The sequence below is a fragment of the Streptomyces sp. SID5643 genome (genome assembly GCF_009872555.1).
Taxonomy (GTDB): Bacteria; Actinomycetota; Actinomycetes; order Streptomycetales; family Streptomycetaceae; genus Streptomyces; species Streptomyces iakyrus.
On sequence record NZ_WWIC01000216.1, the window covers coordinates 1 to 56754 of the forward strand.

Consider the following 56754-nt stretch of genomic DNA (forward strand, 5'->3'; position numbering starts at 1 on the left):
CCGGTCGGCGGCACGGCGCGTCCTCAGGGGTGCGGGGAACTGCGCGACAAGCCACCATGGCGCCGCACGGGGCGAGTCAGGGGTGATCCCATTTCGGCAGCTGCCGAGGCATGCTCCGGTGGGCGGCACGGCACGCCCTCAGGGGCGCGGGGAACTGCGCGACAACCCACCACGGCGCCGCACTCGGCAGACCAGGGTGTTCCCGCCCCCCGAAGCCGCCGAGGCGCGGCTCGACTCGGTTGACGAGCTGCGTGCCTGGATCACCGGCTCCGTCGAGCGCACGCTGTCCGCCCCTGCCTCAGCCCTCCTCTTCCTCCCCGTCACCCTCGAAGAAGTCCCCGACCTCGTCGACGACTTCGCCCGCGACCATGCCGCCGGCGACACCGGCGGCCAGTCCGGCCGCCCCCGCGGCGACGGCCGTCCCCATGCCCGGGCCCGAGCGGTGGCCGTCCCGCTGCGGCCCGTCGTGCCCGTGCCCGGCCGGGAGGAACGGGTCGGGGGAGCCGTAGGAGGCCCGGTGCTCGACCAGGTGCCGCATCCAGCCGTCGACGATCGAGGGCCAGTCCTGCTGTTCCACGCCGTCGTGGGAGACGGTGAACCGCGTGAGGGCGTCCCGGCCCGGCGACAGGAAGCCGCCCCGCTTGTCGGCCTCCAGTACCACCTCCATGCCGCCATGGTTCGCCAGGAACGTCAGCTCGATCTCGTTGATCTGCTGCGCGCACTGCGGTGAGGGCAGGAGTTCGATCTCCTGGTAGAACGGCAGCCGCTGGCCCGTGCCGCCGATGCGCCCGTACTCGAGGTCGGCCGACCGGAATCCGAACCCGAGTCCGCCGAGGGCTTCGAGCACGGCCTCCTGCACGGGCAGCGGCGAGACGTTCAACTCGTCCAGGTCGCCCTTGTCCTTCGCGCCCGCCACCGACAGCTCGGTGCGCACCCCGAGGACCACACCCAGGCTCTGCCCGTGCAGCTCGGTGACCGGTGTCTCCCAGGGCACCGCCACGCTGAACGGCACGCTGCGCTGCTCGCCCTCCGTGAGCCGGAAGCCGCCGCCGACGGTGAACCGGTCGAAGGCGACGACGCCCTCGCTCTCACCGCCCTCGTGCTCGGCCTCCACCCGCGCCACCAGCTCAAGGGCGATGTGCTCGATCTCGAAGTCGGTCTTCCCGCCCACGAGATGGACCTGCCCGCTGAGCATGCCGCCGGGTCGGACGGGAGCGGGGCCGAGAACCGTGTCGACCGTGGGGCCGCCGACACCGAGCGCGCCGAGCAGTCGTTTGAACACCATGGTGGCGTCCACTCCTTCATGTGCGTGTGCTGACTTCTACAAGCATGTAGAAGTATAGGGGGTGCGAGCGGAGCGAGGTCGCGCCGCGCGTCCCGCGTGGCGGGGTTGGCCGAAAAGGGATCACCCTCGGCGCGACAGTGCCGCAGCCCGCCTCCACGGCGGACTGCGGCACCATGGCCCGCTGACGGGACGTCGGCGATCGCTTCGCTCAGCCCACGACCCGGCCCAGCTCGATCCGGTCGATGTTCGGCGCCCACGCGGCGGTGTTGCCGAACGTCACCTTGTTCGCGCCCTTCGCCAGATCGACCGGGACGCCGACCGTCCAGTAGTCGTCCCAGCTCCAGGTGTTCTTGAACGTGACCTTCCGCGGTGCGGCGTCCCCGACCCTGATGTCCGCCGTACGGGACATGATGTCCGTGTTGTAGGCGTGGCCGTTGTCCCGGCGGTCGTTGTGGGCGTAGTGGACGACCAGCATGTAGCGGCCGGACCTCGGCGCGGTCACCGTGAACTCGGCGGTGCTGGAGGGGCTGTTGCCCAGCCATCCGATGGACGAGCCGGCGGACGCGTGCGGGCTGTCCACGAGCTTCGCACCACCCGCGAGCGTGGCCGAGGCCCCCTCGTAGGAGAGCGTGCCGGACGCCGAGCCGTCCCCGGAGACGTCGAGGGAGCGGACGGCGGCGTGGCCCGACGTCATCGCGACCCGGTTGTTGCCCGCGACGAGGTACAGCCGCAGTGGGTGGCCGGGCGCCGCAGTGACCTTCTCACCGTGCAGGGTGAGCCGCACCGCCGCCGAGGTCCGCGGGGTCACCGTGTAGTAGCCGTCACGGGGGGCGTACACGTCGAAGACGGCCCTGTCGCCGGATCGCAGCACCAGGGCACCCGTGCCCACACCGGCCGAGGACGAGTAGTCGTACGACGGCCTGCCGCCGATGTCCGCCAGAGTGGCCTCGTACGAAGCGGAGGCCGCGCCGGTGTGGCGCGTCAGGTCGATCCGGTCGAGCGTGACCTCGGCGTCCCCCTTGGACAACACCACCTGGTGCGACCCCGCCTCCAGCCGGACGCGGACGTCCTTCTTGGCTCGGTAGGTCCAGTTCTCGGTCGAGGGGTAGGTGACCGTCACCGGGTCGGCGCCGTCGACGCTCAGCTTCTGTGTGGCGGGACCGCCGGACTGGTTGCCGTACAGGACCGCGAGGTCGTACGCGCCGTCCTCCGGCACGTTCACCGTGAACGCGACCTTGCTGCCCGGCTGGTTGAGGGAACCGACGTCCTTGGTACCGGAGGCGGCGTAGCCGTTGGCGTTGCTCACCGTGCCCTGGGTGTAGACCTTGCCGTCCGTGATGGCGGCGTCCTCGGCCTCGTACGAGGCCGACCACGGGACGGAGGCGGCGGCCGGGGTGCCCGAGCCGCCGGGGGTGAGGACGACGCGGTACGCCGACATCTTGTGCAGGCCGCGCAGCGGGACCGTCACCGAGCCGTCCTCGGCGACCGTCACCTTGGTGCGCGCCAGGACCCGCGGAGCCGCGTGCTGTCCCTCGTAACCGGACCATGAGGCCTCGGCGACCGTCGCGGTGACCGTACGGCCGAACACCGGGCGGGGGACGTTCTCCACGACCACGTCCGAGTCGCCGTCCGCACCTCCGAGCAGCACCTGGGCCTGGCGGCGGGAGGTGTCCAGGGACGCGAGCCCCTGGAGGGTGTCGACGGTGTTCGGCTGCGGCGGCGTCACCTTCACGGTGTTCCCGGTCAGGCCCGCGTACCAGCGGAACAGCCACCAGCCGCCGTTGGGGATGTTGGAGCGCACCACATGGCCGCTGAGATTGCCGGCGGCGTCCCAGTACGCCATGTTGGCGAACACCTTGTTGCGCTCGAACATCGACACCCACTGCACGAGCTGCCCGGGCACGGACAGGTCGCGGCGGTTGGCGTACTCGTCGATGTTGATCTTCAGGGGGGCGATGCCCGCCTCGCGCTCCAGCCTGCGGTAGTCGTCGTAGTGCGCCTGGAAGTCGCGCAGGGAGCCGGAGCCGAGCTCGTGCCAGGTCATCACCTGGGGGACGACGTTCTCCCGCTTGGTGAAGGCGAGGAAGTCCTTCAGCAGACGCGTGTGATAGGCGGCTTCGTTGGGTCCGGCGATGCGCGCGTCCGGGTCGATCGCGCGAATCCGCTGGTACACCGTCTTCCAGTCCTTGAAGAACCGGTCGCGGTTCTTCTCGTACTGGGCCTGGTCCTGGACGTCGAGCCTGTACCAGATCTGGTCGGGCTCGTTGAACGGGATGTAGACGAAGCGGTCGCTGTTCGGATCGGCCGATATCTCCTTGACGATCTTGTCGACCTTGGGGAGGTAGTCGTCGATGCCGAGGTCCTCGTACGGCCACTTGGCGTAGATGTCCTGCATCATCACGTTGATCTCGCCGCCGCCGGCGCGGAAGAACGACTTCGAGACCGTGAGCGCGTCGCCATTGGGGTGCTGGGCCCCACCCTCCGGCTTCTGCGAGATGCTGGTGATCTTCAGGGGCTCCATCACGGCGTCGCTCGGCACCCCGTCGTCGCTGAGACCGTAGAGGGAGCCGTTGGCGCCGAGCATCACCGGGCCTTCGGAGGCGCCGAGGTCGACGGTGAGGCGCTGCGGATCGGCTGCGGCTGCCGCGGAACCGGACGCGGGAAGGGTGGCTGCCATGGCGGCTGCTCCAAGTAGTGCTGTGATCAGGGCGGTTCTGGTACGGGATCTCGTGCGGGTGGGGGTGATCACGCTGCTGGACCTCCAGTCACTTGACGGCTCCACTGGTGATTCCGGACACGATCTTTCGCTGGCCGACGAGGAACACGGCGACCATGGGCAGGCTCATCACCACGACATAGGCGAAGACGAGGTGCCAGTTGTTGAGGTAGAGCTGGGCGCCGGCGACCTGGTAGAGGTTGAGCGGCAGGGTCGCCCGGTCTCCGCCGCCGAGGACGAAGAACGCGTAGAAGACGTCGCTCCAGGCGTAGAGCATCACCATGATCGTCGCCGTGGCGATGACCGGCCGGAGCAGCGGCAGGACGATCCGCCAGAAGATCCGGGACGGCGTCGCCCCGTCCATCCGGGCCGCCTCCTCCAGTTCCACGGGGAGGGCGCGGATGAAGCCGGTCATGAAGAAGATCGACGTCGACAGGTACATGCCGGTGTAGACGGCGATCACGCCGGGCCGGGTGCCGGCCAGGCCCAGCTGGCGCAGCTCCATCACGAGGGTGATGACCGCGGGCGGCAGCAGCAGCCCGCTGATGCACACCGCGTACGCCGCCGACACCAGCCTTGACTTCCGCCGCGCGAAGACCCAGGCGGCACCAGCACCCAGGATCAGCACCAGGATCACGGAAGGCACCACGACCAACAGGGAGTTGATCAAGCCGCGCAGCATCTCGCCCTCGGCCAGGGCGTCCGCGTAGTTGGCGGCGGGCTGCCAGTGCCGGGGCGGGTCCAGGTTCGGTCTGATCGCCTCCGCCTGCGGCTTGGCCGAGGTGACGGCGACCAGCCACAGAGGCACGCCCACGGCAAGCCCGGCCAGCAGCAGGACCAGGGCGGGACGGCCGTAGCGCCACACGGGGGTCATAGCGTCTGCTCCCTTCGCCGCAGCCCCACGACCAGCGGGATCGCCACGGCGACGACGACGAGGAAGAGCACCAGACTCATCGCGGAGGCCTGCGCGTACAGGCCCTGCCCGAAGATCCGGAACATGTAGATGTTGAAGACCTCCGTGGAGGCAGCGGGCCCGCCGCCGGTCGTGGCCTGCACGATGTCGAAGGTGTTCATCGAACCGATCAGTGCCGTGGTGACGTTGAAGGTGGCGGCCGGCGCGAGCATCGGCCAACGCACCGACCAGAACGTCCGCCACGGTCCGGCACCGTCGATCCGGGCGGCTTCGAGCATGTCGCCCGGAATGCCCTTCAGCCCCGCCAGGTAGATCAGCATGGCCAGGCCCATCCACTTCCAGCCGTGGATCAGGGTGACGATCACCAGCGTCCAGGTCGTCGAGCCCAGCCACGGAATGTCGGTGCCCAGCACGGAGTTGACGGCGCCGTCCTGGTCGAGGAGCGCCTGGAAGACGTACCCGGTCGCGAGGGCCGAGATCAGCACCGGCAGGAAGAAGACCGCCCGAAAGAACCGGTTGAAGCGGCTGTCGTCCTCCAGCAGCAGCGCCAGCACGAGCCCGAAACCGTTCTGGAACAGCGCCGCCAGCAGCGCGTACACCAGCGTCGTGCGGATCGCGCGCAGCAGCGAGCCGTCGTCGGCGATGGTCCGGAAGTTGTCCAGCCCCGTGAAGGCGATGTCCGCGTGATACGACGACCAATCGGTGAACGGGTAGTAGAAGTTGAGCAGGTTGGGCACCAGGAAGAACCCCGCGAAGACGGCGATCGCGGGGAGCGCGAACCACCAGGGGTGGTGCACCGCGGCGCGCGGGAGCCGCCCCACGCTCCTCGGCGGCCCGGCCGCCGATGGCTGCTTGCGGGTCCGTACGACCGTGTTCGCCATCGTCAGAACCCGGGTGCGCCCTGGGCCTTGGCCACCTGCGCGAACTGGTCCTGGATCGCCTGCGCGACCTGCTGCGGGCTCTTCTTGCCGAAGATCATGTCGGCCAGGTACAGGTGGGTGTCGGGCGCGACGATGGCCTTGGCCTGGAACACGCCGATGGCCTTCGGCAGGGCCGCGACCTGGGCCTTGGACGTCTCGGGCAGCCCGCCGGGGGTGGGCACGGACGGCTGTACGGACGGGATCTTCATCGCCTCGATGTAGTCCGGGTAGTCCGGCCCCAGCCAGAAGGCGAGGAACTGCCGGGCTGCGTTCTGCCGCTTCTCGTCACCCGTCTTGAAGGCGACGACCCCGTTGGTCTGGTCGGGGGAGTACAGGCCGGTCGCCGAGGAGTTGGCGACCGGGAACCAGCCGATCCTCTTGTCGATCTCGGCGGTGGAGTACTTGGCCTGCAACTGGCTCTGGAAAGACGTGACGTTGAGGACCATGCCGGCCTCGCCCTTCCACAGGGCGTCGGCCTGCCCGGTGAACGTCCCCGTGCGGTAGTTCTTCTGCGCGAGCCCGGCGTCGAGCAGCTTGTCCTTGTACTTCTTGACCGCGCCGACCACGACCGGGTCGGTCCACTTCTTCTTGCCGGCGTTGAGGTCCGCCCACCACTGCCGGTCCAGATCGGTGAGCTGGACCTGCATCTGCCACTGGAGCGGCCACTTGTCGCCGCCGGCCTCGTAGAAGGCGGCCGCGTCGGTCTGGTCGGCGACCCGGTGGCCGAGGGCGAGCAGCTCGTCGTAGGACCGGGGGAAGTCCTTCCCGGTGATGCCCGCCCGCCGGAAGACGTCCTTGTTGTAGTAGACGCCGAGCATGGCCGGGCTGGTCACGATCGCCGCGTAGCGCTTGCCGTCGATGACACCGAGGGACTTCTCCGTGTCGCCGAGCTCGGAGACCCACGGCTCGCCGTCGAGCGTGAGGAGGTTCTGCCGCGGCTGGACGAACGGGAGGGTGGAGATGGACGGCTGCCAGAACATCAGGTCGGGGCGGTCGCCGGAGGCCAGTTTCGTCGGCACGTTCTGCTCGTAGAGGTCCGGGATCGCCTGGGTGTCGACCTCGGCTCCGGTGGCCTTCTCGAAGGCCTCGATGACCTGCTTGGGCGCGTCGACCGTGTTCTGCGCGGTCCACATGGTCAGCTTCACGCCGTCCAGCCGAGCGGTCGGGTTCACCGCCGTCCGCTCGGCGCCGTCCGAACCGGCGTCCCCGGCCGTCGGGTCACTGCACGCGGTGGCGGCCAGTCCCGCGGCACATATCAACGCCAGGGCGGGGAGAACTCTTCTGTGCATCTCGTGCCTTTCCGAGCGGACGGTTCGGTTCAGGAAGCGGGACTCACAACTGCGGTGCTCACCAGTGCTGTTCAGTGGGCGGAGGACGGAGGACCCGAGCTCTCCCGCACCACCAGTTCCGGTACGGACACGGGATGCGGCGCGACCGGCGCGGACTCCTCCAGCGCCCCGTGCAGCAGGGCGAACGCGGCCCGGCCGAGGCCGGTGAAGTCGAGACGCACGGTCGTCAGGGACGGGGTGAGGAAGGCGGAGTGCGGGGCGTCGTCGAACCCGGTCACGCTGACCTCGCCCGGCACCGCGCGGCCCGTCTCGTGCAGGGCGCGCAGCACACCGAGCGCGAGGTCGTCGTTGCCGCACAGGATCGCGGTGACGGACGGGTCCGCCGCCAGCTTCAGCGCCGCCGCGTGACCACCCGCAGGTCCCCAACTGCTCTGTACCGGGCGGGGTTCCGGGGCGCCCGCCTCCCTGAGCGCCCGCCGCCAGCCGCTGGTGCGGGCGCTGGTGCGGCGCGTGCTGGAGGGGATGGCGACGTAGTGCACGGTCCCGTGGCCGAGGGAGAGCAGATGCCGGGTCGCCTGGTAGGCGGCCTCGCGGTCGTCGGTCCACACCCAGGGGCTCTCGCCGCCGGGCGGGCTCGCCGGGGTCTCGACCACGCCCACCACCGGCAGCCCGTCGGGCACCGCGCCCAGCGCCCGCACTCCGGCCGGATCGTAGGCGATCACGACGATTCCGCCGCCGGCGTCCGTCGCGCGCTGCACTTCGGCGGCGACGGCCGCGTCATCGGCGGATTCCAGCACGCCGATCCCGACCGCGTAGGACGCGGCCCGGGCTGACTCCTCGATGCCCTGGAGGATCGAGGCGTAACCGTAGTGGGTGGTGTTCGCGGTGAGCACGGTCACGGTGCGGGTGCGTCCGCTGGCCAGGGCGAGGGCGGTGGCGTTGCGCCGGAAGCCCAGTTCCTCGATGGCGGCCAGCACCCGCTCGCGGGTGGCGGGCCGGACGCTGGGATGGCCGTTGATGACCCGCGAGACCGTCTGGTACGAGACCCCGGCGGCCGTGGCGACGTCCCTGATGCTCGCCGGGCGCCTTGTGTGACCGGTCACATTCATGCGAGGATTGTGACCGGTCACACTTGGGTCGTCAAGAGACCGTAACGAGGGATTCACGCGGACCTCCGCTCGCCGGCAACGGGTCGGGGTCAGGAGGGGGAGCACCTTGACCGGCACGGCGAATGCGGCGCGCACCGCCTCCGACCAGCGGCGCGGCGAGTTCACTTGGGGGCACGAGACGCTCGCCGCCCGGTTCGCCGTCGCCGCCGACGGGGCCTTGCGCCTTGTCCGGCTGGCGCACCCCGGCGACGACCGCGAAGCTGCCCCGCAGTGCGCGCTCCCGCTGGTGGAGCTCACCGCCCTCGGCCACGGCAGCGGCTGGTCCGGCCCCCGCTTCACCGGCACGGCCTTCGGCGCGCGGCTCGCCTACCGGAACCACCTGACCGGCAGTCGCGACGGCTGGGAGTGGCTGACGGCGGAACTCCACGACCCGGCAACCGGGTTGACGGCCTTTGCCGAACTCACCTCACCCACCGGCCTGCCCGTCCTGCGCTCCCGCGTCCGGCTCCGCAACGACGGCCGTGCGCCCCTGGTCGTCCAGTCCGTCAGCAGCCTCCTGCTCGGCGGCCTGCCCGCCCCCGACGCCCTCGACGTCCACCGGGCCCGCAACGACTGGCTCGCCGAGTGCCGTTGGTACGCCGAGCCCCTGCGCGCGTCCGTCGCCGACATCAACGCGGACGTCCACGAGCACGACAGCCGGGCCGCCCTCGGCCTCACCGGGCGCGGCAGCTGGCCCACCGACGGCCATCTGGCCATGGGCGCGCTGACCGAGCGGGGCAGCGGCCGGGCCTGGGCCTGGCAGGTCGAGTCCCCGGCCGGCTGGCGCTGGGACCTCGGCGAACGCGCGCACGGCACCTACCTGGCGCTCAACGGCCCCACGGACGCGGAGCACCAGTGGCGGACCCGTCTCGAACCGGGCGAGGAGTTCACCACCGTCCCCGGTGCCCTGGCCCTCGGCCCGGATCTCGACACCGCCCTCGGCGCCCTCACCTCCTACCGCCGGGCTATCCGCCGCCCGCACCCCGACCACACCGCCCTCCCCGTCGTCTTCAACGACTACATGAACACCCTCATGGGCGACCCGACCACGGCCAAGCTGCTGCCGCTCATCGACGCCGCGGCCGACGCGGGCGCCGAGTACTTCTGCATCGACTCCGGCTGGTACGACGACGACACCCGCGGCTGGTGGGACAGCGTCGGCGCGTGGCAGCCCTCGCCGCGCCGCTTCCCCGGCGGCGGCATCCGGGCCGTCCTGGACCGGATCCGGGAGCGCGGCATGGTGCCCGGGCTGTGGCTGGAGCCGGAGGTCGTCGGGGTGCGCAGCCCCGTCGTGGCCGAGCTGCCGCCCGAGGCGTTCTTCCAGCGCGACGGCGTACGCCTCACCGAGCAGGGCCGCCACCAGCTGGACCTGCGGCACCCGGCCGCCCGTGCCCACCTCGACAGGACCGTCGACCGGATCGCCGGTGACTGGGGCGTGGGCTACCTCAAGCTGGACTACAACATCGTCGTCGACCCCGGCACCCAGGCTCCCGGCGACCTCGCACCGGGAGCGGGCCTGCTCGGGCACGCCCGGGCCTACCTGGACTGGCTCTCCGGAGTCCTGGACCGCCACCCCGGCCTCGTCGTGGAGAACTGCGCCTCCGGCGGCATGCGCATGGACGGCGCCACCCTCGCCGTCGCCCAGCTCCAGTCCACCAGCGACCAGCAGGACCCGCTGAGCTACCCGCCCATCGCCGTCTCGGCGCCCACCGCAGTCCCGCCCGAGCAGGGCGCCGTCTGGGCCTACCCGCAACCCGACCACGACGACGACCTGATCACCTGGACCCTCGGCGGGGCCCTCCTCGGCCGCATCCACCTCTCCGGTCACCTGGACCGCATGGCGGACCACCAGCGCGCCCTCGTCCGGGACGCCGTCGTCGTCTACAAGTCGATCCGCGGCGACCTCGCCCGGGCCCTGCCGTTCTGGCCGCTGGGCCTGCCCGGCTGGACGGACGAGTGGCTGGCCCTGGGACTGCGGGTCCCCGGTGACGGCACGGCGTATCTGTCGGTCTGGCGGCGGGGCGGACCGGCGCGACTGCGCATCCCCGTCCGGCACCTGTCCGGCAGGGACGTCCGGGTGGACGTCCTGCACCCGTCGTCGGCGGACGCGGGCGGGGCCGTCTGGGACGGGGAGGGGCTGACCGTGTCCGTGCCGCGCACGCCCGGGGTGCTGCTGATCCGGCTCGGTCAGGAGCCGTGAGAGGGTCCGCTCACGCCCGTACGGCGTTCCGGTCCCGTGCCTGATCGCCCGCGTTCCGGCGGAACGCCCACGCCATCTCGGGCTCCATCACCCAGCGGAACGCCCGCCGCACGGGCGGGGTGCAGAGGACCGTCACGAGCACCGCCGCGGCGACCGTCACGAGGATCTCGCCCAGGGGCCGGTGCACCCACGCCGGCTCGTACCAGCCCCAGAACTTGGACCCCTGCGCGACGAAGCCGTGCAGCAGGTAGCCGTAGAGCGTGCCCGCGCCCAGCGCGGTGAACCAGGTGCGGCGGCCGGGCACCCAGGCGAGGAAGCAGGCGACCAGGACCAGTGAGCAGCCGAAGGTCGCCAGCGTCATGACGGGCCCGTACCAGGAGGGAGCCGCGAGCTCCTCGGCGCTGTCGCGGTGGTAGAACCAGGCGCCGCTCATCCGCGGCACCGCCCAGTAGGCCACCGCGAGCGCACCGGCGAAGACCGGCACGGCCAGGATCCGCGCCGCGCGGCGCCGCACCAGGTGGAAGTGCTCGGGCCGCAGCAGCAGACCGAGGACGAAGTACGGCAGGAACTGCAGCGTGCGCTGCAGATCGAGGTCGTTGCCGATGGACGGCGAGAGCGTCGCCAGCATCGCGACGACGAGGGCGGTCGGCAGCGGCCACCGCACGCGCTGCCAGATCGGGGTGGTCAGCCGCCAGATGAACAGGGCCGCCAGGAACCAGGTCAGATAGAGGGGGTCCAGCAGACTGACCGGCCGGCCGGGCTCCTGGTCGGTCCACCGGGTGAACAGGGTGTACGCCGTCTCGAAGACGACGTACGGCACGGCGAGCCCGGTGACCAGGCGCCTGATCCGGCCGGGGCTCGCATCGAAGGAGCGCGAGAAGTAGCCGGAGATGACGATGAAGGCCGGCATGTGGAAGGCGTACACCACCATGTAGAGCGCGCCGGCCGCCCGGCTGCCGTCCCGCAGCGGCTCCCAGGCGTGCCCGATCGCCACCAGCACGATCGCCAGGTACTTGGCGTTGTCGAAGAAGGCGTCCCGCCGGCCGGCCGGTTCCGGCACGGGCTGTGCGGCTCTCTGTTCGTTCCCGCCGGTCGTGACCGCGCGCATGCGCAGGGTGTCCTCGCTCATCACGCCTCCCGCGCGGGGTTCGGGCGACCCGGACGGGTGCCTGCGCGGGGTGCCGGGGGTGCGGCGGTGGGGTGCCGGTGCGACATCCCCGCCGCCTGACCACTGCGGAACGACGTAAACCGCTTTCCCGTGCGGTGTAGCGCGGATCACAGCGACGGCGGTGCCGCCGGGCCCGGGATGCGCGGCGGCGCCGTCGTGCGAGGGCGCGGTCAGCTCAGGGAGCAGTCCGCGCCGTTGAGCGTGAAGGCCGTCGGGCTGGGGTTCGCGGCCGACCGCGTGGCCGTGAAGCCGAGGGCGACCGAGCCCGACGCGGGGATCGTCGCGGTGTACGAGGCGGCCGCGACGCTCACCTCGGAACCGCTCTGGGTCACCGTGCCGCCCCACAGGTTGGTGATGCGCTGGCTGTCCGGGAAGGTCCAGCGCAGCGTCCAGCCCTTGATCGCCGACGTGCCGGTGTTGCGGAGGACGATCTCGCCCTGGAAACCGCCCTGCCAGCTGCCCGTCACCCGGTAGCCGACACCGCAGGCCGACGGTGAGCCGCCGGAGGTCGTCGTGACCGTCACCGTGCCGGAGCGGGGCGAGCGGTTGCCGGCGGCGTCGCGGGCGTAGACGGCGAAGGTGTGGGAGGCCGCGGGGGACAGGCCGGTGAGGGTGGCGGTGGTCCGGGTGCTGCTGGTGACGGCCGTCTCGGTGCCGCCGCTGATCCGGACGATGTCGTAGCCGGTGACGCCGGTCGCGTCGGAGGCGGCGGCCCAGGTCAGGGTGGCCGACGAGGAGGTCACTCCCGAGGCGGTCGGAGTGCCGGGAGCGGTCGGGGGAGTGGTGTCGCCGCCGTTGCCGGAGTAGATCGCGGCCTCCTCGGCGGTGGCGGCGATGCCGTTCGCGCCGTTGAAGAGCCGCCGGCCCCAGCTGGTCAGCTGGTCCGGGTCGAAGTTCGTGACCATGTCCAGGTACTCGACCCCGCCGCCGTTGCCGCTCCACGACCAGCCGAGGTAGCCGAGGCGGAGCTGCTGGGCGACGGCCAGGATGGAGTCCTCGTCGGGGTTGCCGTCCGAGTGGTCGTGGCCGAACTCGCCGATGACGATGGGCAGTTCGGCGGTGACGAAGCGGTTCAGGTAGTCGGTGATCTCGGCGGCGGTGTCGAAGACGCCGTACATGTGGATCGAGAAGACCGTGTTGGCGTCGGGGTCGGCGGCGAAGACCGAGGCGGCGTTGTCGCGCATCGTGAACGCCCAGTCCTGGCCCCAGTTGGGCGCGTCGACCATGATCGTGTGGTCGAACCCGGCGCTGCGGAGCTTCTGGATCGCGGCTTTGGTGTCGGCCGTCCACGCCGTGTAGTTGATGTTGCCGAACGGCTCGTTGCCGATGTTGACGATGACGTAGTCCTCCTGGCCGGCCAGGGCGCTCTGCACGCTGATCCAGTAGTCGGCCGCGCGGGAGAGTGTGGTCGCTCCGCTCTGCTCGCCGTAGCCCGTGGTGTCGTGCACCTCCAGGACGCAGATCAGCCGGTTCTGCTTGCACTGGGAGATCACGTTCGTCACGTCGGCGGCGTCGTTGCGGGTCCAGCGGTCACCGTTGGAGAGGACCACGCGCACGGTGTTGGCGCCCTTGGCCTTGATGTGGGCGAGGGAACTGATCCGGTCCGGATACCAGGTGTGCGCGTGGTTGACGCCCCGCATCACGAAGTCGTTCCCGCCGGCCTCCAGCAGCCGGCCGTTCTGCACCCGGAAGCCGGTGGGGGCGGCCTGGGCCGGCGGGGTGAGGACGAGGAAGGACAGGAAGAGGGCGAGCAGGGTGGCGGCCACGGTGGCCAGGCGTGGAGGGGTGAGGGTGAGGGTGAGGGTGAGGCGGGGTCTCATGACGGCTCCATCGGTGGGGGTCGGTCGGGGCACCTTGCCGGTCGCGCGGTCGTGCTGTCGCGGTCGTGCTGCCGTGCTGAACGTTCCTGCCGTCGGGCTCGGTGGGAGAGGTCCGTCGCCGGGGGTGTCCGGTCCGGCGTGGCTGTCATGCGGCCGGTGCCGTCCCCGTGCAGGTGACGTTCGCCGCCGGGGTGCCGGCCGTTGCCGGGGTGGTGGCGACGAAGCCGAAGGTGGCGCTCGCGCCGGGAGCGAGGGTGCCGTTCCACGTCGCGTTCCGGACGGTGGCCGTACCGTCGGCGGCCGTGGAGAGGCTGCCGTTCCAGAGCTGGGTGAGACGCGCTCCGTTCGCCGGTACGACGGTCGCGGCCCAGCCGCGGACGGCGGAGGCCGACGTGTTCGTCACCGTCACCTCGCCCTGGTAGCCGCCCTGCCAGGAGGAGACGGCCCGGAAACGCGCGGTGCAGGCCGCGGGGTCCTCGCCCGGGTCACCCGGATCACCCGGGTCCTGCGGGACGCCGGCGTCGAGCACCGCCGACAGGGCCGGGAACCAGCGGGCGGCGATCTTGTCGTCGCCGGAGGCGTTGGGGTGCACGCCGTCGTAGGTGTCGGCGGCCGTGCTGAATCCGGTCCACTGGTCGACCACGGTGACGGGGGAGCGCTCGGTGCCGGTAGCCCGGGCCCAGCCGGGGATCCGCGCGTTGAAGTCGACGACCCGCTGCGCGCAGCCGGCGCAACTGCTCGGGTTCATGGGGATGAGCTGTGCGACGAGAATCCGCATGTCCGGGTTGGAGGCCCTCATCTGCGTCACGAGCCTGGTGTAGGCGGCGAGGATACGGTCGGGGGCGATGCTGCTCCACACGTCGTTCGTGCCGAAGTGCATGACAACGATGTCCGGGCGGGTGGAGGCCAGCCTGCCGGGCAGCAGGTTCTGGTCGGCGACGTTGGTGACCAGTTCGCCGCCGTGCCCCTCGTTGTCCCCGTCGTGCGCCTGTCCGCAGCCCTGCGGGGGGAGGGTGCCGACGAAGTCGACGTCCTCGTACCCGCCGTTGACGAGCCGGTTCCACAGCACGGCCCGCCAGCAGCCCGGCGAACCGGTGATCGAGTCGCCGAGCGGCATGACGCGCACGGGGTCCGCCGTGGACGCGGCCAGCGCACCCGGGGCGAACGTCATGCCGAGGGGGAGGAGCAGGGCGGCCAGCAGGCCGAGCACCGGCATGACGGGTAAGTACGGGGCCGAGTGGGGGGTTCTGTGCATGGTGGTCCCTTCCCTTGATGAGGTGGGAGCGCTCCCACCTCATCAAGCCATCCTTGTCACTGACGCGTCAAGAGGTGCGGTGTTCATGGAGCGGCCCGGGGAATCCGAAGGGGTTTGCCGACAGCGGACCCCTCGCAGGTGCGGCCGGTGATCGAGTCACTGCTCCCGGGGGCGCACCAGGAAGGACAGTCCCTCCGGGCTGCTCCACCGCCCCAGGCGGCCACCGGTCTCCTCGGGCCAGGTCACCGAAGCCCGGCCGTCGTCGTGTGCGCGGACGACGCTGCCCGGATCGTCGACGGCGACCACGAGTTCCCACCGTGGGCCGGATGCCCCGGCGCCCCCCGCGGTGATGAAGTCGGCGCATGTCAGGGAGGTTCCGGTGGTCTCCTCGTAGAAGTGCCGGGCTTGGTCGGGCTGATCGCAGATCAGGACCATGCGGTGCGGAGAACCCGCAAGGCGGGGCGGGAACCTCCAGCCGGGGAATTGGTGCCGCTGCCAAAGGGAGAAGGCGGCACCCACCGGGTCGATCAGTGTCGCGATGCGGCCCTGATCGCCCGCGTCGAAAGGCGGAACGACAAGGCGAGCGCCTTGGGCCGTCGCCGCTGCGGTACGGCGATCGACGTCGTCGACCGCGAGGTAATAGGCGACGTGGGCGGGCGTTCCCGACGGGTAGACCGGGTTCGCCAAGTCGCTGACGCCGCCGATCGGACAGCCTTCGACGGAGACCCTGGTGGCCTTGCGCCAGTCCTTCTCGTCCACGGCGAAGCGCCAGCCCAGCGTCCTGGACAGGAGGGCGGCGGTACCGGCCGGGTCGCGGGTCTTGATGTCCATCCAGCAGAACTCGTTCAAAGATCCCAGACGGGTCGTCATCCTGTGCTCCTTGTCGTCCCGATGCTGGGTACCGCGCTCCCGGACGGCCTCGCAAGGGAGTTTCGGCGGCGCGCCGACGTGCCGTGGGAGAACGCCCGCCCGTTGGCCGGAACACGGCCCGTGGGAAGTGCGCCTACACCGCGCGGACGGGTTGACCGGCACGATCGTCGGAGTGCACGGGTGGCGGGACGCCGGGGCGGCGGTGGTCCACGCGGTCGGCGCCGACGCCTCCGGCCACCACGCCGATTTGGCGGTGAACGGCGGCCTGGAGGGAGACGGCGGCCCGGAGACGAGCGGCGGCCGGACGACGAACGGCGACCCGTACGCGCGAGGTTCAGGAACGCGCGTACGGGTCGCCGGGTCCGGTGGGGTGGAGATCCGCTTCCCGGACGGCACCCGGGAGCGGGTGCCGCGTTGACCGGGTCAGGCCGCCTCGGCGCGGCCCCGCGTCACCGCCTTCTTCAGCAACGGCCACACCAGCAGCAGCACGATCACCACGTACACGGTCACCGCGAACGGCGTGTTGACCAGCCCCGTCACACTGCCGTCGCTGATCTGCAGGGCGCGCCGCAACTGCTGCTCGGCGTTCGGGCCGAGGATCACACCGATCACGGCGGGCAGCACGGGCAGCCCGTAGCGGCGCATCCCGAAGCCGATCAGGCCGATGATCAGCAGGATCACCAGGTCGATCACCTCACCGCCGACCGCGTAGGCGCCGACCGCGGCGAAGAACATGATCCCCGCGTACAGGTAGGGCCGGGGGATGCGCAGCAGCTTCGCCCACACCGGCGCCAGCGGCAGGTTCAGCGCGAGCAGCAGCACCATGCCGACGAAGAGCGAGGCGATCAGGCCCCACACCAGGTCGGGTTCGCGCTCGAACAGGAGCGGGCCGGGCTGGATGCCGTACTGCTGGAACGCGGCCAGCATCACGGCCGCGACCGCCGTGGTCGGCAGGCCCAGGGTCAGCATCGACACCAGGGTGCCCGCCGCCGAGGCCGACGCCGCCGACTCCGGGCCCGCGACGCCCTCGATGGCACCCTTGCCCCACTCGTCCTTGTGCTTCGACAGACGCTTCTCCGTCACGTACGACAGGAAGGTCGGGATCTCCGCGCCGCCGGCCGGGATCGCGCCGAACGGGAAGCCGATGAACGGGCCGCGCAGCCATGACTTCCAGGTCCGGTTCACGTCGTCGCGTCCGAGCCAGGGACGCCCCACCGGGATCGGCTCCGGCGGTCTGCGCCGCAGGTGCGCCGCCACCCACAGGGCCTCGCCGATCGCGAAGAGACCGACCGCGACGATCACCACGTCGATGCCGTCGGCCAGTTGCAGCGAACCGAACGTCAGGCGTTGCTGGCCGGTCATCTGGTCCAGGCCCACCAGCCCCAGGGTGAGGCCGATCAGGAGGGAGGCGAGCCCCCGGATGCGGGACGAGCCCAGCACCGACGTCACCGCGATGAACGCCAGCACCATGATGGCGAAGTAGTCCGGCGCGCCGATGTCCACGGCCAGCTTCGCGACCGTCGGCGCGAGCGCCACCAGCAGCAGCGTGCCGATCAGGCCGCCCGCGAAGTGCCCGACGGCGGCCGCCGCCAGGGCCTGGGCCCCGCGCCCGGACTTGGCCATGGGGTTGCCCTCCATGGCCGCCACCACCGCCGCGCTCTCCCCGGGCGTGTTGAGCAGGATGGAGGTGGTCGAGCCGCCGAACATCGCGCCGTAGTAGATGCCGGCGAACATGATGAACGCGCCGATCGGGTCGAGCCCGTACGTCACCGGCAGCAGCAGCGCGACCGCCATCGCCGGGCCGATGCCCGGCAGCACGCCGATCGCCGTGCCGAGCAGCACACCGATGACGGCCCACAGGAGGTTGACCGGGGTGAGGGCCGTACCGAAGCCGTCCAGAAGGGAGTTGAAGGCATCCATGTCACAGCACTCCCATCAGCGGACCGCCGGGCAGGGGCACTCCGAGCAGGTTGTTGAAGACGGTGTAGGTGACGAGGGAGAGCCCGGCCGCGATGATCGGGTCGCGGTCGATCCTGCGGCTGCCCAGCGCGTAGGCCGCACCCCAGAAGAGCAGGGCGCCCGCGATGGGGAAGCCGAGCGGTTCGATCAGCACGGCCGCGCCGAGGAACACCCCGGCGAGCAGCAGCACGGTGCGCCAGTCGGCGGGCTCGGACAGGTCGATGTCCTCACCGCCCTCGGCCTGGCCCCGGCCGCCCCGCAGCACGTCCAGGGCGAGCAGGGCGGCGATGACCAGCAGGCCGGCGCCGACCACGATCGGCACGGTCTTCGGGCCGACCGGGCCGCGCTGGGCGATGTCGACGTCCATGGTGAGCGCGTCGGTCAGGACGAGGACGCCCAGGGCCAGCAGCAGGGCGCACACGCCGAGTTCGGAGTGCTCCCGCAGCCACGAGTGCCGTGCGCCGCCGGTCTCGGCGGGGGGAATGTCGGTCTGCGTCGTCACAGTCCCAGCTCCTTCAGCACCGAAACCACGCGCTTGTCCTCGGCGTCGAGGAACGCGCCGAACTTCTCACCGGTGAGGAAGGCGTCGTCCCACCCGTTCTGCTCCAGCGACGTGCGCCACTCGTCCGAGTCGTGGAGCTCCTCGACGAGCCTCACGAGCTTGTCGCGCTCCCCGTCGTTCAGGCCGGGCGGGGCGACGATGCCGCGCCAGTTGGTGAAGTTCACGTCGTAGCCCGCCTCCTTCAGCGTGGGAGCGTCGAGCCCGTCGACGCGCTTCGGGCCGGTGACGGCGAGCAGGCGCAGCTCGCCCGCCTTGATCTGGTCCAGGTACTCGCCGACCCCGGAGACCCCGAAGGCGACCTTGTTGCCGAGGATCGAGGCGAGCAGTTCGCCGCCGCCGTCGAAGGGGATGTAGTTGACCTGCTTGGGAGGGATCCCGGCGGCGCGGGCCATCAGCATCGGCGCGAGGTGGTCGGGCCCGCCGGGCGACGAGCCGCCGCCCACCGGCAGCTTGCCGGGGTTCTCCTTCCAGGCGCCGATCAGGTCGTCGATCGTCTTGTACGGCGAGTCCTTCGCCACGACGACCACATCCTGCTCCTCGGTGAGCCGGGCGATCGGCGTGGTGTCGCCGAGCGTCTTCGGCGCGTCGTTGGAACGGACGGCGCCCACGACTCCGAGGCCCATGGACATGGCGAGCTTGCCGTTGCCGTGTTCGCTCACCAGCCGGCTCAGACCCACCGTGCCGCCGGCGCCGGGCAGGTTGAACACCTCGATGTTGTGGGTGAGTCCGGCGTCCTCGGCATTCTTCGCGGCCGTGCGGGCCGTGATGTCGTAGCCGCCGCCGGGCGTGTTGGGGACCATGAAACGCAGGCCCGGGATCTGTGTGCCGGTCTCGGAGCCGCTGCCGGTGGTCAGCAGCGGCGGTCCGACGAGCACGAGCACGGCGGCCCCGAGCAGGGCGAGGGGGGTGCGCAGGCGCACGAGTGCCACCACCTGTCGGTACGTCGATGCGGGTAGGGATACGCCCTGTGGGGGAGGGTGACGTGGGCCACATGGTGCCCGGGCTCCGGCAGGCTGTCTGCCTTCCGGAAGCAACGGAGGTTTTGGTCATTGCGGTCGCAGGAAGCGCCGCCAGGCGGGGGCCGGACGCACAGGGGCCCCGGCGCGTGCGCGCCGGGGCCCCTCGGTCCTCGGTCACTGATCCGTGTGGACCTCCAGGGCGGCCCGCACGGCCGACTCCAACGCGCCCTCGATCCACGCCGGTTTGACGGACGTGTGGTCCCCGGCGAAGTGCAGCGGCCCCTCACGCCCGGCGATGACGGGCAACAGCTCCGTGTGCTGCCCGGGCAGCAGCACCGACGCCTCCCCGTAGGCGTACGGGTCGCGCAGCCAGCTCTGGGTCCGTCCGGCGCCGGTGTAGAACACTTCGATGCGCCGGCCGTAGACCTGTTGCAGACCGCACAGCGCGTGCGGATACCGCGCCTCGTCGTCCAGGGAGTCCCAGCGCAGGGCGTCGTCGGCCCAGCTGTAGGACGCCAGGACCACACCCCCCGCACTGCCCGGGACCGGGTGGGACGGGTTGAACATGAAGCGGTTGGCGTTGTCCGACACCGAGCCGCCGCCCACGACACCGGCGGCCTCCGGCTGGTCGCGGCCGATCGCGCGGTTCGCGGCGTAGTGGGTGCGCTGGGCCTGCGTGATGTGCCCGCCGGGCACCGAGGGGTGCGCGCCGAGCAGGCTGCCGTCCGCGGGGGCCTTGCCGGTGCGGTAGGCGTCGTACAGGTTCGGGTCGACGGCCTTCAGCTCGCGCTTCCAGTCGTCCTCGTCGAACTCCCACCAGCGGCGGCTGAACTCGAGCAGCACCTTGGTCGCGCTGTCGTAGTGCAGCTCGCAGACCGCGCGGCGCTTGCGGTAGGACAGCGGCGGGTCGATCTGCACATGGCGCAGCCCGGAGAACGGCACCGTCACCACGGCGACGTCGGCCGTGAACTGCTCACGCACGACCGGGCCGTCGCGCCCCTCGGACACGGTGTCCACCCACACGTGCGGGCCCTTGCTCCGCACGTGCCCGCCGTCCGCGGACGGCCGGTCGGGGTGGTGGTACTGGATGCGCGTCACCCGGCGGTCGAACCGCACCTCCTTGCGTACGCGTTCGAGCAGGGCGTCCGGCAGCACGGCCGTGCCGCCCTCCAGCTCGTAGAAGGGCGTGTCGGGGCTGATGAGGGAGGAGCCGATGAAGCTGTGGATGAAGGACAGCGGGAGACGTGAGGTGAGGTTCTCCAGGGTGCCGATCAGGTCGACGGTCCGCTCGTCGAGCCCCGCGTGCTCGGTGAGGAAGCGGAACATCGACCAGTCGCCGAACCGCTTCACCACCCGCGCCCAGCCCCGCAGCCGCTCCGGCAGCGGTTTGTCGACCCGCTTGCCGTCCCGGCCGACGTAGCTGAACTCGTCGCGCACGGGATCCAGCGCGGCACGCAGGATCGCAGCGGCGGGGGTGTCCCAGTGGGCCTTCGGGACACCGAAGGACCGGTTCACGCGCCGGGGGGAGCGGGCGTAGTCGGCGCGCCGCACGCGGATGCCGTTGACGTGGATCCAGGTGCGCGCGGCGGGACGGCCCTCCCCGTCGACGTCGACGTAGTGGAAGCGCCGCTTCTTCAGGTCGAACCGGTCGATGAGTTCCATCACCAGCGGATGGCTGCCGGGGATGCGCATCGCACCCGCCTCGGCGTACTGGCGGGGATCCGCGAAGGGCTGCCCGGCGCCTTCGTGGCCGCCCTTGCGGAAGGTCTTGATGCGGCCGCCGGCCCGGTTGCCGTTGGCCTCCAGGACCGTGACCCGGTGCCCCGCCTCCTTCAGCAGCCAGGCGGCCACCAGCCCGGACGGACCGGCGCCGATGACGAGGACGTCCTTGGGACGGGTCCGCCGCGCCGGCAGTCCGTCTTTCAGGACGCGCACGTAGCGCGGAACGAGGGGGCGGTCGTCGGAATCCAGCACGAGCAGGGCACGGGCGACGGCGAGGCACCGGTCGGAGTCGGCGCCGCGGCTGCCGCCGGGAGCGGCCGGGGCGAGCGGCGCGGCCGGCGCGGGCAGGGCCGTGGCGGTACCGCCGGCCAGGGCCGTCGCCACCGTGGCCGTGCCGGCCACCGCCGCGAACTCCCGCCGGGAGAAACCACCGTCAGAGCGCACCACCGCGTGATCATCAGTCATGTCGATCTTTGTAACGGCGGCCGCGACGGGCCGCCGCCGTTCGCCCGGTCGTTGCCCCTAAGGAGCGAATCAGGGGCAAAACCCTCCCGGCGCAGCGGATCCGCCGCCCACCACGTGCCCGGCGAACCCGAAGGGATGAAAGCGCGGCGAACCGCGTCCGCCGCCTTGAGCGAGCCTCCACACTGCGACTGCGTATCCACGACCTTGCTCTCCCGCCGTCCCGCCCGGCGCACCGCGCACACGGCGCCGACCGGCCGCACGGGAGCCGGGTACGACGAAGGGGGAAGGGTGGCGCAACGGCGCACTCCGTTGGGCGACCGGGCCCGTTACTGGTTCGACAGCACGCTGACCCGCGGTGCCTCGGCCCTGGTCGGCTGGATGGCACTGCTGTGTCTGACCGTCGTCGTCCCGGCCAGCGCCGTTGTGGTGTGGACCGACCCGCACGCTCCGCAGTCCCTGCCGGGCCGGCTGGTACAGGTGTGGCGTCTCACCGGGGAGACCCTGCGCCTGGGCGGGGCGACCGGCACGCCGCTGCGCGTGACGATGTCGGTGCTGCTCGCCCTGGTGGCGCTGCTGTACGTCTCGACCCTGGTCGGCCTGATCACGACGGCGCTCACGGAGCGGCTCACCGCCTTGCGGCGCGGCCGGTCGACCGTGCTCGAACAAGGGCATGTCGTGGTCCTGGGCTGGTCGGAGCAGGTGTTCACGGTGGTCGGCGAGCTGGTGGCCGCCAACGCCAACCAGCGGCGCGCGGCGGTCGCGGTGCTGGCCGACCGCGACAAGACCGCGATGGAGGAGGCACTCGCCACCAAGGTGGGACCTGTCGGGCGGACGCGGCTGATCTGCCGCAGCGGCCCCACCACCGACCCGGCCGTCCTCACCCTGACCAGTCCGGCGACGGCCGGTGTCGTGCTGGTCCTGCCCCGTGACGAGCCGGACGCCGATGCCGAGGTCGTCAAGACGCTGCTGGCGCTGCGCGCGGCCCTGGCCGGGGTGGAGAACCGACCACCCGTCGTCGCCGCCGTCCGGGACGACCGCTACCGGCTGGCCGCCGGCCTCGCCGCCGGCCCGGGCGGTGTCGTCCTGGAGAGCGACGCCGTCACGGCAAGGCTGATCGTCCAGGCCGCCCGCCGCCCCGGGCTCTCCCTGGTCCACCAGGAACTCCTCGACTTCGCCGGCGACGAGTTCTACCTGGTCGGCGAGGAGTCCCTGACAGGCCGCCCGTTCGGCGACGCGCTGCTGTCCTATCCGACGTCCAGTGTCGTCGGCCTGGTGCACGGCGACACCCCGCTGCTCAACCCGCCGCCGCAGACGATGGTCGCCGCGGACGATCTGCTCATCGTCATCTCCCGCGACGACGACACCGCCTGGCCGGGGGAGTGCGGGCACTGGGTCGAGAAGGCGGCGATGGCGTCCGGACCCGCGACGCCCACCCGACCCGAGCGGGTCCTGCTGCTCGGCTGGAACCGCCGGGCGCCCCTCATGGTCGAGCAGCTGCGCCGCCGCGCCCGGCCCGGGTCGGTCGTCGACGTGGTGGCGGACGGCGGTGAAGCCACGGTCCGGCAGGTGCGCGAGGCCCGAGCGCCCGACGGCACCGGCCTGACCCTCACCCTCCACCCGGGGGACGTCACCCGCCCCGAGACCCTCCGGCGTCTGGACGTGCACTCCTACGACAGCGTGATCGTCGTGGGCGAGGATCCCGCCCCCGGCCAGCCCCCGGACCAACCCGACAACCGCACGCTCGTCACCCTGCTGTTGCTGCGGCAGATGGAGGAGGCGTCCGGGCGTGAACTACCCGTCGTCACCGAACTGGTGGACGACCGCAACCGTGCGCTGGCGCCGCTCGGGCCGGGAGCGGACGTGATCATCAGCGGCAAGCTCATCGGCCTGCTCATGGCACAGATCTCCCAGAACCGGCGGCTCGCAGCGGTCTTCGAGGAGCTGTTCTCGGCCGACGGCACCGGCATTCGCCTGAGGCCGGCCGGTGACTACGTGCTGCCCGGGTGCGAGACGGCCTTCGCCACCGTCGTGGCCGCGGCACGCGAGCGCGGCGAATGCGCCATCGGCTACCGGAGCCACGACGACGCCTCCACGAGTCCGGGTTACGGCGTGCGGGTCAACCCGCCCAAGTCCGAGCGCCGCCGTTGGACGGCCGCCGACGAAGTGATCGTCGTGGGGACGGACTGAAGGAGGGCCGGGGGTTACGACGCGCGAACGCGAGCGGCGGCCTGCTCGGGGCGCCGGGTCCCCCGTGCGGGCACCCGGCGCCCCTCCCGGACGGGTCAGTCCGCGAACGCCGTCAGGACGCCGTCCTGGGCGGGCGCGAACACGCGGCCTCCCTGGGTCGCGAGGCCGGGGTTGACCCAGCCGCGCCAGTCCTCCTCCGCGAGTACGTTCTCCATCGGGTGCGGCTCGGCCCACAGCCGGTAGGACCAGACCACGGCGCCGGTGCGCTCGGTCAGGACCACCAGCTTGCCGTTGCCGTCCTGGACGTAGACGTACCCGCCCGCGACCAGCCGGACGGTCGCGGCCCCACGCGGGCTGCGGTAGCTCCAGGACGTCTTGTACGTCGTCGTACTGATCGCCTTCACGACGCCCCGGTGGGCCACGTACACCCGGCCCGGACCGAACGCGGGAGTGGCGTCGGCGGGGAAGGAACGCAGGACGGCACCGGTCTTCTGGTCGTAAGCCACGGTCCGCTCGTCGTCGGCGTCGTCGCTGCGCAGCCACAGCGCCCCGGCGCCGCGCGCGATCGGGTTGCCGCCGAGCGCGAGCAGGTCGGGTACGTCGTAGCGGCGCAGCTCACGGCCGGTGCGCCGGTCCAGGAGCTGGTACGAGGCGTTGTCGAAGCCGAACCACACGCCGAGGTCGTCGACGACCACCGGCGACCATCCCCAGTCGACGAGCGGAGCACGCCACAGCTCGGCTCCGTCGCTCGGCCGGAGCGCCATCGCCGTGCCCCGTCCGTCCTGGGTGTACAGCGTGCCATCGTACCACGCCGGCGGATACTCGCAGGAGCCGGAGCCGATGCTGCGGCTCCACCGCTGTCCGCCCGTCGCGGGGTCCCAGGCGGTCACGACGCCCCTGCCGGTCTGGGTGTAGAGGAGGCCGCCGCCATAGGCCAGGGTGGCCTTGGGGTCGTTGTCGGCGATCAGCCGCTGGGGCCACAGCCTCTTGCCGGTGGCCGCGTCCAGGCCCACGAGTTCCATGCGCGGGCCGCCGCTCTCCTCCTCCTCGACGGCGTTGACCACCACGAAGACCTTCCCGCCGACCGCCACCGGTGCGGAGACCGCCGAGCCCAGGTCGACCGACCAGGCCTTGGTGAACGGCGGGGCGGCCGTGGCCCCGGTGACGAAGCTGTCGTGGCGGGCGTTGGCGCGGTAGCCCAGTGTGGCGTCCACCGGGCCCGTGATGGCCCTGGCCTTCGCTCCGGCGACCGCCGCAGCGGCCCTGGGGGCCGGGTCGGCCGCGGGTGCCCGAGTGGCCGCGCCGCCGGGACCGGCGCCGACGGCCAGGACCGCCAGCGCCGTCGCCACCACGCAGCTCGATCTCGCCCGGACGCGCCTCGCGGAAGTGCCCATGGAAACCCCCCTCGGGTCGAAGATGTGGGCCGGTGCACCGGCCGCCGCTCCGCATACCCGAGGAATGGAGAACAACTCCCCTGCGACGAGGGGAACTTGGGACGCGTTTGATCCATGGCGCCCCGCCCGGCACAAGCGATTCACATGCCCGTGATTCTTGTGAAGAAACATGGAAATTCGACTGTGTGTTCGTCTATGTGCAGGGCACCAGAGGGAGCGGAGGTTGATAACCATGGTTCCCCTGCTTCTCGTCCTGCTGCTGGCCCTGGTCCTGTTCGGTGCGGGCTTCGCACTGAAGGCCCTGTGGTGGATCGCGGTGATCGTGCTGGTCCTGTGGCTGCTCGGCTTCGTGCTGCGCACCGCGGACAGTGGTGGCCGCCGAGGCCGCTGGTATCGCTGGTAGACCGGCGAATCGCCGCCTCGCGGCGAGCGAAACGTCAGGAATGGGGTAGACGAAAATGGCCCGGTTCTCTTCCAGGAAAGGCGTTCCTTTTCCATGGCCGATACGCAAGACGTCGTAGAACTCATCCTTCAGGACCACCGCCGCATGGAAGACCTCTTCCGTCGGATGCGCAGCGTCGAGGACGACCGCGCAGGTGCCCTGCGGGAGTTCGCGGACCTGCTGATCGCGCACGCGCAGGCCGAGGAGGCCGAGGTCTATCCGGCGCTGAAGCGGTACAAGAACATCGATGACGAAGAGGTCGAGCACGGCGAGCACGAGCACGACGAGGGCAACGAGGCCCTCCTGGCGCTCCTCCAGGTCGAGGAGGTCGGCTCCGACGAGTGGGACTCCAAGCTCGAAGAGCTGGTGGAGGCCGTCACCCACCACGCCGACGAGGAGGAGCGCACCATCCTCAACGGCGCTCGGGAGAACGTCGCCATGGAGCGGCGGGAGGAGCTCGGCCGGGCGTTCCGGCAGGAGCGTGAGCGTCAGCTGAAGGCCGGTTGCGGCTCCGTGGAGAACGTGCGCAAGCTCGTCGAGTCCTGAACCGGCATGCCGGCCCTGATGGTCACCGCCCGCGGGCGGTGACCATCAGGGCCGGTTGCTGTCGCGGACGCCCCTAAGGGGGTGTCGCGTGCCGCGCAGCCGATGTCCCGTGCCGGCAGCCGCCCCGTGGCGAGGTACGCGTTGACCGCGGCGTCGGCACACGCCGACCCGTACACCCCGTACACCGCGTGCTGGTCGGCCCCGTCCAGGGTGACCAGACGCGAGGAGGGCCACATCGCGCGCACGGCCTCGGCGCCGTCGTGGGAGGTGCGCGGGTCCCCGGTGGCGTTCACGAGGAGCGCCGGCAGATCGCCCCGGATCCTGGTGGGCCGCTCGCGCGGCCGGTCCCAGAAGGCGCACGGGTTGATGTTGTTGGTGACGGGCGCGAACAGCGGGTCCCCGGCACGGGTGCGCTGGACGTCGCGCCAGTAGCTCCCGGGATCACGCGGCGCGGCGTTGTCGCCGCAGATGATCGCCGTCTGCGCGCTGCCATAGGGGGAGTCGGTGCCGGTCAGCATGAACTCCAGCACCCCGGCGAGCCACGGCGACGGCGTCACCCGCTCCCCGCGCGCGGCCCGCAGCATGTCCCGCACGCCTTGGGCGAAGTCCCCGTAGGCGGCGTCGTTGTGCTGAGAGAGGCCGTTGAAAGCGACGAGTGGCATGACGTGCTCGTCCAGCCGGTGCTCGCCGAGCCGCAGCGGGGTGCGGGCCGCGATGGCCCGGATCCGCTCCACCGTCGCCAGCACCTCGCCGCGCGTACGGCCCAGCCCGTAGGCCGTGTCGCGGGCGGCTGCCCAGGAGGCCCAGCCCCTCAGGGCGTGGCGGTTGGCCGGTTCGGTGCCCCGCAGGAGCCGGGTGTTGTAGCGGTCCGGATCGATGACGCCGTCCAGCACGACCCGGTCCGTGCGGCCCGGGAACATCGAGGCGTACACCTCGCCGAGGTAACTGCCGTACGAGTAGCCCAGGTAGGAGATCCGCCGCTCGCCGAGCGCGGCCCGGACGACGTCCATGTCGCGGGCGGTGTTGCGGGTCGTGGCGTGCGGGAGTGCGTCGCCCGCGTGGGCGCGGCAGCGGTCGGCGAGGTCCTTCGAGAAGGCCGCCGTGCGGTCGAAGCCGGCCCGGTCCTCACCCGCACCGCGCCATGCCGATCCGGTCGGCCAGCGGCAGTCCAGCGGGGTGCTGCGGCCGATGAAACGGGGGTCGACGCCCACCACGTCGTACCGCGCGGCCACGTCCTTCATCGCAGCGCGCACCCAGGGCGGATCGCCGAGCGAGGGTCCGCCGGGGCCGCCGCCGTTGAGGAGCAGGGGACCGACGCGGCGGGCGGTGTCCGTGGCGCGGATCCGGGACACGGCCACGGTGATCGTCCGGCCGTCCGGGTCGGAGTAGTCCAGCGGTACGGTCACGTCGGCGCAGCGGGCGCCCGCCTGCGCCAGTTCCTTGCCGGTGGTGTCGTCAGGCCCGAGCAGGCAGCTCTTCCAGGTGAGGTGCTGCCGGTGGTAGCGGGCGAGAGGGTCCGGGGCCGCCTCGGCCGTGGCGGGCAGTGCGGTGACGGCCAGTGCGGCGGTCGTCAGGGCGAGGACGGCTCTTCTCGCGGTTCCCGGGAAGCGGCATAACACGTGGGGATCCTTTCTGCGGCCGGTGTCCCCTCGGCGGGCCGGCAGGAACATGCCGCCGAGGGGTGCTGTGCGACAGAACGGTAGGGACGGCCCGCCGTCCGATCACTCCGGCAGGCAGCCGGTTCGTGGTGGGGCCACCCCCAGCGGCGAAGCGGGGGAATGCCGTTTCCATGGCGGGGGTGGCCAGCCGAAACTCCGCCCCAAGCTGGGACAATGCTCGGGCAGACCTTGTGCAGGTCGCCGCAGGGGGGTTGTCCAGACATTCGCTCGCGCCTAGGGTCCCTTCGAGTGCAAGCGCTTTCCAAGCGCATGTCCGCAGGCTGTCCGAGGAGCGCCGCATGTCCTTGTCCCCCACCCGCCGCCGCGTGGCCGTCGTCGGCACCGGAGCCATCGTCAGCGGCAGCCATCTGCCGGCGCTGCGGGCCCACTCCGACCGGGTGGAACTGGTGGCCGCCGTCGACGTGGACCAGGAGCGCCTCGACGCCTTCCGCGAGCTGGCCGGTGAGCAGGTCGCCGGGTACACCTCGATGGACGCCATGCTGGACGCCGTACGCCCCGACCTCGTCCTGATCGGGACGCCGCCCTCCCTGCACCGGAGCCAGACGGTGGCCGCACTGAAGGCGGGCGCCTGGGTGCTGTGCGAGAAGCCGCTGACCCTGTCGCTCGCCGAGTACGACGAGATCGCCGCCGCCGAGGAGGCCTCCGGCGCGTACGCGGCGGTCGTCTTCCAGCACCGCTACGGCTCCGGTGCCGTGCACGCCCGCGAGCTGATCACGAGCGGCGCACTGGGTGCCCCGCTGGTCGCGCACTGCCAGACGACCTGGCACCGGGACGCCGCCTACTACGCGGTGCCGTGGCGCGGGAAGTGGGCCAGCGAGGGCGGCGGCCCGACCATGGGCCACGGCATCCACCAGTACGACCTCCTCCTGCACCTGCTCGGCGAATGGGAGGAGATCCGGGCCATGGCCGCGCGCCTGGTCCACGACACCGAGAGCGAGGACGTCTCCACCGCCCTGGTGCGGTTCCGCAGCGGCGCCCTCGCGACCGTCGTCAACAGCGTGCTCTCCCCGGACGAGGTGAGCCGCATCCGCATCGACTGCGCGGACGCCACGGTCGAGCTCACCCACCTGTACGGCCACGGCAACGACAGCTGGGCCTACACCCCGGCCCCGCACGTGGCCTCCGAGCGCGCCACGGCCTGGCGCACCCCGGCGGCCGACGTGCCCAGCTCGCACACCGCCCAGCTGGGCACGCTCCTCGACGCCTACGACGACGGCACCCGGCCCCCGGGCAGCGGCCGCGACGCCCGCGCCACCCTGGAGTTCGCCGCCGCCCTGTACAAGGCGGCGTTCACCGGCAGCTCGGTGCACGCGGGGGAGATCGGCCCCGGTGACCCCTTCTACGAGGCCATGCACGGCGAGTACCCCGACTGGGCCCCCAAGGAGCGCGCATGACCATCCGCGTCACCCACACGCACGGCGAGGACATCGCCGTCACCGCAGGCGGCACGGAGATCCTCCGCTACGTCTACCGCCCCGACCCGGACCCCTTCGAGGCCCGCAAGCCCTACGCCCACCCGGTGCGCACCCTCTCGGGCCGCACGGTCACCGGCTACCGCCCGAACGACCACCGCTGGCACAAGGGCCTGCAGATGACCGCGAGCCATCTGTCCGGCCAGAACTTCTGGGGCGGCAACTGCTACGTCCACGGCCAGGGCTACCTCCCCCTGCCCGAGCGCGTCGGCTCGATGCGGCACGACGGCTTCGCGGACCTCACCGTCGAGGACGACCGCCTCGCCTTCACCGAGAACCTCACCTGGATCGAGAACGGCGGCGAGGAGTGGGCGCGCGAGGTGCGCGGCCTGACCGTCCACTCGGTGGACGAGGAGGCCGGTTCCTGGGCCCTGGACTGGTCGATCCGCCTCACCAACACCCGTTCCCGGCCGCTGGTCTTCGGCTCCCCGACGACCGCGGGCCGCGAGATGGCCGGCTACACCGGACTCCAGTGGCGCGGCCCGCGCGACTTCACCGGCGGCACGGTCTTCGCCCCGGACACCGACGCCGACGCGGGCAAGCTGATGGGCACCCAGGGCCCCTGGCTCGCCTTCACCACCGAGCACGACGACGTCGACGGCCACTCCACCCTGGTCTTCGCGCACGCGCCCGAGAACCTCGACGGGACGTCCGCGATCCACGAGTCGCACTGGTTCGTCCGCTCCGAGCCGTTCCCCACGGTCGCGTTCTCCTGGGCCTTCTTCGAAGAGTTCGAGCTGCCGCCGGGCGAGTCCTTCGCCTACCGCTACCGGCTGGTGGTCGCCGACGGCGCCTGGGACCGCGACCGGGTCGGCACCCACCTGGAGGGCCTGGCGTGGTGAGCGAACCCGCGCAGGCCGGACTCCCGCACCCGCTGCCCGGCGCGATCGGCCTGTCGCACCTCAGCGCCTACGACTGGGAGGCCGTCGACGGCGTCTGCGGCGGCAGCCCGCACCTGCACCTGGTGTGCACGGAGGCGTACGTCGTCACCGGCGGCCGGGGCGCCGTCCAGACGCTGAGCCCCGGCGGCTACCGGGACATCCCCCTCGAAACCGGCTCGATCGCCTGGTTCACGCCGGGCACCGTGCACCGCATGGTGCAGGGCGGCGATCTGCGCATCACCGTGCTGATGCAGAACAGCGGCCTCCCCGAGGCCGGGGACGCCGTGTTCACCTTCCCGCCCGAGGTGCTCGCCGACCCCGACCGGTACGCGGCGGCGGCTGCTCTGCCGCCCGGCACCGGGCCGGAGACGGCTGCGGCCGCGCGGCGCCGCAGGGACCTGGCCGTCGAGGGCTACCTGGGGCTGCGCGAGGCCCTCGTGGCCGGCGACAACGGCCCGTACCTGGAATTCCAGAGCGCCGCCGCCCGGCTCGTCCGCGACAAGGTGCCCACGTGGCGGAAGCTGTGGCGGGAGGGCGCCCTGGCCACCGCGGAGCGCACCGGCGCCCAGCTCGACGCCCTGGCCGCAGGTGATCCCGCCCACCTCGGCGAGGCCGCCGCCCACGAGGCCGCGCCCACCCGACTCGGCGGCTTCGGCATGTGCGGCCGGCGTGACGAGTACGCGCTGCCGGGCACCACGCTGCCCTACCAGGGGGAGTAGCAGCAGGAGGACCTGAGGGGGGCTCAACCGAAACTCCGTATCGAGAGGAGTGATCTCGGCATGCCCGGAAACAGGACAAAGGGGTTCTGCGCGTCGGCCGTCGCACTGGCACTGTGTGCCGTGCTGGCGGGCTGCGGAGGATCCGGGGAGTCCGCAGACGGCGGCAAGGTGGTGCTGCGCTACACGTGGTGGGGCAACCCCGACCGCGCGGAACGCACCGAACGGGCCGTCGCGTTGTTCGAGCAACAGCACCCGAACGTCGACGTGACGACGTCGTTCTCCGGCTACGACGCCTACAAGCAGAAGCTCGCCACCCAGGCCGCCGGCGGTGACGCCCCGGACGTGATGCAGCTGGACTACCGCCAGATCGACCAGTACGCCTCCGGCGGAGTCCTGCTCGACCTCGCGCGACAGAAGTCGGTCCTGCGCACCTCCGAGATCGACCCGGGCCTGCTCGCCACCGGCCGCGTCGACGACGTCCAGTACGCGATCCCCCAGGGCCGCGGCACCGAGACCGTCGCCTACGACGTCCGGACCTGGAAGAAGTCAGGTGTCCCGCTGCCCGGCGCGAGCTGGACGTGGAGCCAGTGGGCCGACACCATGCGGGCCCTCGCGAAGAAGACGGGCAAGCCAGGGGCGACCGACCCCGGCCAGAGCGAGGACGCCTTCGAGGTCTGGCTGCGCGGCCAGGGCAAGGCCCTCTACACGAAGGACGGCGGGCTCGGCTTCACCGCCGCCGACCTCACCCGCTGGTGGACCTTCACCGACGAGCTGCGCCGCGAGGGCGCCGTCTCGCCCGCCGAGCAGACCACCCAGCTCGACGGCTCCGTGGAGAACACCCCGCTCGGACGCGGCACGTCCGTCACCGACGCCAACTGGGACGCACCGGCGAGCGGCTTCGTCGCCCTGATACCGACCGGCGTCGCCCTCGCGCCCATGCCGTCCGGCGAGGACGGCACACCCGGCCAGTACTTCAAGCCGTCCATGTTCCTGGGCGTCTCGGCCGGCACCGGCCACCCGAAGGAGGCGGCCCGGCTCGTCGACTTCATGATCAACGACCGGGAGGCCGCGAAGATCCTCGGCGCGAGCCGTGGCATCCCCGTCAACGAGACGATCCGCGCCGAGACGGGCCCCCAGCTCAAGGACTTCGACAAGACCATCGCCACCTTCCAGGCGTCCCTGGAGGGCAAGCTCAAGGACCCGCCCCAGGCCCCGCCCTCGGGCGACAACGCCCTGCAGAGCACCTTCCAGCGCGACTACGACCAGGTGTCCTACGAGCGCATGTCGCCCCGCGAGGCGGCCGAGAACTACGTCACCGAGGCGAAGGCGGAGCTGAGGTCATGACCACCACCGCGATCCCCCCGGAGGCGAGGCGCGCCCCGGCCACCGCCCCGAAGCGCGGCCCCAAGCGCGAACGCGAGGGCGCCGCCTGGGTGTTCCTCTCACCCTGGGTGCTCGGCGCGATCGTCCTGACACTCCTGCCGATGGCCGTGTCGCTGTACCTGTCGTTCACCGACTACGACCTGTTCACCCCGCCGCAGTGGGTGGGCCTGCGCAACTACGTGCAGATGTTCACCGAGGACCCGCGCTACTGGCGCTCGGTGGTGACGACCCTGACGTACGTCCTCGTCGCCGTGCCGCTGCAACTCGCGCTCGCCCTGGTCGTCGCCCTCGCCCTGAAGGGCATGAAGCGCGGCAAGGGCTTCTACCGCTCAGCGTTCTACGCGCCCTCCCTGCTGGGCGCGTCGATGTCCATCGCGCTCGTGTGGCGGGCGGTCTTCAATGACGGCGGCACCGTCGACAACCTGCTCGGCACCGGCGGCTGGGTCAACCAGCCCGGCTGGGCACTGCTGGCCGTGGCCCTGCTGACGGTGTGGCAGTTCGGCGCCCCGATGGTCATCTTCCTCGCCGGGCTCCAGCAGATACCCGCCGAGCTCTACGAGGCGGCAGCCGTCGACGGGGCCGGGAAGTGGCGGCAGTTCCTGTCCGTCACGGTGCCGATGCTGTCCCCGGTGCTCTTCTTCAACCTGGTCCTCCAGACCATCCAGGCCTTCCAGGTGTTCACCCCCGCCTTCGCCGTCAGCGCGGGCAAGGGCGGACCGGCCGACTCGACCCTCGTCTACACCATGTACCTCTACGACCGCGGCTTCGTCGCCTCCCACATGGGCTACGCCTCCGCCATGGCCTGGGTGCTGCTCCTCGTGATCGGCGTCGTCACGGCGGTGCTGTTCCGCACCTCGCGCTCCTGGGTCTTCTACGCCTCCGAGGGGGACCGGTGACCTCACCTGCCGTTGCCCGCAAGCCCGTCCGGTGGGGCCGCCTCGCCCTGCACGTGGGCTGCCTGGCCGCCCTGCTCGTCATGCTGTACCCGCTGGCCTGGCTGCTGGCCACCTCGCTCAAGCCCGCCGACGAGGTCATCGCCAGCCTCGACCTGCTTCCCGGTCACCTGGAGTGGTCGAACTACAAGACCGCGCTCGACGGCGTGAACGACGTCTCCATCTGGCGGCTGCTCGGCAACTCCCTGCTCATCGCGGGCGGCGCGGTTCTCGGCAACGTCATCAGCTGCTCGCTCGCCGCCTACGCCTTCGCGCGCCTCAGGTTCCGCCTCCGCGGGCCGCTGTTCGCCTTCATGATCGCCACGATCATGCTGCCGCACCACGCGGTGCTGATCCCGCAGTACATCATCTTCAACCAGCTCGGTCTGGTGAACACCTACTGGCCGCTGATCCTGCCGAAGTTCCTCGCCACCGAGGCGTTCTTCGTCTTCCTCATCGTGCAGTTCATGCGCGGGCTGCCGCGCGAGCTGGAGGAGGCGGCCCGCATCGACGGCTGCGGGCCTTTCCGCAGCTTCTTCCAGGTCGTGCTGCCGCTCACCCGGCCGGCCCTGATCACCACCGCCATCTTCACGTTCATCTGGACCTGGAACGACTTCTTCACCCAGCTCATCTACCTCTTCGACCCGGACAAGTTCACCCTCACCCTGGCGCTGCGCTCCTTCGTGGACGCCTCCAGCACCTCCGCGTTCGGCCCGATGTTCGCCCTGTCGGTGATCGCGCTGCTGCCGATCGTGCTGTTCTTCCTCGCCTTCCAGCGTTTCCTGGTGGAGGGCATGGCCAGCTCCGGAGTCAAGGGGTGAGCGGGATGCCGACACGTGAGACGGGCGAGGTGTTCGGCCCGCGCATGACCCTGTTCGCCGACGTGCTGAGCGTCGGACTCGCCACGGCAGTGGCCTGTCTGCCCCTGGTCACGGTCCCGGCCGCGCTGTCGACGGCGTGTGCCGTGCTGCGCGGGGGCGGGCAGGACCAACCCGTCACGGCGGGGCGGTACGTCGCCCTGCTGCGGCGGCGGTTGCGCGCGGGTGACCTGGTGGCGGGGGCCGTTGCCCTCGCGGGCCTGCTGCTGCTCGCCGCCGACCTGGCGCTGGCCGGGGCCGGGCTGCCGGGGGCGTCGCTGTTCGCGGTGGCCGCCGCAGCGATCGGCGCGTGCGCTGCGGTGATCGGCCTGCGGGCCTGCGGTCGCCCCGAGTCGCTCACCGACTGGCGGGCGGCGGTGCGCGGGGCGGGCCGGGACGCCGTCACGGACGTGGGCGGCAGCGGTCTGGTCCTGCTCGCCGTGGCGACGGCCGCACTGTGCGCCTGGATGCTGCTGCCGCTGGCCTTCCTTGTGCCCGGGCCGCTGGCCCTGGCGCTCACCGCCGTCGACGTACGCCGGTCCGCCGCGCGGCTTCCTGCCCAGCCGACTCCGGCTCCGGAAAGGCCGGGAGGCGCTGCCGGGCTGTGAGCCTTCGGTCGACGGCGTGTCAGCGCATGTCCCCCGGGCGCGGGGCACGAGCCCCGCGCCGTCCGGAACCGCAGCTGACGACACTGCACGGCCGCCCCCGAGCACGTGTCCGGGTCAGCGACGCCGAGCGAGGGGGTCGCACCGCATCGACACCAGCTGAATCCGGCCTCAGTCGCGTACGAGCCCGCCGATGCTGATCCGCGGCCAGGAACGGGCTGCCGCGAGAAGGGCCTGCGTCTTCGCCGAAGGGGTGGCCGCTGCCGCCGCCAGGGCCGCCGCCGCGCTCGCGATGCCGAGGACCGCACCCGCTGCCACGTCGCCCGGGTAGTGCACGCCGGTGTGGACGCGTGAGTAGCCGACGGCGCTCGCCAGCGCCCCGAGCGGTACCGCCGCGGGCGGCATGACCACGCCGACGGCGGTGGCGAAGGCGACCGCCGACGCCGTGTGCCCCGACGGGAACGAGGCCGAGGTCGGCATCTTGACGTGCCGGTCCACCGTCACCCGCGCTGCCTCCCGGTCGGGCCGCGCCCGGCGCACCAGGCGCTTGCCGAGCAGATTGGCGGAGGCCGATGCCACGGCGATCGCGCCGACGCCGGCCAGGGCGGCCTTGCGCGGCCGCTTCCCGCTCAGGGCCAGGACCGCGGCGATCCCGAACGAGATCTTGGAGTGATCGGCCGCGTGGGACAGGTGGCGCAGCGTCCGGTCCAGGGTCGGCGTGGGGGTGGCGGCCACCGCCGCGTACAGGGCGCCGTCCACGGCCCTGAGGTCGCCGAACACGGCGCTCAGGAGCCGGCCGGCCCCGCCCTCGGACTCCCGGGCGGTTCGGAGCGGACGGGGGGCGTCCGCGTCTGTGATCGTCGGATCGGTCATGTGCTTCTCCCCGCAGTGGCCTTCCCCAGCAAGGTACCGGCTCACGCCCGGCGCACGCTCGGCGCCCCTGCGAGCCGGTACCTCCCGAGTGCCCGGACGGCGGACGGCCACCCCCGTGAGCCGCCACACTGAGCACATGTCACCTCTGCCCCGCCGGCTCCTGCGCGCGCTGGATCGTTTCCACGCCGCCCGCCCCTGGGACCACAACGCCCACTTCCACCCCTGGATCCTGCGCCGGCTCCCCGAGCGGGTGGGCAGTGCCCTGGATGTGGGTTGCGGCACCGGTGACCTGACCCGGCTGCTGGCCCGCCGGGCGCAGCGCGTGCACGGCATCGACGCCGACCCGGAGATCACGGCCCGGGCGCGGGAACTGACTCCGGCGACGGCCCCGGTGACGTACACGGCGGCCGACGCGCTGACCGGGCTGGGCGAGCGGCCGTACAACGTCATCACCTGCGTCGCCGCCGTCCACCATCTGCCCTTCGAACAGGCGCTCAGGACTTTCCGCGACCATCTGGCGCCCGGTGGCACCCTGGTGATCGTCGGCGTGGCCCGGGAGCGGACGCCCGTCGACCATCTGCTCGGCATCGTGTCGGTCCCGCTCAACGTCGTCATGGCCCTGCTGAAGAGCCGGGGCCGCCCGGTGCCCCGCCCGGTCTCGATGACCGCCCGCACCCGTCCGGCGGACCTGTCCTTCACCGAGATCGCGCGCGAGGCCCGGGCGGTCCTCCCCGGCGTCCGTCTGCGCCGCCGTCTGCTCTGGCGCTACACGCTGGTGTGGCGCCGCCGGTGACCCGACGACGCCTCAGCCGGCGGCCCGGAAGGTGCGCAGCCGCAGCGAGTTGCCGACCACGAAGACCGACGAGAACGCCATGGCCGCCCCGGCGATCATCGGGGTGAGCAGGCCGGCCGCGGCCAGTGGCAGTGCCGCCACGTTGTAGGCGAAGGCCCAGAACAGGTTCGAGCGGATGGTGCCGAGCGTGCGGCGGGCGAGCCGGATGGCGTCCGCCGCGGCCCGCAGGTCGCCACGGACGAGGGTCAGGTCGCCGGCCTCGATCGCGGCGTCCGTGCCGGTGCCCAGGGCGAGGCCCAGATCGGCCTGGGCGAGGGCCGCCGCGTCGTTCACGCCGTCACCGACCATCGCCACCGACCGGCCCTCGGACTGCAGCCGCTTCACGACGTCGACCTTGTCCTGCGGGAGCACCTCGGCGATGACCTCCTCGATGCCCACCTCCCGGGCGACCGACCGGGCCACCGCCTCGTTGTCCCCGGTCAGCAGGATCGGCGTGAGCCCGAGCGCCCGCAGCCGGCCGACCGCCTCCGCGCTCGTGTCCTTGACCGCGTCGGCCACCTCCAGCACCGCACGCGCCGCACCGTCCCAGGCGACCGCGATGGCCGTGCGCCCGGCCTCCTCGGCCGTGGCCCGGGCCCGGGCCAGCTCCTCGGGAAGCCCCATCGCCCAGTCGGCCAGCAGCCGCTCCCGGCCGACGAGCACCGCGTGGCCCTCGACGACGCCCTGCACACCGAGCCCGGCCACATTGGCGAAGTCCTCGGGCGTCGGCAGCGCACCCAGCTTCTCCAGCGCCCCGTCGGCGACGGCCCGGGCGATCGGGTGCTCCGAGGAGTGCTCCAACGCCCCGGCCAGTCGCAGCACTTCGGCCTCGTCCGTGCCCTCGGCGGTGTGCACGGCCAGCAGGGTCATACGGCCGGTCGTGACCGTGCCGGTCTTGTCCAGGACGACGGTGTCGACCCGGCGCGTGGACTCCAGGACCTCCGGGCCCTTGATGAGGATGCCCAGCTGGGCGCCCCGCCCGGTGCCCACCATCAGCGCGGTCGGCGTGGCAAGACCCAGGGCGCACGGGCAGGCGATGACGAGGACGGCGACCGCCGCGGTGAAGGCGGCCGTCAGCCCGGCGCCATTGCCCATCCAGAAGCCCAGCGTGCCCAGCGCGAGGGCGATCACCACCGGCACGAACACGGCGGAGATCCGGTCCGCGAGCCGCTGCGCCGCGGCCTTGCCGTTCTGCGCGTCCTCCACGAGCCGGGCCATCCGGGCCAGTTGTGTGTCGGCGCCCACGCGCGTGGCCCGTACGACGAGCCGCCCGCCGACGTTGATCGTGGCGCCCGTGACCGGGTCGCCCGAGCCGACCTCCACGGGCACGGATTCACCGGTGAGCATCGAGGCGTCCACGGCGGAGGATCCCTCGACGACCGTCCCGTCCGTCGCGATCTTCTCGCCGGGCCGGACCAGGAAGCGGTCGCCGGCCTTCAAGTCCGTGACGGGAACGGTCTCTTCACGATCGTCGTCCCGCAGCACCGTGACGTCCTTCGCGCCCAGCTCCAGCAGCGCCCGCAGCGCCGCACCCGCCTTGCGCTTGGCACGGGCCTCGAAGTAGCGCCCGGCCAGGATGAAGGCGGTCACGCCGGCGGCGGCTTCCAGGTAGATGTTCCCGGCGCCGTCCGTCCGCTCGATGGTCAGCTCGAAGGGGTGCGTCATGCCCGGCGTCCCCGCGGTGCCGAGGAACAGCGCCCACAGCGACCACAGGAACGCTGCCGAGGTGCCCACCGAGATCAGGGTGTCCATGGTGGCCGCCCCGTGCCGCGCGTTGGTGAACGCCGCCTTGTGGAAGGGCCACGCCGCGTACGTCACGACCGGCGCCGCCAGGGTGAGCGACAGCCACTGCCAGTACTCGAACTGCAACGCCGGAATCATGGCCATGGCCACCACGGGGACCGACAGCACCACGGCCGTGACCAGGCGCTCGCGCAGCGGCCGCAGCTCGTCGGTCGCAGGAGCCTCGTCGGTCGCCTCCGCGGGGGGTGCGGGCTCCTGCGCGGTGTACCCGGTCGCCTCGACGGTGGCGACGAGGTCGCCGACGGAGACGCCGCCGGAATAGCTGACCTTCGCCTTCTCGGTCGCGTAGTTGACGGTGGCGGTGACCCCGTCCATGCGGTTGAGCTTCTTCTCGACGCGCGCCGCGCAGGAGGCGCAGGTCATGCCGCCGATGACGAGCTCCACCTCGGCGTTCGTGCCGGTCGTCGTACCCGTGCTCATGGCTCAGACCCTCCCGGTCAGCTCGTAGCCGGCCTCGTCGACGACCTCGGCGATCACGCCGTCGTCGGGCTCGGCGGCACTGGTGACGGTGACGTGGCCGCTGCCGAGGTCGACCTCGACGCCGCTGACGCCGTCCAGCTCGCCGATGACCTTGGTCAGCGTGGCCTTGCAGTGGCCGCAGGACATCCCGGACACGGCGTAAGTGGTGGCGGGCATCGGTGCCTCCTCTGAGTGAACGAACAAGTGCGGAGATACGGGGTGGGGGTACCCCTCCGTCGACTTCATGTATACCCCCGAGGGGTATACGATGCAAGCGTCGGCACCACTTGACTCGGTACCCCCTAGGGGTATGGTGAACTGCATGGAGGCCCCGCATTCGAGCGGGAGGCCCGGTACCTGAAGGAGCCGACGCCATGAACACCGGACTGAGGATCACCACCTTCGCCGCCGCGCTGGCAGCGACCTTCGGCGCGGCCTACGGCGTCGGACAGGGCGTCGGCCCGGTCGTCGCCGACAGCCCGCCGAAGCACGAGGGCGAACACACCCGGCCCGCGCCGGAAGGGGAGAAGGGCGGCGGCCACGCCGGCCACGACACGCCCCCGGCCGGCGGGCTGCAGATCTCCGAGGGCGGCTACACCCTCGACCTCCGGACCCCGCGCGTCACCGCGGGCGAACAGACCGACCTGCGCTTCACCGTCCGGGACGGCGACGGCCGCGCGGTCACCGCCTACCAGCGCGAACACGACAAGGAACTGCACCTCATCGTGGCCTCACGCGACCTGGTCACCTACCGCCACCTGCACCCCACCCGCGCCGCCGACGGCACCTGGAGCACTCCCGTGGACCTGCCCCGCGCGGGCGGCTACCGCGTCTTCGCCGACTTCACCCCGGCCGGGAAGGGCGCTGAGAACCTCACCCTCGGCGCGGACCTCGCCGCCTCCGGCCCCTACCGTGCCCGGCAGCTGCCGCCGGAGAGCACCACGGCCCGGGTCGACGGCTACGAGGTGCGGCTGACCGGCGCCCTGCGCCCGGGCAAGGCGAGCGAACTGAAGCTGAAGGTCCTCCGCGGCGGCAAGCCCGTCACCGACCTCCAGCCCTATCTCGGCGCGTACGGCCACCTGGTCGCCCTGCGCTCCGGCGACCTCGCCTACCTGCACGTCCACCCGAACGGCGAACCCGGCGACGGCACGACCCGGCCCGGCCCGGACATCTCGTTCACCGCCACGGCCCCCAGCTCCGGTTCCTACCGCCTCTTCCTCGACTTCCGGCACGACGGGAAGGTCCACACCGCGGCCTTCACCGCTCGGGCCGGGGGAGCGGCGCCCGACTCCGGTACCCCCGAGGGGCATGCGGACGACGGTCACGGACACTGAGCGTCAGCCGAGCGCCCGGTCCAGGTTGAAGGCGGCGCTGATCAGCGCGAGGTGCGTGAAGGCCTGCGGGAAGTTGCCCTGCTGCTCGCCGGTGTGGCTGATCTCCTCGGCGTACAGGCCGACATGGTTGGCGTACGTCAGCATCTTCTCGAAGGCCAGGCGCGCCTCGTCGATCCGGCCCGCGTGCACCATCGCCTCGACGTACCAGAACGAGCAGATGGAGAACGTGCCCTCGTCGCCGCGCAGTCCGTCGGGGCTGGAGCGGGGGTCGTAGCGGTAGACCAGCGAGTCGGACACCAGCTCCTCGGTGAGCACGTCCAGCGTCGACAGCCACTTCGGATCGGTGGGGGCGATGAACTTCGTCAGCGGCATCATCAGCACGGCCGCGTCCAGCACGTCACCGTCCTCGTGCTGGACGAACGCCCCGCGCTCCTCGCTCCAGCCCCGGCTCATGATCCGCCGGTAGACCGTGTCACGGCACTCCCGCCAGCGTGGCAGGTCGGCCGGCAGGCCGCGCCGGTTGGCCATCCGGATGGCCCGCTCGATCGCCACCCAGCACATCAGCCGCGAGTAGAGGAAGTTCCTGCGCCCGCCCCGCGTCTCCCAGATCCCCTCGTCGGGCTGGTCCCAGTGCGCGCACACCCAGTCCACCAGCGCGCACACGTCGTCCCAGTGACCGCTGGAGATGGGCTTGGCCCACTTGTCGTAGAGGTAGATCGAGTCGATCAGCGCGCCGTAGATGTCCAGCTGGAGCTGGTCGGCCGCCGCGTTGCCGACCCGCACCGGCGCCGAGCCGTGGTGTCCCTCCAGGTGGCCGAGGGTGCGCTCGGGCAGCTCGGTGCGTCCGTCGATGCCGTACATGATCTGCAGCGGTCCCGACGTCTTGCCGTCACCCGGGCTGATGTGCCGGGTCACGAAGTCCATGAACGCCTCGGCCTCCCCGGTGAAGCCCAGCCGCAGCAGCGCGTAGACGCAGAACGCCGCGTCGCGCACCCACACGTACCGGTAGTCCCAGTTGCGCTCCCCGCCGAGCTCCTCGGGCAGGCTCGTCGTCGGCGCGGCCACGATCGCCCCGGTCGGCGCGTACGTGAGCAGCTTCAGCGTCAGCGCCGAACGGTGCACCATCTCCCGCCAGCGGCCCTTGTACCGGGACGCCGACAGCCAGTGCCGCCAGTATGCGACCGTCGCCGCGAACTGCTCCTCCGCCTCCGTGCGCGCACACCGGCGGGGCGCCACACCGGCGCCGACCTTGTCCAGCGCGAACACCGCCGAGTCGCCCTCGGAGAGCTTGAAGTCGCCGCACACGTCCGGCCCGTCCGCCTCCAGCGGCACGGTCGCCGTCAGCGCGAGCGTCAGCCGCTCGGTCTCGAACTGCGCGGTGTCACCGGTCAGCCGGAGGGTGTGCGGCAGGGAGCCGTAGTCGAACCGGGGCGCCACGCGCGTCCGGAACGGGATCGAGCCGCGTACGCACACCACCCGCCGGATCAGCCGGTGCCGCTCCGCCTCGGCCGCCCCGCCGCCGACCGGCATGAAGTCCTGCACCTCGCCGACCCCGTCCTCGGTGAAGAACCGGGTGATCAGGACGTTGGTGTCGGGAAAGTAGAACTGCTTGGTCCGGGCCGGCACGGTCGCCGCCAGCTCGAAGCAGCCGCCCCGCTCCGCGTCCAGGATCGACGCGAACACGCTCGGCGCGTCGAAGGCCGGGCAGCAGTACCAGTCGATCGTGCCGTCGGTCCCCACCAGGGCGACGCTGCGCAGATCGCCGATCAGCCCGTGCTCGGCGATCGGAACATAGCGCCGCCCGCCCTGGTTCTGCGCCGTTCCGCCCATGACAGCCTCCCAGCCGGTAGGCGCCTCAGCCCAGCCTAGAGCCGCCGGCGGACCGCCGCCGTCAGACGGTGACGACCCGCAGCCCGGCCTCCTCGAAGCGCCGCACCGCCTCAGGGTCGGCCGCGGTGTCCGTGACCAGGATGTCCACCGCCTCGGCCGCGCAGATCCGGGCGAAGGCCCGCTGCCCCAGCTTGCTGGAGTCGGCGGCGACCACCACCCGTTCCGCCCGCTCGCACAGCAGCCGGTTGATCGCCGCCTCCGCCTCGTCGTGCGCCGCGGCGCCGTGCGTCACGTCGAACGCGACGACACCGAGCACCGCCACGTCGACGGTGATCTGCCCGAGCACCCCGTCCGCCAGCGGCCCGACCAGCTCGTACGACTGGGGCCGCGCCACCCCTCCGGTCAGCACGATCTTGAACTGGGGCCGCACGGCCAGCTCGTTCGCGATGTTCAGCGCGTTCGTCACCACGGTCAGCGCGGGCGCCCCGGAGCCCAGATCCCCGCGCACGGCCAGCGCTCGCGCCACCTCGGTCGTGGTGGTCCCGCCGGTCAGCCCGACCGCCTCGCCCGGCGCCACCAGATCCGCCACCGCCTTGGCGATGCGCTGCTTCTCGGAGGCGTGGCGGGCCGTCTTGTAGCGCAGCGGCAACTCGTACGACACGCCGTGCACGACCGCGCCGCCCCGGGTGCGCACCAGCATCTGCTGCTCGGCGAGTCCGTCGAAGTCACGGCGGATCGTCGCCGCCGACACCCCGAGCTCGGCCGCCGCGTCCTCGACGTCCAGCCGGCCGCGCTCCACGAGCAGTTCCAGCAGCGCCTTCCAGCGGGCGTCGCGCGACATCCGCACCTCCACGTCCTCGATCTCCGGGCGACCCTAACGCACCCGAAGCCGTCGCATGCTTGATGATGCTCGAAAGCTGGCGCTATCTTGCAGGAACAATCAGAGCGGAGGGTGCGGGATGACGCATGTCGAGGACGAGCTGACCAGCCAGCCCGAGTGCTGGGCACGCGCCGCATCGGAGGCGGCCCGCCACGCGAACGTGCTGCCCGGCCCGGGGGAGCGGGTCGCGATCGTCGGCTGCGGCACCTCGTACTTCATGGCACGGGCCGCCGCGGCCCTGCGCGAGGGTGCGGGCCAGGGCGAGACCGACGCCTTCGCCGCCTCGGAGTTCCCCCACGACCGCCGCTACGACCGGGTCGTCGCCCTCACCCGCTCCGGCACCACGACCGAGATCGTGGACCTGCTGGGCCGGTTGAAAGGCGCCACCCGCACCACGGCCATCACCGCCGACCCGGACACGCCCGTGCGGACGGCCGCCGGTGAACTCGCCGTCCTGGACTTCGCGGACGAACGCTCCGTCGTCCAGACCCGGTTCGCGACCACGGCCCTCACCCTGCTCCGTGCCCACCTCGGCCTCCACCCCGATACGGCGGTCACCGACGCGCGCACCGCCCTGACGGAGCCGCTGCCCGAAGGAGTGGCGGACTGCGGGCAGTTCACCTTCCTCGGGCGCGGCTGGACCGTCGGCCTGGCCGACGAGGCCGGACTGAAGATGCGCGAGGCCGCGCTGGCCTGGGCGGAGGCCTACCCGGCGATGGAGTACCGGCACGGCCCCATCAGCGTCAGCACCCGGGGCACGGTGACCTGGATGCTGGGCGACGCACCCGACGGACTCGCCCGACAAGTACGGGACACGGGAGCGTTGTGGATCGCCGGGCGCCTCGACCCGCTCGCCGAACTCGTCCGCGTCCAGCGTCTCGCGGTCGCCGTCGCCACGTCCCGCGGACTGGACCCCGACAGCCCGCGCCACCTCACGCGCTCGGTGATCCTCGCACCCTGATCCGAACGACAGGCCCCAGGAGACCCCGTGCCTCTGACCACCACCGGTGACCTCGTCACCCGCGCCGCCGCGGCCGGCTCCGCCGTCGCCTCCTTCAACGTCATCACCCTGGAGCACGTCGAGGCCGTCGTCGCGGGCGCCGAGTCGGTCCGCGCCCCCGTCGTCCTCCAGGTCAGCGAGAACGCGGTGAAGTTCCGCGCCGGACAGCTGCTCCCGCTCGCCCGCGCGGCCGTAGCCGTGGCCGAACGGGCCGCCGTACCGGTCGCGTTGCACCTCGACCACGTGCAGGGCGGCGCCCTGCTGCGCCAGGCCGCGGACGCCGGCTTCAGCTCCGTGATGTACGACGCGGCCCGCCTTTCCTACGCCGAGAACCTCGCCGCGACCCGGGCGGCGGTCGACTGGGCACACGCACAAGGGCTGTGGATCGAAGCGGAGCTGGGCCAGATCGGCGGCAAGAACGGCAGACCCCCGCTGGACGCGCACGCCCCCGGCGCCCGCACCGACCCCGAGGAGGCGCGGTCCTTCGTCGCCGACTCGGGCGTGGACGCCCTGGCCGTCGCCATCGGCAGCTCCCACGCCATGACCACCCGCACGGCGGCCCTCGACCACGCCCTGCTCAAACGCCTGTCGGCCGCACTGGACGTCCCGCTCGTCCTGCACGGCTCCTCCGGTGTCCCGGACGACGAACTCAGGGCGGCCGTCGCCGGAGGCATCACCAAGGTCAACATCGGCACCGCCCTGAACATCGCACTCACCGGAGCGATCCGGGACTTCCTCACCGAACGCCCCGAGGCCGTCGACCCGCGCAGCTACCTGACCCTCGCCCGGGAGGCGATGACCCGAACGGTCGCCAGGACCCTCCAGACCCTGGGCTGCGCTACCGCTTGACGGCCTTCAGCACCACGAACTTCGGATCGCTCGCGACGACCCGGCTGTTGCCGAACAGCTTGCGCAGCTTGACGTGGTAGCCCAGATGCCGGTTGCCGACCACCCACAGCTCCCCGCCCGGCCGCAGCGTGCGCCGCGCCCCGGTGAACATCCGCCAGGCCGTGGCGTCCGTCGTCGCCTGGTGGGAGTGGAACGGCGGGTTGCTGAGGACCACGTCGACACTGCCGGACGGCACGCCCGCCAGACCGTCCCCGACCCGGAACTCGGCGTGCCCCGGTGCGCCGTTGGCCTTGTGCGTGGCCTCCGCCGAGGCCACGGCCTGGAACGACTCGTCCACGAACAGCACCTCGGCGTCCGGGTCGGCCAGCGCCACCGACGTCCCCACCACGCCGTTGCCGCACCCCAGGTCCACCACCCGGCGCCCCCGCCCCTGCGGCAGATGCCCGAGGAAGAACCGCGTGCCGATGTCGAGCCGGTCGGCGCAGAAGACCCCCGCGTGATTGACGACGGTGCCTCCCGCGGCGGGGCCGATGCCGTCCGGCAGCGTGTAGACGTACGGCCACGGGCCGGCGGGCCGCTCCAGCACCGGATCCGGCGAACAGAAGATCAGCCGGGCCTTCTTCTCGGCGAGCGAGGTGCGGGTCGGGCCGAGGATCCGCTCGAACAACCGCAGCGTCGAGGTGTGGATCTCCTTCACCATGCCCGTCCCCACGACGACCGTCCCCGCGTGCACGGCAGGAGCCAGCCGCAGCAACTGGTCCTCCAGCAGCGCCAGGCTCTTCGGCACCCGCACCAGCAGCACGTCGATCCGCTCCGGCGGCGGATCCTGCGTGGTGAGCAGCCGCACCGCACCCTGTTCGGCACCCGCCCGCGCGAGGTTGGCACGGGTCGCCTCCTGCGTGAGGAAGGAGTCGCTGATCTGCACCGGCCGGTGCTCCGCGAGCGCCGTGACCAGCGCGCCCCACCGGTCTCCGACGACCACGACCGTGCCGTCCAGCGGCACCCGCTCCGCGGCCAGATGCCTCAGCAGGTACTCGTCCGAGGCGTCCCAGGCACGCAGCCGGTCGCGCGGGTCCTCGGGGAAGCGGGTCAGCTCCGGCTCGCCCCACGGCGTCGTCATACGGTCGTTCATCGTGCGACCAGGCTAGCCGAGCCGCAGCTCAGGGCGTGTCGGGCACCATGGAGGGCATGGACGCCGAGCTGTTCCCCAGGCCGCGAGCGCAGATCGCGCCCGGCGCCGTGCACCTGCCCGGCTGGCTGGACGCGGAACACCAGCGGGAACTGCTCGACGCGTGCCGCGCGTGGGCCCGGCCCCCCGCCGGCCTGCGCACGGTCCGCACCCCCGGCGGCGGCACCATGACCGCCCGCCAGGTGTGCCTGGGCTGGCACTGGTACCCGTACGCCTACGCCCGCACGGTCGCCGACGGGGACGGCGCGCCGGTGAAACCGTTCCCGACCTGGCTCGGCGAACTGGGCCGCCGGGCGGTCCGCGACACCCTCGCAGGCCCCGCGCCGGACTACGACATCGCCCTGATCAACTTCTACGACGCCGACGCCCGTATGGGCATGCACCGCGACAGCGACGAGAAGTCCGACGCACCGGTGGTGTCGCTGAGCCTCGGCGACACCTGCGTCTTCCGCTTCGGCAACACCGAGACCCGCACCCGGCCCTATACCGACGTCGAACTGCGCAGCGGTGACCTGTTCGTCTTCGGCGGCCCGTCCCGCCTGGCCTACCACGGAGTCCCCCGCGTCCACGCGGGCACGGCACCGCCCGGGCTCGGCCTCACCGGCCGTCTCAACATCACGCTCCGGGTCAGCGGCTTCCGGCACCCGGCCGGGCGGAGCCCCGCCGCTCCGTGACGTCCGGCAGGCAGGCTCGGCCACCATCCCGGCGGATCATGGGAGACTCGCCCTCATGAGCGGGAAGGCGGACCCCCGGCAGGCGGGGGACGGGAGCACCTCGAGGACGCGGCTGGACCGGGGGCGCGCGGCGCTCGGACCCGCGCTGGAGCTCGTCCACACCGGACGCGCGCCGACCCGGGCCGTGCTCACCGCCGAGCTCGGGGTGACGCGTGCGACGGCCGGGGCGGTCGCAGCCGAGCTGGAAGCACTCGGGCTGATCCGGGTCGACGCCCGGCCCGCCGCCGCGGCCGGATCGCAGGGCAGGCCCTCCCACAAACTGGCCGTCGCCGACGACGGACCCGTCGCGCTGGCCGCGCAGGTGCACGCCGACGGCTTCCGTGCGGCGCTGGTCGGACTGGGCGGCCGGATCGTCGCCACCGCGCCCGGCTGCGAGGTCGTCGACGCCGACCCGGCCAAGGTGCTCGCCTCCGTCGTCACGGCCGGTGCCGAGCTGCTGCGCGAGACCGGGCTCCGGTGCGTGGGCGCTGGCCTCGCCGTACCCTCCGCCGTCGCCGAACCCGAGGGCCTGGCACTGAACCCTCTTCACCTGGCCTGGCCCGCCGGCGCGCCCGTGCGGGACATCTTCGCCGAGCAGGTGCGCGCGGCCGGCATCGACGGGCCCGCGTTCGCCGCGAACGACGTCAACCTCGCCGCGCTCGCCGAGCACCGGCACGGCGCCGGCCGCGGCGCCCGGGACCTGCTCTGCGTGGCCACCGGCCACCGGGGCGTCGGCGGTGCGCTGGTCCTCGACGGCCGCCTGCACCGGGGCAGTTCGGGCCTCGCGCTGGAGGTCGGGCACCTCACCGTGCACCCCGAGGGCCGCCCCTGCCACTGCGGCAGCCGCGGCTGCCTGGACGTGGAGACCGACCCGCTGGCCTTCCTCACCGAGGCCGGCCGCGAACCGGGCCCGGAGGTCTCGCTGCTCCAGCAGTCCATCGACCTGATCCGCCACCACTACGACGACCCGGCCGTCCGCACCGCCGCCGAGGCCCTCGTCGACCGCCTCGGCCTCGGCCTAGCGGGTCTGGTCAACATCCTCAACCCGGACCGCATCATCCTGGGCGGCCTGCACCGCACCCTCCTCGACGCCGAACCCGCCCGCCTGCGCGCGGTCGTCGCCGACCGCAGCCTGTGGGGCCAGAGCGGCGGCGTCCCCATCCTGCCCTGCACCCTCGACCACAACAGCCTGGTCGGCGCGGCGGAGCTGGCCTGGCAGCCGGTCCTGGACGATCCGCTGGGAGCCCTGTCCCGGCGCGGGTGACCGGTCGTCGGGCGTGCTCCCGCGAGCCTGACCCCACGGGGGTCAGGCTTGAGCGCGCCGCCTGCGGGAAGGCGCGCCGCTGAGCGGGCAGGCTGGGGGGCAGGCAGTCCGCCCGCGACCGCATCACCGAGGAAGTTGACGCAATGACCCACCAGCTCACCGTGAGCGTCCTGGGCACCGGCATCATGGGTGCCGCGATGGCCCGCAACCTCGCCCGGGCCGGTCACACGGTCCACGCCTGGAACCGCACCCGGGCCAAGGCCGAGCCGCTGGCCGACGACGGCGTGCGCATCGCCGGCAGCCCCGAGCAGGCGGTGCGGGACAGCGACGTCGTCCTGACCATGCTTTACGACGGCCCCGCCGCCCTGGACACGATGCGCGAGGCCGCCCCCGCCCTGAGCCCCGGCACCGCCTGGGTGCAGGCCGGCACCGCGGGCCTCGACGGCGTCGCCGAGCTGGCGGCTTTCGCCCGCGAGCACGGCCTCCTCTTCTACGACGCCCCCGTCCTGGGCACCCGCCGGCCCGCCGAGGAGGGGAAACTGACCGTGCTCGCGGCCGGCCCCGTCGAGGGGCGCGAGAAGGTGACGCCGGTCTTCGAGGCGGTCGGCGCCCGCACCGTCTGGTCCGGCGAGGACGGAGCGGAGGGCGGGGCCACCCGACTCAAGCTCGTCGCCAACAGCTGGGTCCTCGCCGTCACAGCCGCCGCCGGCGAGGCCCTCGCCCTGTCGAAGGCCCTCGGCGTCGACCCGCACGGCTTCTTCGACCTCGTCGCCGGCGGCCCGCTCGACATGGGCTATCTGCGCGCCAAGTCGGATCTCGTGCTCGAAGACAAGCTCACACCGCCCCAGTTCGCGGTGAGCACCGCCGCCAAGGACGCCCGGCTGATCGTCCGGGCCGGCGCCGACAACGGCGTCCGCCTGGACGTCGCCGAAGCGGCCGCCGCCCGCATGGAGCGTGCGGCCGCACAGGGCCACGCCGACGAGGACATGGCCGCCGCCTACTTCGCCAGCTTCGACGAGAAGACCGACTCCTAGGAGGTTCCCTCATGTCCAAGCCGCCGCTGCCGCCCGAGGCCGACGCCCTGCTGAGCAGGCCCAACCCCTGCGTCATGGCCACGCTGCGCTCCGACGGCGCACCGGTGTCCACCGCCACCTGGTACGCGTGGCAGGACGGCCGGGTCCTGGTCAACCTCGACGAGGGCCGGGTCCGTCTGAAGCATCTGCGCCGCGACCCGCGCGTCACCCTCACCGTCCTCGCCGACGACGACTGGTACACCCACGTCACCCTCATCGGCCGCGTGACCGAGATGTACGCCGACGAGGACCTGGCCGACATCGACCTCCTCGCCCGGCACTACACCGGCAAGCCGTACCCCGACCGCGTCCGCACCCGGGTGAGCGCCTGGATCGAGGTCGACCGCTGGCACGGCTGGGGTTCGATGAAGGACAGCGACCAGGCCGGTGGCTGAGGCAGGGGACAAGGCGGGTCAGGGCCACTCGGCCCCGAACGCCCGGCCCGGATTCTCCGTGAGGATGCGCCTCACCAGTTCCTCGCTCACGGCGTGCACGAGCCGGGGCCGCACCCGGCGCAGCAGGTAGGGCATCCCGGGGCCGCCGTCCACCGAGCGGGCGGCGGCCGTGGTGGTGTCCGCGCCCAGCAGCAGCCGGTCGCCGAACCCGGCGTCGGCAAGGGCCCGTACGGCGTCCGGCATCCGCCAGTCCGTGGTGTGGTGGGCGAGTGAGGGCCCGTCGAAGGCCAGATAGCAGCCGGACTCGGCCGCCTGCCGGTGCACCACGGGGTCGGGGGAGCGGTTGAGGTGCCCGAGCACCACCCGGTGCGGCGGCACCCCCAACTCCCCGCACAGCAGGTCCAGTACGTCCAGCGCCCCGGTGCCCATCTCCAGGTGCACGGCGATCGCGGTGCCCGTGGCGTGCTGGGCCTCGGCCGCCGCCGTCATGGTCCAGCGGGCGTGCGCGTCCAGGGTGTGGAAGCCGCCCGCGACCTTGACGAGCCCCGCCCGCACCCCCGATGTCCCGATGCCCTCGGTGAGTTCGGAGACGAAGACCTCGGCGAGCCGGCCCCGCAGCCCGGTGAGCGTGCCCTCGTCGTAGTGCACGGCCTGGTGCAGGCCGGTCGCGGCCACCACGTGCACACCCGACTCCCGGGACAGCGGTGGCAGATCGGCGGCCCGCCGCCCGAGCCCGTACGGCGTCCACTGCACGACGGTTCCCCCGCCCTGCTCCCGGAACGCCGCCAGCTCCGCCCGCGCCGCCGCCACGCTGCGCAGTTCCTGGCCGGGCAGCCGGGGACTGCCGAAGAACAGGTGGTCGTGGGCGTCGCACACGCCCAGGTCTGCGGGGGACACGTCCCCCAGCACCGTGCGGACCGCGCTCACCACCGGCGTCCCCGGGGCAGCCGGTCCCGGCCCGGCGCGGACAGGTGCAGGACCTCGAACACCTCGCAGTCGGCCCGGGGCGTGTCCTGATCCCAGTGCTCCCAGAGGGAGAAGTGCACCACCTCCCAGCGGCTCGTGTCGACGGCCGCGGCGGCGAGCACGGCCCCGTCCTGCCCGGCCAGCCGCCGGGCCTCGCCGACCGCGTCCGCCGCGGCACCGGCCAACGGCCCGCCGTCCGGCACCGGCCGGCGCCGACGCACCGCGAACCGCGCGTTCGCACCGCGTCCTTCCTCGTACGCGAGCCCCGTCCACTGCCGCACCGACGGCCGCCCGAAGTCGTCACTGACGCCCTGGAACCCGCCGCCCCACAGGAAGGCGTTCATACCGTCCACGGTGTTCCAGAGGTAGAACGGCGCGTACTGGTCGACCGGCGAGCCGCGCAGGCCGCGCTCGCGTATCAGGTAGGCCTTGAGGCCGAGCCCGTCCCAGTCGTCGAGCAGGTGCCCGCGGCGGGCGACGCGGTCGCGGATGAGGCCCATGTCGTAGCCGGCGGGCAGGGTGAGCTCGTACTGCATGGCGTGCAAGGAGGTCTCCTCAACGAGTCCGGGGTGCCAGCAGGGAGAGAAGCCCCCGGACTCCCGCGTCGAACGCGGCGGGGGAGCCGGAGGCGCGGGCGAGGACGTAACCGCCCTGGACGGTCGCGACGACCGCCGCCGCGATCTCGCCGCCGTCGAGTCCGGACGCGAACTGGCCCTGCGCCTGGCCTTCCTCGACGATTCCGGCGATCCGCCCGCGCAGCCAGTCGAGCGTCTCGTCGACCGGAGCGCGCAGCTCAGCGCTCGCCATGACGTCCGGGTCCATCGTCAGCCGTCCCACGGGGCAGCCCCTCAGTACGTCCCGCTCGCGCCGCAGGTACGCCTCGATGCGCTCGCAGGGCGTGCCCGGGCCGTCGAGCACTCCCGCCGCGGTGGCGCGCATCTCCTCGGCGGTCCGGCGGATGGCGGCCCGTGCGAGGTCGGGCTTGCCCTTGAAGTGGTGGTACATGCTGCCCTGCCCGGCGTCCGCGCGCTCCAGGATCGCCTTGGGGCTGGTGCCCACGTAGCCACGCTCCCACAGCAGTTCGCGGGTGGACTCGATCAGCCGTTCAGGGGTGCTCATGACCGCACTGTACATACCAGTAGTTACAGAGGTCGAGTGCCGCGGAGCGATGGAGCCGCGCGCGTCTACGCCCCACGGGGTACGGACGGTGCCGCCGGCCGTACGACGACGCGGGGTCCCCGCCGGAGGACGCTCGAAAGCGGCACACACCATCGAGCGATCGAGGAGTCGGACGACATGCAGACCCTGGCGAACTTCGGCGACGGCGGCGGGCCCGGCCCGTGGATCCTGCTCTTCCCGGTGATCTGGGCGCTGGTGATCGGCGGCGGCATCGTGCTGCTGCGCCGCTCCGTGTGGCGTGGCCGCCGCGGCGGTCCCCTGGGGCAGTCCACCGTCAGGGGCGACTCGCCCATCGCGGTACTCGGCCGCCGCTTCGCCTCCGGCGAGATCGACGAGGACGAGTACTGGCGCCGACTGTCCGTACTGAACGAGGAGTTCGGCCGGAAGGGAGGTGTGGCGTGAGGCGACCGCCGCGACTCACCGCCCCCCATCGTCGTGGCGGTCGCGGCCGGCGCCCTCCCGGTGCCGTGACCGGTCCGGCGCGGGCCGGACCCGCGCGTGCTGCGCGTGATCGCCACGAGGTGACGTGCGCCCCCGGAGCGCCCGCAGCGGCGCACGCCGCCGAGGCACCCGAGGGGACGGTGGTCACCGCCCGGTCAACCGGCAACGGCGGACCGGGCGGGAGCATGGTCGGGCCGGAGCCCGTCGGCGGAAGCCCCGACCTCGGCGAAACGGCGCGCGGGCTTGTCCAGGACCGTGCGCCGCGCGTGGAGCGAGGGCGCCGTCACCGCCGGGGCGGAGGTCGGCAGGGTGAACCACACGACCTTGCCGGACTCGCCGTCCGGCCGGACGCCCCAGCTCTCGCTCATGGCGGCCACCATCGCGAGCCCGCGCCCGCAGGTCGCCAGCGGTTCGGCGTCGTCGACCACGGGCATCCGAGGATCGCCGTCGCGCACCGAGACGGTGAGCCGGTCGAGCAGCAGCTCCATCTCCACGGTGCACGTCTTGTCGGGCTGGGCATGGCGGTGGACGTTGGACAACAGCTCCGTCACGCCGAGCGAGGCCCGGTCGATCAGGGGATCCAGATGCCAGTAGCGCAATTGCGCAGATACGATTCTGCGGACCTGGCCGATCCGCGACGGCAGGGCTTGGAGCTCCACCGTGCAGTGCCTGCTTGGGTAGCTGATCACGGCTGCGACTCCCCGACGTGAGGTCCGGAAGAACACGGAGTTCGGATCCAGCAGGGCGCCTGCGTGACACTGCCGCCTGCTGTCGTGGCCGGCGGGCTGGTTCGCAGCGTTATCGCCGGTAAACCCAGAGTGACGTGAGACCAGAGTGGCGCAGGGGATGAAGCACCGCAACTCGCGGACATCTCAGTCGCCGCGCCCCGCTGCCTTGCGCACGGCTTCGATGAAGCGCCGCGCGGCCGGCGGGCCCGGTTCCCCCGGGGCGGGGTCGTGGTCGCCCAGGGTGAGCAGGTACCGGTGGCCGTTGAGGTCCGCCGTGGCCCGGTCATCGGGGCCGAACCAGGGCTTGGAGGCGCGCACTGCCTGCACCGGCGCGCTGTCGATCTCACTGCCGTAGCTGGTCAGCAGTTGGAGCCGGCCGTCGCTGATCCGGACTTGCCCGGCCCGGGTGAGCGAACGCAGCCGCTTCCCGATCCGCACGCCCGTGGCCCTGAACTCCGGCTCTCCCATGCCACCCGCCCCCTAGTGCGCGTCGGTGTACCGGCCCGCTCCGCACGGCGCCCGGTACGGGCTCGTGTCCTGATCCAGTGTCCCCCCGTCCGGACGAAAGGTCCCTCCGGGGTGGTGTGCCCGCCCGGTTTCCGGTCCGGCCGTGCGGTGCGGCCCGCCGGGGGCCGCCCCCGGAGGATGGTGGCCGCGCCCGGAGCCTGCCCCGGGCGCCCGTCGTACCCTGCGCTCACCCCGTCCGGGGCCTTGGTCCCGCCGAGCAGTCTGCCCCCGCCCGGCGTCGAGCACCAGTGCCCGCGCCCCCCTCTCCGGGGGCGCCCGCAGCACACTCGCCCATGCGCTCCCCGGACCGCGCGCCCCCTTGCACCGGGCCCTGCCCCTGGGGGCGCTTTGGGGGGCTCAAAGAAGCGTTTATGCAGGTGAGGAGCGTGCGTAAGGTGCTTATGATCGGTGTGCCGGCCGTGCGCCCCCTTGCCGGCGCGCAGCGTTAGGAGCCCCCCCGTGAGTACCCCCCAGCAGACCCGGACCGGCGTGACCCTCGACGTCGACCAGAGCGACGCCGCCTACCGGGCGTGGCTCAAAGAGGCCGTCCGCAGAGTCCAGGCGGACGCCAACCGCTCGGCCGACACACACCTGTTGCAGTTCCCCCTGCCGCAGCGGTGGGGCATCGACCTGTACCTGAAGGACGAGTCGACCCACCCCACCGGCAGCCTCAAGCACCGGCTCGCCCGCTCCCTCTTCCTCTACGGCCTGTGCAACGGCTGGATCCGGCCGGACCGGCCCGTCATCGAGGCCTCCAGCGGCTCGACGGCCGTCTCCGAGGCGTACTTCGCGAAGCTGATCGGCGTGCCCTTCATCGCCGTCATGCCGCGCACGACGAGCGCCGAGAAGATCCGCCTCATCGAGTTCCACTCCGGCCGATGTCACTTCGTCGACGACCCCCGCACGATGTACGAGGAGTCCGCCCGCCTCGCGGCCGAGACCGGCGGCCACTACATGGACCAGTTCACCTACGCCGAGCGGGCCACGGACTGGCGCGGGAACAACAACATCGCCGAGTCGATCTTCCGTCAGCTGCGCATGGAGCGGTTTCCGGAGCCGGCGTGGATCGTCGCCACCGCGGGCACCGGCGGCACCTCCGCGACCCTCGCGCGCTACGTCCACTACATGCAGTACGACACCCGCGTCTGCGTGGCCGACCCCGACAACTCCTGCTTCTTCGAGGGCTGGACCACCGGCGATCCGGACGTCACCTGCGACTGCGGCTCCCGTATCGAGGGCATCGGCCGGCCCCGCATGGAACCGAGCTTCGTGCCCGGCGCGATCGACCGGATGATGAAGGTGCCCGACGCGGCCAGTGTCGCCGCCGTACGCGCCCTGGAACGCGCCATCGGCCGCAAGGCCGGCGGCTCCACCGGCACGGGTCTGTGGAGCGCCCTGAAGATCGTCGCGGAGATGGTCTCCGAGGGCCGGCAGGGCAGCGTCGTGACCCTGCTGTGCGACCCGGGGGACCGGTATCTCGACAAGTACTACTCGGACGCCTGGCTGGCCGCCCAGGGGCTGGACATCCAGCCGTACACGGCCGCGATCGACTCGCTGCTGGAGACGGGCGTCTGGCCGGACTGAGCTCTGTTCCTCAGACCTTCAGCCGCCGGTCCAGCGCTCGCACGGCGTCCCGGAACGCGCGCGCCTGCCCCCCGCGCGCCACCTTCACGGCCAGCCGGTACGCAGCGGTCCCGTCGGTGGCGAAGGTCCACCGCAACCGGGTGCCGCTCCCGGCCGGCGTGAGCCGCCACTCCTCCGCTATCGCCCGCACGCCCGGCAGATTGGTGACGTCCACGCGGTAGGCGTACAGCTCGGGTCCCTTCGCCGCGATGACCGTCTCACGGAACCGGATGCCACCGGTGAGCGTGATGTCCCGCCCCGCCCCGGCGCCGACCGGGCGGGCGGCCGACACCTGCGCGAACCACTCGGCCCAGCCCGGCACGTCCTCCAGCGCGCCGTACACCGCCTCCGGCACAGCGGCCATGTCCCGCTCGAAGGCATGACGGACAGGAGCCGTCGTCACGAAGTCGAGTTCCACCGGGCGCAGTCGACGAGGCATGGGCGGAGCCCTCCTGGACGGGAGCGGGCGATGACCGGACGGATCACCCTAGCTGAGCCGCCGTCAGATGTCTGCGCCGTCCTCGGGCTCCCCGGCCACCACCAGCCGCCGCAGATGCTCCGCGACCACCCCGCGCGCGTCGTCCGGCAGGCCGGCGTCCGTCACGAGCGTGTCGATCCGCTCCAGCGAGGCGAACGAACTCAGCCCCACCTTGCCCCACTTGGTGTGGTCCGCGACCACGACCACGCGGCGGGCCGACTGCACGAGCCGCCGGTTCGTCTCGGCCTCCGCGAGGTTCGGCGTCGACAGACCGGCCTCGACCGATATGCCGTGCACCCCGAGGAACAGCAGGTCGAAGTGGAGCGCCGCGATCGCCTGGTCGGCCACCGGCCCCACCAGCGAGTCGGAGGGCGTGCGCACCCCGCCCGTCAGCACGACCGTGGCCGCGCCCTGCCGCGGGCCCGAGGTGCGCTGCGCCGCGTGGAACACGTCGGCGACCCGCACGGAATTGGTGACCACCGTGAGGTCCGGGACGTCCAGCAGCTGGTGCGCCAGCGCGAAGGTCGTCGTACCGCCCGACAGGGCGATCGCCGCGCCCGGCGCGACCAGCTTGGCCGCGGCGCGTGCGATGTCCTCCTTGGCGGTCAGCTCCAGGCCGGACTTGGCCTCGAAGCCCGGTTCGTGCGTACTGGCCTCGACCACCGGGACCGCGCCGCCGTGCACCTTCTCCAGCACGCCCTGGCGGGCGAGCGCGTCGAGGTCACGGCGGACCGTCATGTCCGACACGCCGAGCTTGCGGGTCAGCTCGTTGACCCGGACACCGCCCCGGCGGCGGACCTCGTCGAGGATCAGGGATCGCCGCTGCTCCGCGAGGAGGTTCTGATTCTCGCTCACGTACGCTCCGGTCCTTTCGCCTCAATGCCGTCCGACACCCCCCACACCGGACCCGACCAGGACATTCTTCCGACCCTCGGTGCGAGGACGCCCCATCCTCGCATGTCGCCGAGCGGAGAGCGCCACCACGCCCACCCGCCGCGCATGTGCCACCGGTGGCTCAGCCGTCACAACGCTTCATCACGGATCGGGGAGATTCCGTGACAGGAGGTGTGCGGCGACGCGGAAATGGAGATCCTTGTGCCCGCACGGACAGAGCCGACGGCGTGTCACGGGGGAAGTGCGAATCAGTGGAACGTGCGCAGGAACATGTGTCGACCGGCGGGCCCGACGGCCCCGCCCCGCGGCCCGGCGAACCCGGGACCGCCCTGGAACTCCTGGTCCACGGCGTCGGCGGAACCACGCCGCAGGAGATGCTCAACGATCCGCGGACGGTACGCGTCACCGGCGACGACACGGCTGCCGTCTTCCGGCGCGCCGACGACGTCGACGCCGAGCACACCCCCGACGACCGCCGCCGTGAAGGGCCGGTGCCCGAGGCCTACGTCTGGTGCAACCTCACCTCCGGCAACGGCACCCGCGCCCTGTGGCTGCTGCTGCTGCCGTTCATGGTCGTCAACCTCGCCCACTGGATGCGCCCCTCCGCCCACGGCCGCCGCCGCACCGTACGCCTCTACGGCCTCCTGGTACGGCTCGCGGCGCTCACGCTGACGGTGCTGCTCGTCGCGGCCGCCTGCGAGGTCGCCCTGGACCTGGCGGCCTGGCAGTGCGCGGGCACCACCGCATGCGCCGACCGCCACACCTGGCTGGGCTTCCTCTCGCCCACCGTCTCGGACGGCGGCTGGTGGAGTGCCCCCGGCCGCAGGCTCGCCCTCGCCGCCGTCGTGCCCATCGCCCTGACCGTCCTGCTCTGGTACCTGTCGCGGCGCACGTGGAGCGACTACGAGTCCCAGCAGCCCATCGAACGCGCCCCCGAGCCCGGAGGCGACGGCGGCCCGACCGCCCTCGGCCGGCCCGGATTCTGGTACGGGCGCCGACTGGTGGCCCGGCTGCGCGCCGCGCACACCGCCGCCGGCCTGATCACGGTCGCCGCCGCGGTCGGCAGCGCTGCCGCCCGCTTCGACCGGCGCCCCGG

General features: G+C 72.4%; 52 protein-coding genes (1 of these 52 only partly in view). 23 read left to right on the forward strand and 29 right to left on the reverse strand.

All coding sequences use genetic code 11. From position 1 onward, the window contains the following. Window positions 1-298: 298 nt before the first annotated feature. From GTY56_RS24185 to GTY56_RS24210, 6 genes are all read right to left on the reverse strand, one after another. The gene (locus GTY56_RS24185; RefSeq protein ID WP_161367433.1) at window positions 299-1285 is read right to left on the reverse strand and encodes a sporulation protein; all 987 of its coding nucleotides are present in this window, start codon (window positions 1283-1285) and stop codon (window positions 299-301) included. Window positions 1286-1493: 208 nt separating this feature from the next. Next, window positions 1494-3962, reverse strand: a complete 2469-nt coding sequence (locus tag GTY56_RS24190; protein WP_161367434.1) for a carbohydrate-binding protein — start codon at window positions 3960-3962, stop codon at window positions 1494-1496. A gap of 88 nt (window positions 3963-4050) precedes the next feature. After that, complete coding sequence (locus tag GTY56_RS24195) at window positions 4051-4875, reverse strand: carbohydrate ABC transporter permease (RefSeq protein WP_161367435.1); 825 nt, start codon at window positions 4873-4875, stop codon at window positions 4051-4053. Continuing rightward, window positions 4872-5795, reverse strand: coding sequence for a carbohydrate ABC transporter permease (locus GTY56_RS24200; RefSeq protein WP_161367436.1), 924 nt, complete (start codon window positions 5793-5795; stop codon window positions 4872-4874). The genes GTY56_RS24195 and GTY56_RS24200 overlap by 4 nt, the downstream gene beginning before the upstream one ends. Before the next feature lie 2 nt (window positions 5796-5797). Then, on the reverse strand, window positions 5798-7123 hold the full coding sequence (locus GTY56_RS24205; protein ID WP_161367437.1) for an ABC transporter substrate-binding protein: 1326 nt from the start codon (window positions 7121-7123) through the stop codon (window positions 5798-5800). A gap of 71 nt (window positions 7124-7194) precedes the next feature. Continuing rightward, complete coding sequence (locus GTY56_RS24210; RefSeq protein WP_161367438.1) at window positions 7195-8232, reverse strand: LacI family DNA-binding transcriptional regulator; 1038 nt, start codon at window positions 8230-8232, stop codon at window positions 7195-7197. Window positions 8233-8338: 106 nt separating this feature from the next. Here GTY56_RS24210 and GTY56_RS24215 point away from each other — a divergent pair, with 106 nt between their 5' ends. Further along, a complete protein-coding gene (locus tag GTY56_RS24215) occupies window positions 8339-10471 on the forward strand; it encodes an alpha-galactosidase (protein WP_161367439.1) in 2133 nt (710 codons plus the stop codon). 10 nt (window positions 10472-10481) lie between these two features. On the opposite strand, the gene GTY56_RS24220 is transcribed toward GTY56_RS24215, so the two are convergent. The 4 genes from GTY56_RS24220 to GTY56_RS24235 form a co-directional block, all read right to left on the reverse strand. Then, window positions 10482-11600 (reverse strand): acyltransferase family protein, encoded by a 1119-nt coding sequence (locus tag GTY56_RS24220; protein WP_524540139.1) that lies wholly within the window; start codon window positions 11598-11600, stop codon window positions 10482-10484. A 209-nt stretch (window positions 11601-11809) separates the two neighbouring features. Beyond that, on the reverse strand, window positions 11810-13459 hold the full coding sequence (locus GTY56_RS24225) for a cellulase family glycosylhydrolase (RefSeq protein WP_161367440.1): 1650 nt from the start codon (window positions 13457-13459) through the stop codon (window positions 11810-11812). Between the two features lie 145 nt (window positions 13460-13604). Beyond that, complete coding sequence (locus GTY56_RS24230; RefSeq protein ID WP_161367441.1) at window positions 13605-14714, reverse strand: GDSL-type esterase/lipase family protein; 1110 nt, start codon at window positions 14712-14714, stop codon at window positions 13605-13607. 156 nt (window positions 14715-14870) lie between these two features. Then, window positions 14871-15584 (reverse strand): VOC family protein, encoded by a 714-nt coding sequence (locus tag GTY56_RS24235; RefSeq protein WP_161367442.1) that lies wholly within the window; start codon window positions 15582-15584, stop codon window positions 14871-14873. A 172-nt stretch (window positions 15585-15756) separates the two neighbouring features. Here GTY56_RS24235 and GTY56_RS24240 point away from each other — a divergent pair, with 172 nt between their 5' ends. Further along, a complete protein-coding gene (locus GTY56_RS24240; RefSeq protein WP_161367443.1) occupies window positions 15757-16002 on the forward strand; it encodes a T-complex 10 C-terminal domain-containing protein in 246 nt (81 codons plus the stop codon). A 5-nt stretch (window positions 16003-16007) separates the two neighbouring features. On the opposite strand, the gene GTY56_RS24245 is transcribed toward GTY56_RS24240, so the two are convergent. The 4 genes from GTY56_RS24245 to lgoX form a co-directional block, all read right to left on the reverse strand. Further along, entirely contained in the window at window positions 16008-17504 is a 1497-nt protein-coding gene (locus GTY56_RS24245) for a tripartite tricarboxylate transporter permease (protein ID WP_161367444.1), read from the reverse strand. A 1-nt stretch (window position 17505) separates the two neighbouring features. Beyond that, a complete protein-coding gene (locus GTY56_RS24250) occupies window positions 17506-18045 on the reverse strand; it encodes a tripartite tricarboxylate transporter TctB family protein (protein ID WP_161367445.1) in 540 nt (179 codons plus the stop codon). After that, window positions 18042-19025, reverse strand: coding sequence for a tripartite tricarboxylate transporter substrate-binding protein (locus tag GTY56_RS24255; protein ID WP_161367485.1), 984 nt, complete (start codon window positions 19023-19025; stop codon window positions 18042-18044). The genes GTY56_RS24250 and GTY56_RS24255 overlap by 4 nt, the downstream gene beginning before the upstream one ends. A gap of 213 nt (window positions 19026-19238) precedes the next feature. After that, on the reverse strand, window positions 19239-21251 hold the full coding sequence (lgoX, locus tag GTY56_RS24260) for an L-glutamate oxidase LgoX (RefSeq protein ID WP_161367446.1): 2013 nt from the start codon (window positions 21249-21251) through the stop codon (window positions 19239-19241). 288 nt (window positions 21252-21539) lie between these two features. Here lgoX and GTY56_RS24265 point away from each other — a divergent pair, with 288 nt between their 5' ends. Beyond that, window positions 21540-23438 carry a CASTOR/POLLUX-related putative ion channel gene (locus tag GTY56_RS24265; RefSeq protein ID WP_161367447.1) on the forward strand — a complete coding sequence of 633 codons (1899 nt, stop codon included), beginning with the start codon at window positions 21540-21542 and terminating at the stop codon, window positions 23436-23438. Window positions 23439-23533: 95 nt separating this feature from the next. Here the strand turns inward: GTY56_RS24265 and GTY56_RS24270 are convergent, their stop codons facing one another. Then, window positions 23534-24832, reverse strand: a complete 1299-nt coding sequence (locus tag GTY56_RS24270) for a PQQ-binding-like beta-propeller repeat protein (RefSeq protein WP_161367448.1) — start codon at window positions 24830-24832, stop codon at window positions 23534-23536. Window positions 24833-25064: 232 nt separating this feature from the next. On the opposite strand from GTY56_RS24270, the gene GTY56_RS24275 reads away from it, so the two are divergent. Both GTY56_RS24275 and GTY56_RS24280 read left to right on the forward strand, forming a co-directional pair. Then, complete coding sequence (locus tag GTY56_RS24275) at window positions 25065-25235, forward strand: DUF5670 family protein (RefSeq protein ID WP_161367449.1); 171 nt, start codon at window positions 25065-25067, stop codon at window positions 25233-25235. 93 nt (window positions 25236-25328) lie between these two features. Further along, entirely contained in the window at window positions 25329-25820 is a 492-nt protein-coding gene (locus GTY56_RS24280; RefSeq protein WP_161367450.1) for a hemerythrin domain-containing protein, read from the forward strand. On the opposite strand, the gene GTY56_RS24285 is transcribed toward GTY56_RS24280, so the two are convergent. After that, the gene (locus GTY56_RS24285; RefSeq protein ID WP_346345560.1) at window positions 25763-27439 is read right to left on the reverse strand and encodes an alpha/beta hydrolase; all 1677 of its coding nucleotides are present in this window, start codon (window positions 27437-27439) and stop codon (window positions 25763-25765) included. The genes GTY56_RS24280 and GTY56_RS24285 overlap by 58 nt on opposite strands. 338 nt (window positions 27440-27777) lie before the next feature. On the opposite strand from GTY56_RS24285, the gene GTY56_RS24290 reads away from it, so the two are divergent. The 7 genes from GTY56_RS24290 to GTY56_RS24320 are packed head-to-tail and all read left to right on the forward strand — an operon-like array spanning window position 27778 to window position 34351. Further along, window positions 27778-28893: a Gfo/Idh/MocA family protein gene (locus tag GTY56_RS24290; RefSeq protein ID WP_161367452.1), complete on the forward strand. Its 1116-nt coding sequence runs from the start codon at window positions 27778-27780 to the stop codon at window positions 28891-28893. Next, window positions 28890-29813, forward strand: coding sequence for a DUF6807 domain-containing protein (locus tag GTY56_RS24295; protein WP_161367453.1), 924 nt, complete (start codon window positions 28890-28892; stop codon window positions 29811-29813). Before GTY56_RS24290 ends, GTY56_RS24295 begins: the two co-directional genes overlap by 4 nt. Continuing rightward, complete coding sequence (locus GTY56_RS24300) at window positions 29807-30571, forward strand: cupin domain-containing protein (RefSeq protein WP_161367454.1); 765 nt, start codon at window positions 29807-29809, stop codon at window positions 30569-30571. The genes GTY56_RS24295 and GTY56_RS24300 overlap by 7 nt, the downstream gene beginning before the upstream one ends. A gap of 60 nt (window positions 30572-30631) precedes the next feature. Beyond that, a complete protein-coding gene (locus tag GTY56_RS24305) occupies window positions 30632-31915 on the forward strand; it encodes an ABC transporter substrate-binding protein (protein ID WP_161367455.1) in 1284 nt (427 codons plus the stop codon). After that, window positions 31912-32850 (forward strand): carbohydrate ABC transporter permease, encoded by a 939-nt coding sequence (locus GTY56_RS24310; RefSeq protein ID WP_161367456.1) that lies wholly within the window; start codon window positions 31912-31914, stop codon window positions 32848-32850. Before GTY56_RS24305 ends, GTY56_RS24310 begins: the two co-directional genes overlap by 4 nt. Continuing rightward, window positions 32847-33707, forward strand: coding sequence for an ABC transporter permease subunit (locus tag GTY56_RS24315; protein ID WP_161367457.1), 861 nt, complete (start codon window positions 32847-32849; stop codon window positions 33705-33707). Before GTY56_RS24310 ends, GTY56_RS24315 begins: the two co-directional genes overlap by 4 nt. A 5-nt stretch (window positions 33708-33712) precedes the next feature. After that, complete coding sequence (locus GTY56_RS24320; protein WP_161367458.1) at window positions 33713-34351, forward strand: hypothetical protein; 639 nt, start codon at window positions 33713-33715, stop codon at window positions 34349-34351. Between the two features lie 168 nt (window positions 34352-34519). Here GTY56_RS24320 and GTY56_RS24325 read toward each other — a convergent pair whose 3' ends face one another. Then, window positions 34520-35221: a phosphatase PAP2 family protein gene (locus tag GTY56_RS24325; protein ID WP_161367459.1), complete on the reverse strand. Its 702-nt coding sequence runs from the start codon at window positions 35219-35221 to the stop codon at window positions 34520-34522. A gap of 136 nt (window positions 35222-35357) precedes the next feature. On the opposite strand from GTY56_RS24325, the gene GTY56_RS24330 reads away from it, so the two are divergent. Beyond that, window positions 35358-36014 (forward strand): class I SAM-dependent methyltransferase, encoded by a 657-nt coding sequence (locus tag GTY56_RS24330; RefSeq protein WP_161367460.1) that lies wholly within the window; start codon window positions 35358-35360, stop codon window positions 36012-36014. Window positions 36015-36026: 12 nt separating this feature from the next. Here GTY56_RS24330 and GTY56_RS24335 read toward each other — a convergent pair whose 3' ends face one another. Together GTY56_RS24335 and GTY56_RS24340 are read right to left on the reverse strand one after the other, a co-directional pair. Further along, window positions 36027-38276: a heavy metal translocating P-type ATPase gene (locus GTY56_RS24335; protein WP_161367461.1), complete on the reverse strand. Its 2250-nt coding sequence runs from the start codon at window positions 38274-38276 to the stop codon at window positions 36027-36029. Between the two features lie 3 nt (window positions 38277-38279). Further along, entirely contained in the window at window positions 38280-38492 is a 213-nt protein-coding gene (locus GTY56_RS24340) for a heavy-metal-associated domain-containing protein (RefSeq protein ID WP_161367462.1), read from the reverse strand. Between the two features lie 197 nt (window positions 38493-38689). Here GTY56_RS24340 and GTY56_RS24345 point away from each other — a divergent pair, with 197 nt between their 5' ends. Continuing rightward, window positions 38690-39649 (forward strand): DUF8832 domain-containing protein, encoded by a 960-nt coding sequence (locus GTY56_RS24345; protein ID WP_161367463.1) that lies wholly within the window; start codon window positions 38690-38692, stop codon window positions 39647-39649. A 3-nt stretch (window positions 39650-39652) separates the two neighbouring features. Here GTY56_RS24345 and GTY56_RS24350 read toward each other — a convergent pair whose 3' ends face one another. Both GTY56_RS24350 and GTY56_RS24355 read right to left on the reverse strand, forming a co-directional pair. After that, a complete protein-coding gene (locus GTY56_RS24350) occupies window positions 39653-41479 on the reverse strand; it encodes a glycoside hydrolase family 15 protein (RefSeq protein WP_161367464.1) in 1827 nt (608 codons plus the stop codon). Window positions 41480-41540: 61 nt separating this feature from the next. Then, on the reverse strand, window positions 41541-42320 hold the full coding sequence (locus GTY56_RS24355; protein WP_161367465.1) for a DeoR/GlpR family DNA-binding transcription regulator: 780 nt from the start codon (window positions 42318-42320) through the stop codon (window positions 41541-41543). A 118-nt stretch (window positions 42321-42438) separates the two neighbouring features. On the opposite strand from GTY56_RS24355, the gene GTY56_RS24360 reads away from it, so the two are divergent. Continuing rightward, on the forward strand, window positions 42439-43320 hold the full coding sequence (locus GTY56_RS24360; RefSeq protein ID WP_161367466.1) for an SIS domain-containing protein: 882 nt from the start codon (window positions 42439-42441) through the stop codon (window positions 43318-43320). A gap of 27 nt (window positions 43321-43347) precedes the next feature. Continuing rightward, window positions 43348-44208, forward strand: coding sequence for a ketose-bisphosphate aldolase (locus GTY56_RS24365; protein ID WP_161367467.1), 861 nt, complete (start codon window positions 43348-43350; stop codon window positions 44206-44208). Here the strand turns inward: GTY56_RS24365 and GTY56_RS24370 are convergent. Further along, window positions 44198-45328 carry a methyltransferase gene (locus tag GTY56_RS24370; protein WP_161367468.1) on the reverse strand — a complete coding sequence of 377 codons (1131 nt, stop codon included), beginning with the start codon at window positions 45326-45328 and terminating at the stop codon, window positions 44198-44200. The two genes, GTY56_RS24365 and GTY56_RS24370, sit on opposite strands and share 11 nt — an antisense overlap. Window positions 45329-45396: 68 nt before the next feature. Between GTY56_RS24370 and GTY56_RS24375 the strand changes: the two genes are divergently transcribed. The 4 genes from GTY56_RS24375 (at window position 45397) to GTY56_RS24390 (ending at window position 48842) form a co-directional block, all read left to right on the forward strand. After that, a complete protein-coding gene (locus GTY56_RS24375; protein ID WP_161367469.1) occupies window positions 45397-46071 on the forward strand; it encodes an alpha-ketoglutarate-dependent dioxygenase AlkB family protein in 675 nt (224 codons plus the stop codon). A gap of 55 nt (window positions 46072-46126) precedes the next feature. Then, window positions 46127-47374 (forward strand): ROK family protein, encoded by a 1248-nt coding sequence (locus GTY56_RS24380; RefSeq protein WP_161367470.1) that lies wholly within the window; start codon window positions 46127-46129, stop codon window positions 47372-47374. A 143-nt stretch (window positions 47375-47517) separates the two neighbouring features. Next, complete coding sequence (locus tag GTY56_RS24385) at window positions 47518-48408, forward strand: NAD(P)-dependent oxidoreductase (protein ID WP_161367471.1); 891 nt, start codon at window positions 47518-47520, stop codon at window positions 48406-48408. An 11-nt stretch (window positions 48409-48419) separates the two neighbouring features. Then, window positions 48420-48842 carry a PPOX class F420-dependent oxidoreductase gene (locus GTY56_RS24390; protein WP_161367472.1) on the forward strand — a complete coding sequence of 141 codons (423 nt, stop codon included), beginning with the start codon at window positions 48420-48422 and terminating at the stop codon, window positions 48840-48842. 18 nt (window positions 48843-48860) lie between these two features. On the opposite strand, the gene GTY56_RS24395 is transcribed toward GTY56_RS24390, so the two are convergent. Genes GTY56_RS24395 through GTY56_RS24405 form a run of 3 tightly spaced genes read right to left on the reverse strand, consistent with a single transcriptional unit; the run spans window position 48861 to window position 50942 of the window. Continuing rightward, window positions 48861-49769, reverse strand: coding sequence for a phosphotriesterase family protein (locus GTY56_RS24395; RefSeq protein ID WP_161367473.1), 909 nt, complete (start codon window positions 49767-49769; stop codon window positions 48861-48863). Beyond that, a complete protein-coding gene (locus tag GTY56_RS24400; protein WP_161367474.1) occupies window positions 49766-50353 on the reverse strand; it encodes a DUF4865 family protein in 588 nt (195 codons plus the stop codon). Before GTY56_RS24400 ends, GTY56_RS24395 begins: the two co-directional genes overlap by 4 nt. 10 nt (window positions 50354-50363) lie before the next feature. Continuing rightward, a complete protein-coding gene (locus GTY56_RS24405; RefSeq protein WP_161367475.1) occupies window positions 50364-50942 on the reverse strand; it encodes a TetR/AcrR family transcriptional regulator in 579 nt (192 codons plus the stop codon). 162 nt (window positions 50943-51104) lie between these two features. Between GTY56_RS24405 and GTY56_RS24410 the strand changes: the two genes are divergently transcribed. Continuing rightward, a complete protein-coding gene (locus GTY56_RS24410) occupies window positions 51105-51389 on the forward strand; it encodes an SHOCT domain-containing protein (protein ID WP_161367476.1) in 285 nt (94 codons plus the stop codon). A 194-nt stretch (window positions 51390-51583) separates the two neighbouring features. On the opposite strand, the gene GTY56_RS24415 is transcribed toward GTY56_RS24410, so the two are convergent. After that, window positions 51584-52117 (reverse strand): ATP-binding protein, encoded by a 534-nt coding sequence (locus tag GTY56_RS24415; RefSeq protein WP_181361499.1) that lies wholly within the window; start codon window positions 52115-52117, stop codon window positions 51584-51586. A 183-nt stretch (window positions 52118-52300) separates the two neighbouring features. Further along, window positions 52301-52624 (reverse strand): hypothetical protein, encoded by a 324-nt coding sequence (locus GTY56_RS24420; RefSeq protein ID WP_161367477.1) that lies wholly within the window; start codon window positions 52622-52624, stop codon window positions 52301-52303. Window positions 52625-53122: 498 nt separating this feature from the next. Between GTY56_RS24420 and cds1 the strand changes: the two genes are divergently transcribed. Further along, window positions 53123-54247, forward strand: coding sequence for an L-cysteine desulfhydrase Cds1 (cds1, locus tag GTY56_RS24425; RefSeq protein ID WP_161367478.1), 1125 nt, complete (start codon window positions 53123-53125; stop codon window positions 54245-54247). Window positions 54248-54257: 10 nt separating this feature from the next. Here the strand turns inward: cds1 and GTY56_RS24430 are convergent, their stop codons facing one another. Both GTY56_RS24430 and GTY56_RS24435 read right to left on the reverse strand, forming a co-directional pair. Then, complete coding sequence (locus GTY56_RS24430) at window positions 54258-54725, reverse strand: SRPBCC family protein (RefSeq protein WP_161367479.1); 468 nt, start codon at window positions 54723-54725, stop codon at window positions 54258-54260. Between the two features lie 63 nt (window positions 54726-54788). Continuing rightward, on the reverse strand, window positions 54789-55619 hold the full coding sequence (locus GTY56_RS24435) for a DeoR/GlpR family DNA-binding transcription regulator (protein WP_033307013.1): 831 nt from the start codon (window positions 55617-55619) through the stop codon (window positions 54789-54791). 290 nt (window positions 55620-55909) lie between these two features. On the opposite strand from GTY56_RS24435, the gene GTY56_RS24440 reads away from it, so the two are divergent. Next, window positions 55910-56754: the start of a hypothetical protein gene (locus GTY56_RS24440; RefSeq protein ID WP_346345561.1), read on the forward strand. It continues 1519 nt past the right edge of the window; 845 of the gene's 2364 nt are visible here — the first part of the coding sequence; the start codon lies at window positions 55910-55912; the stop codon falls past the right edge of the window.

Coding starts and splice junctions, on each gene's coding strand:
- GTY56_RS24235 (WP_161367442.1), bottom strand. CDS start 15,584: ATGACGACCCGTCTGGGATCTTTGAACGAGTTCTGCTGGATGGACATC.
- GTY56_RS24320 (WP_161367458.1), top strand. CDS start 33,713: ATGCCGACACGTGAGACGGGCGAGGTGTTCGGCCCGCGCATGACCCTG.
- GTY56_RS24280 (WP_161367450.1), top strand. CDS start 25,329: ATGGCCGATACGCAAGACGTCGTAGAACTCATCCTTCAGGACCACCGC.
- GTY56_RS24295 (WP_161367453.1), top strand. CDS start 28,890: ATGACCATCCGCGTCACCCACACGCACGGCGAGGACATCGCCGTCACC.
- GTY56_RS24230 (WP_161367441.1), bottom strand. CDS start 14,714: ATGCACAGAACCCCCCACTCGGCCCCGTACTTACCCGTCATGCCGGTG.
- GTY56_RS24270 (WP_161367448.1), bottom strand. CDS start 24,832: ATGGGCACTTCCGCGAGGCGCGTCCGGGCGAGATCGAGCTGCGTGGTG.
- GTY56_RS24195 (WP_161367435.1), bottom strand. CDS start 4,875: ATGACCCCCGTGTGGCGCTACGGCCGTCCCGCCCTGGTCCTGCTGCTG.
- GTY56_RS24345 (WP_161367463.1), top strand. CDS start 38,690: ATGAACACCGGACTGAGGATCACCACCTTCGCCGCCGCGCTGGCAGCG.
- GTY56_RS24305 (WP_161367455.1), top strand. CDS start 30,632: ATGCCCGGAAACAGGACAAAGGGGTTCTGCGCGTCGGCCGTCGCACTG.
- GTY56_RS24245 (WP_161367444.1), bottom strand. CDS start 17,504: ATGGATGCCTTCAACTCCCTTCTGGACGGCTTCGGTACGGCCCTCACC.
- GTY56_RS24380 (WP_161367470.1), top strand. CDS start 46,127: ATGAGCGGGAAGGCGGACCCCCGGCAGGCGGGGGACGGGAGCACCTCG.
- GTY56_RS24335 (WP_161367461.1), bottom strand. CDS start 38,276: ATGAGCACGGGTACGACGACCGGCACGAACGCCGAGGTGGAGCTCGTC.
- GTY56_RS24310 (WP_161367456.1), top strand. CDS start 31,912: ATGACCACCACCGCGATCCCCCCGGAGGCGAGGCGCGCCCCGGCCACC.
- GTY56_RS24385 (WP_161367471.1), top strand. CDS start 47,518: ATGACCCACCAGCTCACCGTGAGCGTCCTGGGCACCGGCATCATGGGT.
- GTY56_RS24410 (WP_161367476.1), top strand. CDS start 51,105: ATGCAGACCCTGGCGAACTTCGGCGACGGCGGCGGGCCCGGCCCGTGG.
- lgoX (WP_161367446.1), bottom strand. CDS start 21,251: ATGACTGATGATCACGCGGTGGTGCGCTCTGACGGTGGTTTCTCCCGG.
- GTY56_RS24375 (WP_161367469.1), top strand. CDS start 45,397: ATGGACGCCGAGCTGTTCCCCAGGCCGCGAGCGCAGATCGCGCCCGGC.
- GTY56_RS24355 (WP_161367465.1), bottom strand. CDS start 42,320: ATGTCGCGCGACGCCCGCTGGAAGGCGCTGCTGGAACTGCTCGTGGAG.
- GTY56_RS24360 (WP_161367466.1), top strand. CDS start 42,439: ATGACGCATGTCGAGGACGAGCTGACCAGCCAGCCCGAGTGCTGGGCA.
- GTY56_RS24420 (WP_161367477.1), bottom strand. CDS start 52,624: ATGGGAGAGCCGGAGTTCAGGGCCACGGGCGTGCGGATCGGGAAGCGG.
- GTY56_RS24190 (WP_161367434.1), bottom strand. CDS start 3,962: ATGGCAGCCACCCTTCCCGCGTCCGGTTCCGCGGCAGCCGCAGCCGAT.
- GTY56_RS24185 (WP_161367433.1), bottom strand. CDS start 1,285: ATGGTGTTCAAACGACTGCTCGGCGCGCTCGGTGTCGGCGGCCCCACG.
- GTY56_RS24200 (WP_161367436.1), bottom strand. CDS start 5,795: ATGGCGAACACGGTCGTACGGACCCGCAAGCAGCCATCGGCGGCCGGG.
- GTY56_RS24390 (WP_161367472.1), top strand. CDS start 48,420: ATGTCCAAGCCGCCGCTGCCGCCCGAGGCCGACGCCCTGCTGAGCAGG.
- GTY56_RS24290 (WP_161367452.1), top strand. CDS start 27,778: ATGTCCTTGTCCCCCACCCGCCGCCGCGTGGCCGTCGTCGGCACCGGA.
- GTY56_RS24205 (WP_161367437.1), bottom strand. CDS start 7,123: ATGCACAGAAGAGTTCTCCCCGCCCTGGCGTTGATATGTGCCGCGGGA.
- GTY56_RS24370 (WP_161367468.1), bottom strand. CDS start 45,328: ATGACGACGCCGTGGGGCGAGCCGGAGCTGACCCGCTTCCCCGAGGAC.
- GTY56_RS24220 (WP_524540139.1), bottom strand. CDS start 11,600: ATGAGCGAGGACACCCTGCGCATGCGCGCGGTCACGACCGGCGGGAAC.
- GTY56_RS24405 (WP_161367475.1), bottom strand. CDS start 50,942: ATGTACAGTGCGGTCATGAGCACCCCTGAACGGCTGATCGAGTCCACC.
- GTY56_RS24350 (WP_161367464.1), bottom strand. CDS start 41,479: ATGGGCGGAACGGCGCAGAACCAGGGCGGGCGGCGCTATGTTCCGATC.
- GTY56_RS24275 (WP_161367449.1), top strand. CDS start 25,065: ATGGTTCCCCTGCTTCTCGTCCTGCTGCTGGCCCTGGTCCTGTTCGGT.
- GTY56_RS24430 (WP_161367479.1), bottom strand. CDS start 54,725: ATGCCTCGTCGACTGCGCCCGGTGGAACTCGACTTCGTGACGACGGCT.
- GTY56_RS24325 (WP_161367459.1), bottom strand. CDS start 35,221: ATGACCGATCCGACGATCACAGACGCGGACGCCCCCCGTCCGCTCCGA.
- GTY56_RS24225 (WP_161367440.1), bottom strand. CDS start 13,459: ATGAGACCCCGCCTCACCCTCACCCTCACCCTCACCCCTCCACGCCTG.
- GTY56_RS24210 (WP_161367438.1), bottom strand. CDS start 8,232: ATGAATGTGACCGGTCACACAAGGCGCCCGGCGAGCATCAGGGACGTC.
- GTY56_RS24330 (WP_161367460.1), top strand. CDS start 35,358: ATGTCACCTCTGCCCCGCCGGCTCCTGCGCGCGCTGGATCGTTTCCAC.
- GTY56_RS24340 (WP_161367462.1), bottom strand. CDS start 38,492: ATGCCCGCCACCACTTACGCCGTGTCCGGGATGTCCTGCGGCCACTGC.